The following is a 55,475-nucleotide window of genomic DNA, read 5'->3' as shown; positions in this document are numbered from 1 at the left end:
TCGCCTTGTCACAAGGTGGGGCCATTACGCGCTACCGTGATGTCATGGAAGGCGGGGCTGAGGTCGTAGAGAATACTCTGGATGGCCAAGCGGCTGTTTTGATGTCTGACCGCATGACCTATGTCGCGGGGTGGCTTGATGCCAAGGCCATGCAGCGCGTGTTGCGCCGCGTTTGCGATCAAGCTGGCGTCGAGACGCAAGTGTTGCCGGAGGGCATTCGCTGCCGACGTACAGGTCGCGAGTTGTTCTGGTTTAACCACACAACGGAAGTCGTCGATGTCGCAGGGCTGATTTTGGATCCGACCTCGGTGAAGCGCATCCCTAGGGGGTGATTTTGGACAGATCCAGCGGCACCAAAGCGCCCTTGCGCCCGATCACTTGACCAGCAACCTTAGCGGCGGAGCGGATCAGGTCCTCCATTGACGTGGCGCGATCCAGTCCCGCGAAGAAACCAGCGTTGAAGCTGTCACCGGCTGAGGTCGTGTCGATGATTTCCCCTACCTGGGGTGGGTCGATGTGATGGCTGATGCCGTCATGCAGGTAATGCACCGCGCCCCCGCCATTCTTGATCACCACTGTTTTGGCCCCTGCATTCAGATAGCGGGTGCCAGTGGCTTCGATATTGGCATCGCCGAAAAAGTCTGCCTCATCGTCGTAAGAGGGAAGGATAATATCGCTGACCGCTGCGGCCTTCATAACGGTGGAGGTCATCTCGTCATTGCTGGCCCATAGACGCGGGCGCAGGTTGGAATCGAATGCGATACGCTTGCCGTTGGCGCGGGCTTCGCTGAGGGTCTCGAGCAGGGTTTGGCGGCCTTGGGCGTCCAGAATGGCGAGGCTGATGCCAGAGAAATAGATCAGGTCGGCCCCCTGCATCGCGCGCGTCAGGGAGGCTGCGTCTTGTGCCAATTTGCGCGCAGCCGACTGGTCGCGCCAGTAGGAAAAGCTGCGTTCGCCGTCTTTGAGTGAAATCAGATACAAACCAACCGAGCGGACGGGGTCTTGGGCGATAAAGCTTGTGTCGACGCCCGCATCAACCATCATATCCAGCATGGAGTGCGAAACCGCGTCCGTGCCGACCTGCGTGAAATACCGTGTCTCAACGTCCGGACGCAGGGTCCGCATGTACCAAGAGGTGTTGAACGTATCCCCAGCGAAGCCCATGCGAAAGTCACCCGCTTGGTCTATCGGGGCCATCTCCACCATGCATTCCCCAATAGATAGAAACGTTTTGAGCTGCCCGAGAATGGGCTGCGCTAGCTGGAATTGGTTTGTTGGGGTCATCTTGGTCCGGTCCGCATTGTTTCCAGAGGAAGTCATCGCGGCGTAGAGTGAAACAGTCAACCAGTTTGCCGGATGTGATGTCTGGCGGGGTGATAAAATGACCGCCCGAGCCAAGGCCAGATGTCTCATGGCTTGGTTTTCGGCTGCGGCTCCGAGAAAAGGGTGCGGAGCGTCACCGGTTTGGTGTAGTCCTTGTCGTATGACATCTGATTTGGCCACGTATTTCCCGCTCCTTAAGTGTCGCGTTCATGAGGTTTGCGGCGCAAGCTCCTTGAGCTTTGCGGCGGCTGCGGCTGCGCAGTCTGGCGGCGAGGTATTTTGGATCCGCGAGGCATGGCGTTCGGAAAGGTTGAACCCTGTTGGGCTAAGCGAATTTATTGACCCGTCCAAACTGCTGATTGCGCAGGTGAAGGATCAGCTTGAGGGTCTCGCAGTTATGGAAGAGGTTTTGCGCGACGGTGGTGTTTCCATAGCAATTACCGACCTCAGTGAGGCAATCGGTTTGACCGAAGGGCGCCGGTTGCAGCTTGCAGCAAAGGCGGGGAAAACCATCGGGCTTTGTCGTATTTCCGAAGGCATGGGCAGCAACGCGGCAGAAACGCGTTGGCGTTGCGCACCGGTTTTGGACATGGACGACTCGACTCTGCAGCGGTGGGAACTTATTAAGAACAAATCAGGAACACTAAGGGCTTGGAATGTTCGATGGAATGCAGCGGCGCGTCGCGTCCATGTGGCTGCCTCGGTTACCGAGTGACCGAGCACTACGTCTGCGTCCTGTTGACGGACCCTTCGTTTTAACGCTGAAGGAAAGCAACGCGGAGCGGGTTTACTGCCTGAATGCCGAAGCCGAGCGGCAGGGGCTAAGCAAAGGCATGCCTTATTCCGATGCCCGCGCCTATTGTCCTGACTTGCAAAGCCGAGCTGCTGATCGGGTTGGTGATGCGGGCTTTTTGCATGTGTTGCGCCGCTGGGCGACGCGGTATTGCCCGTGGGTCGGACTGGAGGGCGACGACGGGCTTGTATTGGACATCACAGGTGCCGCCCATCTTTACGGGGGGGAGGCGATGATGTTGTCGGACATGCGCCAACGTCTAAGTCGGGCGGGGCTTACTGCGCAAATTGGTTTGGCAGACACACGAGGGGCGGCGTGGGGCTTGGCGCATTTCGGGGAAGGGTTGGCTGCGCCGGGGCAGGCTTTGGCAGCGCTGGGCGCTCTGCCTATCGCCGCGCTACGGCTGGAGGACAAAACCGCGACGGCATTGATGCGGCTTGGGTTGCGCACGGTTTCTGATTTGGCTGGGTCACCTCGTGCACCACTTGCGCGGCGGTTTGGGCCGGAGCTGATGATGCGGTTGGATCAAGCGCTTGGCCGCCAACCGGAGCAGGTTACCCCACTGGCTGACCCGCCTCATTACGGTGTGCGGATCACCCTGCCTGAACCGATTGGCTTGCAAGGTGACGTGATGGCGGGCGCGTCACGATTGCTGAAGGCCCTTTGCGCCAAGCTTAAGGCGCAAGACGTGGGCGCGCGGGTTTTATGCCTGACCTTGCGACGTGTTGATCAGGAGGCGCAAACTGTTGAGTTGCGCCTTGCCCGCCCTCTTCGGGATCCGCAGCGTATACTGCCCTTGTTTGAACGAGGCGTGGCAGATGTGGATGCGGGGTTTGGCATTGACCAAATGCGGTTGGAGGCCGTGCAGGTCTTGCCCCTGCCTGCGCAGCAAATCAGCACGGTCACCCTGTCATGCAAGGACCAGCTAGACGACTTGATTTCGCGGGTTGGGACGCGGATCGGCTTGGAAAATATCCAACGCGTCTTGCCCGCAGACAGTCACATTCCAGAGCGAAGCTTCCTGACAGCCCCCGCCGCCTATTCCGAGCCTGAGGGGCCATGGGTCGCGCTGCGCCCGCGCCCGTTGAACCTGTTCCCGCCGGAACCGATTGCGGGGACCGCATCCCAACCCCCGAGGCAATTTCGCTGGCGTCGCATGTCGCTGTCTACGGCGCGGGCCACAGGGCCGGAACGGATCACGCCTGAATGGTGGCTGGTGGATGACAACTGGCGGTCCGGCGTGCGCGATTACTGGCATGTGGAAACACGGCAGGGGCGGCGGCTGTGGTTGTACTTCACGCCGCAGAACCCAGGCTGGTTTGTGCAAGGTGAATTCGCATGATTGAGACCGCTTATGACAAATATGCAGAACTGTGTGTGACTACCAACTTCACCTTTTTGCGCGGCGCATCCCACCCTGAAGAGATGGTGGCCCGCGCTACAGAATTGGGTCTTGCTGCGGTAGCTATCACGGACAGGAATTCTTTGGCTGGCGTGGTGCGCGCGTATTCTGCCTTGAAGGAGCTGGCGCGCGAAGCCGACGGTGCGGTGGTGCCTAAGCTGATCGTGGGGTGCCGCCTTGTGTTGCGTGACAGCTCGGTCGATTGGGTGGCATTGCCACGTGATAAAGCGGCCTATCAACGTCTGACACGGTTGCTAACTTTGGGCAAACGTCGCGCCGAAAAAGGGGAATGCCACCTTGATATAAACGACCTGCTGGAAGGGGGCGCGGGCATGACCTTGATCGCTTTGCCGCAAAAGGCATTGGCTCATGCGCGCGGGCATATTCAACGTGTTCACCGGCAGTTTCCGGGGCATGTTTTCCTTGGCGCGGTGCCGCGATATGACGGTACGGATCAGGCCTACTTTAATGCCTGCGCGACGCTGGCCTTAGGGTGCTCTGCCCCGATGGTTGCGGTGGGGGACGCGTTGATGCACCACGCCAGCCGTAAGCAATTGGCCGACGTGCTGACCTGCATGCGCGAACATATCACCATCGACCAGATAGGTACCCGTGCCTTGCCCAATTCGGAGCGACGCTTGAAGGGGCATGATGACATGGCGCGCCTATACCGCAACCATCCCGCCGCCCTGCGCCGAACGCTAGAGATCACCGCGCGGTGCAGCTTTTGTCTGAGCGAATTGAGCTATGAATACCCCGATGAGGTGTCCACCGTAGAGGCGCCGCAAGACCGCCTTCAACGCTTGGCGGAAGAAGGATTGAAACGCCGCTATCCCAAGGGCGAGACGACCCGTGCCCGTGATCTGATGGAGAAGGAATTGCGGGTCGTGGCGGAGCTTGGCTTTGCGGCCTATTTCCTTACCGTCCACGACATTGTCCAATTCGCAAAATCCGCCGGTATCCTGTGCCAAGGGCGCGGCTCGGCGGCCAACTCGATTTTGTGTTACCTGCTGGGGGTTACCGATGTCTCGCCCGACCAGATCGCCATGGTGTTTGAGCGTTTCGTCTCCAAGCACCGTGGCGAGCCGCCGGATATCGACGTGGACTTTGAGCATGAGCGCCGCGAAGAGGTGATCCAATGGATTTACCAGAAATACGGCCGCCACCGCGCGGGGCTTTGTGCGACGGTGATCCACTTCCGGTCGCGGGCGGCCATTCGCGAGGTAGGCAAAGTGATGGGCCTGTCTCAAGATGTCACGGCCGGTCTGTCGGGGCAGATATGGGGTATGTCGAACGGGGGGGCGGACCCTGAGCGCATCAAAGAGCTGGGCCTCGACCCCAGCGACCGCCGCCTTGCGCAGACCATTCGGTTGATTGGTGAAATCATCGGCTTTCCACGCCATTTGTCCCAGCATGTAGGGGGCTTTGTGATCACCAAGGGGCGGCTGGACGAGCTGTGCCCGATTGAAAATGCGGCGATGGACGATCGCACGATTATTGAGTGGGATAAGGATGATATCGACACGCTTGGCATTCTGAAGGTCGATATCCTTGGGTTGGGGATGCTCAGTTGCATCCGCAAAGCCTTCGGTCTGATGGAGGAGCACGAGCGCAAAAGCCTGAGCATTGCGACGGTGCCCCAAGAGGATAAGACCACCTACCAGATGTTGCAAAACGCGGATGCGGTGGGGGTGTTTCAGGTGGAGAGCCGCGCGCAGATGAATTTTCTGCCGCGGATGAAGCCCGCGACCTTTTATGACTTGGTGATCGAGGTGGCGATTGTACGCCCGGGGCCAATTCAAGGCGGGATGGTGCAGCCATATATCAGGCGCAGGCAGGGTTTGGAGGAAGCCGAGCCCTTTGGCCCAGCTTTGGCCGAGGTGACAAGGCGCACGCTTGGGGTGCCGTTGTTCCAAGAACAAGCGATGCAAATCGCGGTGGTTGGCGCGGGCTTTACGGCAGAGGAGGCGGATCACTTGCGCCGCTCCATCGCGTCGTTCCGGCGAATGGGGACGATTGGGAAATTCAGGGATAAATTCGTCAATGGCATGCTGAAGAACGGCTACAGCGAAGACGTGGCCCAGCGGTGTTTCGGTCAGGTCGAGGGCTTTGCGGACTATGGCTTCCCCGAAAGCCATGCGGCGGCCTTTGCGATGTTGGCCTATGTGTCGGCATGGCTCAAATGCCACCATCCGGCGATCTTCGCCTGTGCGTTGCTCAACTCGCAGCCAATGGGGTTTTACGCGCCCGCACAACTGGTGCGCGATGCACGAGAGCATCAGGTGGAGGTGCGCCCGATTTGTGTGAACTCCAGCACATGGGACAACACGTTGGAGCGCAGGGCCGATGGCGCGCTGGCCTTGCGATTGGGGTTTCGCCAGATCAAGGGCTTCAAGGAAGAAGACGCGGGGTGGATTGTATCCGCACGCGGCAATGGCTACCGCGACCCCGAGGCCGTTTGGCTACGCGCTGGCGTGGCCCCATCGGTGTTGGAGCGTTTGGCAGAGGCGGATGCGTTTTCCGACATGGGGCTGACGCGCCGCGATGCGCTTTGGAAAGTGAAAGCGGTGCGCAGCCAAACCCCGCTGCCATTATTCAATGACCCCGTTGATGGGGAAAGCATATATGAGCCGAAGGTGGAACTGCCGGCCATGCATCTGGGCGAGGAGGTGGTGGAAGATTACGTCTCCATGCGCTTGACGCTAAAGGCGCATCCAATGGAGCTGCTGCGCCCCTCGATGTCCGGCCTGACGCCGCATAACAAGCTGGCGACAGCCCCATTGGGGCGGACCAGCGTGTGCGGCTTGGTTATTACCCGCCAGCGACCGGGTACTGCATCGGGGGTGATCTTCCTGACGCTAGAGGACGAAAGCGGGGTGTCCAATGTTGTGGTGTGGTCCAAGGTCTATGAGCAATTTCGCCGTGTCGTCATGGGGGGGCGATTGTTGCGTGTCACGGGATATTTGCAGCGCGAGGGAATTGTGGTGCATTTGATTGCACAAAACATCGAAGACATGTCGCACAGGTTGACAGACCTAGGGCACCCCTTGGAAGCCGCAGTTGGCGTGACGCAGCCTCAGGCGGATGATGCCCCGCGGCGGCGGAACCAACCCGCGCGCGCGCGGCATCCACGCGAGCAAGCCAAGCGGCTCTTCCCGAGCCGTGATTTTCACTAGGTTCAGCAGTAGCGCGGCTTACTTGGCCTGACAAAACAGGTCGTACAGCACATCGAGTATCTGAATGGCGCGCTGATCTGTCAAACTGTAGTAGATGGCCTTGCCGTCACGCCGCGGGGTCACAAGCCCTTCGCTGCGCAACCGTGAAAGCTGTTGGGACACAGCCGCCTGACGGACGGAGAGCAACCTTTCCAACTCGGTGACCGATTTTTCTCCGGTGGCCAAGTGGCAAAGGATCATGAGCCGGCCCTCGTGGCTGATGGCCTTGAGGAAGTTGGAGGCATTGCACGCATTTTCCATCATCCGGTTGATGTCTTCATCGGACATATCTTTGGGGCTGGCGGGCTGGTTCATCGGGCCATCTCTATCGATCACATTTGCACTTTGGTACAAGGCGCAGGCGGTGTTTGGCAATCCAAGTGACCCAGTTGCGTAGCCTCCGGCTTTGGGGGAACCCGAGATGACGCAGTGGCGGCGATCTTATCTTTCCCTCGGGCCAGTCCCACCGACGGGTGAGGGGAGGTGTCAGGCTCTGGTGGCAGCAGATTTGAAGTAGCGTTGCAAAAACTTGGCTGCGAAAATGCCAACAAGTAAAGCGGCTACAAACAGGATGACTTCTGATCGACCGGTGCCAAGTGCGGGAAGTGATCCGCCGGGGCAAAAGCCGGCAATGCCCCAGCCAATCCCGAATAACGCGGATCCGCCAATCAGCGGAAGGTCAAGGTCGCGGCGCGTCGGCACCCTAAAGCTATCCTCAAATGCAGGGGCAGGGCGGCGCAGCACAAAGCGGTAGCCAAGAAATGCTGTGACCAACGCGCCTCCCATGACGAAGATGAGGCTGGGATCCCATGTGCCAGCGATGTCAAAGAAGTTTAGCACTTTCGCTGGGTTCGCCATGCCCGAAATGGAAATACCAATGCCGAAGATCAACCCGACGACGTAGCTTATCAAAAGGCGCATGCTTAGGCTCCCAACACGTGGCGAACCACGTAAACAGTTACGCCAGTGAACAGCATAAAGGTGAGTGTCGCCACGATAGAACGAGAGGACAGTCGCGCCATTCCGCACACTCCGTGGCCCGAAGTGCAGCCGGACCCGAAGGTAACGCCCATGCCGACAATGAAGCCACCGATGATCAACATCAGGGGGGAAACGGGCACCTGAATTTCTGGCAATCGGCCTGTAACGAACATCACGGCCAAGGGGCCGGATATCATGCCGAGTAGCACTGCCGCCCGCCATTTGAAATCCTGTGCGTCCTCAGGCGACAGGAGGCCAGCGAGAATTCCGGTCGCCCCCATAATGCGCCCAAGAGTTGCCATCAAGAGAACGGAGGCAGCACCGATTAAAACGCCGCCGCCCAACGATTGCCAAAGGGTAAATTCTGTTTCCATGTGGTCTTTTTGCGGCCTCAGAGCGGAAAACGGAAGTGACGCGCGAAAAACATATTCCAATTGTTGCAAGTATGACAACCACTGTGCCGCGCGACGGGCAGTCGCAGCGCGCAGATCACGACCGCTCCGACTTGTGGTCGCGGAGCAATGGCCAGCTTGCGGCAGGAGATAAGGTCTACCCGATCACCCTTTGGCGCCTTGCCCACGAGAGTAGATATCCTCTCCGCAGCTTGGGTTGATATGGCTTAGCATCGGTTGGGTGTTCGCAGCGTAAACGGCTTTATCCAGCCCCAGCACATGAAGCGAGGCTTCGGCCATATCGTCTACATGCAAGAATTCGCGGCGCGGGGTGCCGCTGCCCCAAATAACCACCTTTGAGGCGCCGGTCTCGACGGCCTCGTGAAATCTGCGGATCATCGCCGGAAGAACGTGGCTGTTTTCAAGGTGAAAGTTGTCACCAGGGCCGTAGAGATTGGTTGGCATCACCGATCTATAGTCAGTTCCGTGCTGACGATTGTAGCTTTCGCACAGCTTAGTTCCGGCAATTTTGGCAATCGCGTAAGGCTCGTTCGTGGGTTCCAACACGCCCGTGAGTATTGCGTCTTCTGCCGTCGGTTGGGCAACCGCACGCGGGTATATACAGCTGGACCCGAGTAGTAAGAGACTGGTTATCCCCGCTTCATAGGCCTGATGGATAACGTTGCACTCGATCATCAGATTGCTGCAACATCATCCACTGCATGCGGACGTAGTCTTTCGCATGCCCCCAGTCGCGCAGCGCATCGATGTTGCCCATGTACAGACAGCTTTCCAGCCCATGTGCGATATTGACCAGGTCACGAGTGATCTTGCGGGTCACGAAGGTTTCACCGCGACGCGGGCTTTCGTGATTGAACAAGATGCCATTGCACGCATACATGCCGTAGGACTCGCGGTAATTCACCGTAATCCAATATGCATACATCTTGGCCAGTTACGCCGGTGACGAGGGCTTTTTCACAAAAGTATTCCTGATGTCTGTTCTGCTCCAGCTAATGCCACATAGAAGAAGTGAAATCTAGCGAAACTCCACGGGTTGTTTTAGGGGGTATGTGCCGAAGTGAGCAGGGGGGCGAGGTCTCTTTCCTCGGCGGCACGGGCGTGGCAAGGTGCGAAAAATGCACTTAGGGAGACCCAGATGAATTGCGTATTTGTTCAGATCAGATGCAAGCCGGGGCAAGGCTATAAGGTCGCCGAAGATATCGTCCTGAAGGAGTTCCACTCCGAGCTCTATTCGACCTCAGGCGCATTTGACCTGTTGCTGAAAATCTATGTTCCCGAAGCCGAGGACATCGGCAAGTTTATCAATGACAATCTGCTGACGATCTCGGGAATTGAGCGAACGCTAACCACGCTGACCTTCAAGGCGTTCTAACCACTTAAATCGCTAGCGAATGACGGTTGGTTTCGGCTTGATACGCGTCCAGATCCATAGCCAACAGTCGCGATAGGGCGGGTTCGGTTAAGGTGAACGTGTCTGTGGTCATCGTGGTAACGTCCTTATAGCGGCTGTGCAGATCGGCCAAAATGGCGTTGACCTCCGCAGATTTTGTCCCGGTGGTTTCAGCCACCGTTGAGGCATCGACGGCAAAGCGACACATTAGGTCTTCTATAAGTTTGGCGCGCAACCGGTCATCGTCACTCAGGATATGGCCCTTGGAGGTGGCCAGCTTCCCCGAAGAGATCGCGGTCGCGTATTCGCCGGTTCCTGGCGCATTTTGTGCGTAGCCTTGTGGGAAGCGGGAAATGGACGAGGCCCCGATGCCGATAAGAACTTCGGCCTGATCGTCTGTGTAGCCTTGAAAATTGCGCCGCAATGTCCCGTTCAGTGACGCATTCAGCAAGCCGTCACCTGCCCGTGCGAAGTGATCAATGCCAATTGCATCATAGCCAAAACTTCCAAACAGCTGGGACGCGAGATGAAACAAGGCATAGCGCATGGGGCCGTCGGGTAGCTCTGCCTCGGGAATAAGGACCTGACGTTTTGCGGCCCATGGAACATGGGCATACCCATACAAGGCGAGGCGATCCGGTGACAGCTCCAGCGTTTTCGCCACGGTGTCGGTTAAGCTGGTCGCCGTTTGAAATGGTAACCCATACAGAATGTCGAGGTTCAGATTTTGGGCGCCAACATCGCGCAAGGCATCGGCAGCCCATTTGGTTTCGTCAAAACTTTGAATGCGACCGATCGCTGTTTGGACCTTTGGATCAAAGTCCTGAACACCGAGGCTGACGCGGGTCAAGCCAGCGGCCCCCAAAGCTTTCACCTTGCCGGGATCAACCATGGTCGGGTCAACCTCTACAGAAAACTCCGATCCCGTCGACAGGGGGAAATGGTGATCAATTTCTTCGGCCAGTTCAGTGATCATCGCTGGCGGCAAGATGGTCGGAGTGCCTCCGCCCCAATGCAGGCGGCTGAGCTGCACATTCGCCGGCAGGCTGTTCGCTACCATCGCCAATTCTGCCTTGAGCATGTCCAAATACCCGCGCAAAGGAGCGTCGGTTTGAGTGCCTTGCGTACGGCACGCGCAGAACCAGCACAGTCTGCGGCAAAAAGGGATATGGATGTAGAGCGACACCTTCGCCCGCTCTGGCACCTGTTCCAACCAATTCGCCATGGTCTCTGCCCCGACATTTTTGTTGAAATGAGGGGCCGTGGGATAGCTGGTGTATCTTGGCGCCCGAGAAGAAAACAAGCCGTAGCGGCGAAGGGTGTCATGCTGTGTCATACTGACCTAGATGGGCCAATGCCGTGGTGGAAACCTTGATCCTGATCAAGTTCTCGATCATGGTTAGACATGACCCAAGTAGACCTAGCACCCAAAAGCTGTTCCAACTGCCCCATTCGACCCCGAGCAATTTGCTCTCGGTGCACGGATGAGGAACTGAACGAGCTGGATAAAATTAAGTATTACAAGACTTACGCTGCTGGTTCTTCGGTGGTTTTGATGGGCGACCCCATGACATTCGTGGCCTCTGTGGTGGCTGGCGTAGCCACCCTTTCGCGGTCCATGGCTGATGGGCGGATGCAAATGGTAGGTCTGTTGCTTCCGTCCGATTTTATTGGGCGACCAGGGCGCGAAACTGCGTCCTTTGATGTGACGGCTGTATCGGAACTGACCCTGTGTCACTTCCACAAAAAGCCGTTTGAAAAAGTCACTCAGACGACCTCGCATGTGCAAGAACGCCTGATCGAAATCGCGCTAGATGAATTAGACGCCGCGCGGGAATGGATGCTGCTTTTGGGGCGTAAGACTGCCCGTGAAAAGATCGCAAGTTTCCTGCTGATCTGCGCAAGGCGTCTTGGCAGCCGCGAGGGGGAGGGGCTCCGGCTGGAGCTTCCCTTAACCCGTGATGCTATGTCAGATTACCTTGGTTTGACCATTGAAACAGTTAGTCGCCAAATGGCAGCACTGAAGCGCGACGGGGTTTTGGTTCTGGAAGGAACGCGCAAGATCACCATCCCCGATCTAAACCGCCTACTGGATGAGGCAGGCGACGATAGCGATGGGGTCACGCTGGCCTAGGCGTCCGAATTTCAGACATCGTAATGCCAAGATAAATGCGTTCGGCGTATCTGTGTCGTTGCGATTTGACATACATCAAGGTTCACCTTCGAAAACTTGGGCATTTCGGGCCTAACCGAGGCGGGGGGATTCCCTTCACCTGTGGTCTGGAATGAACGGAACGGGTGAAAAATGCTTAATTATATCAAGCTTATACTGCTTGGAGGCGTCATATTGTTTGCCGCGATGGCAGCGAATTGGGCGCATGACATAGCGTATCAAGTCCATGCACTTTTGATCTTTGTGCTTGGGGTTGCGATGTTCATTTGGGTGCTTCGGCATACCGATGAACCTGAGGCGGTGCCGACGGATGGGCCATTGGGCTACATGGATGGGCCGGTTCGCCTTGGCGTCATTGCCACTGCTTTTTGGGGGGTTGTCGGCTTCTTGGTTGGGACGTTCATCGCCTTTCAGTTGGCGTTTCCGGCTTTGAACTTTGAATGGGCGCAGCCCTTTGGCAATTTTGGGCGCCTGCGGCCTTTGCACACCTCGGCAGTGATCTTCGCCTTTGGTGGCAATGGTTTGATTGCGACCTCGTTCTATATTGTTCAGCGCACCTCGGCGCAGCGCCTTTGGGGCGGGAACCTCGCGTGGTTCGTGTTTTGGGGGTACAACCTGTTTATCGTTCTGGCGGCGACGGGCTACCTTTTGGGCGCGACCCAGTCCAAAGAATACGCAGAGCCGGAGTGGTATGTTGATATCTGGCTCACCATCGTTTGGGTCGCTTATCTGGCCGTGTTTCTCGGCACGATCCTGACCCGCAAAGAACGTCACATCTATGTGGCGAACTGGTTCTTCCTATCGTTCATCGTGACCATTGCGATGCTACACCTCGTGAACAACCTGTCGATCCCGGTCTCCATTTGGGGTTCCAAATCGGTTCAGGTGTTCTCTGGTGTGCAAGATGCCATGACGCAGTGGTGGTACGGGCACAACGCGGTGGGCTTCTTCCTGACGGCGGGCTTCCTAGGGATGATGTACTACTTCGTGCCCAAGCAAGCGGGGCGTCCGGTTTATTCCTACAAACTGTCGATCATTCACTTTTGGGCGCTGATTTTCTTGTACATCTGGGCTGGGCCACACCACCTGCATTACACCGCGTTGCCAGACTGGGCGTCGACGCTGGGGATGGTGTTTTCAATCGTGCTTTGGATGCCGTCTTGGGGGGGCATGATCAACGGCCTGATGACGCTGCAAGGCGCTTGGGACAAGCTGCGTACCGATCCGATCATCCGGTTGATGGTGGCTTCGCTGGCCTTCTACGGCATGTCCACCTTCGAAGGCCCGATGATGTCGATCCGCGCGGTGAACTCCCTGTCGCACTACACCGACTGGACGATCGGCCACGTGCATTCCGGCGCTTTGGGGTGGAACGGTATGATCACCTTTGCGGCATTGTACTTCCTGACGCCAAAGCTGTGGGGGCGTGAGAAGATGTATTCGGTCTCGGCCATCAACACACACTTCTGGTTGGCGACAATTGGCATCGTTCTTTACGCGTCGTCGATGTGGGTCAGCGGTATCATGGAAGGCCTGATGTGGCGTGAAGTCGACGCACAAGGCTTCTTGGTGAACAGCTTTGCGGACACCGTAACGGCCAAGTTCCCGATGAATGTGGTGCGCGGCATTGGGGGGATTTTGTACCTCACCGGCGGGCTCATCATGGTTTGGAATATGTGGATGACAATCCGCGGTGGATCTTCTGTGAAGGTCCCCGTCGGCGTCCCTGCGGAATAAGGAGCGGATGAATGACATCTGAAAACACAAACCCGAAGAAACGCCGCAGCTTTCTGGAACGCCACGCAGCCCTAGAGCGCAACGGCACTTTGCTGATGGTCGCGTCGCTGCTTGTGGTCAGCGTGGGCGGGCTCGTTGAGATTGCCCCGCTGTTCTACTTGGAGAACACAATTGAAGATGTGGAGGGCATGCGCCCCTACTCCCCGTTGGAACTTGCTGGCCGCGACATTTATGTGCGGGAAGGCTGCTACGTGTGCCACAGCCAGATGATCCGTCCGATGCGCGATGAAGTGGAGCGGTACGGGCATTACTCCTTGGCTGCAGAGTCGCAATATGACCATCCACACCAATGGGGGTCGAAGCGCACTGGCCCTGATGTGGCCCGTGTGGGGGGGCGCTATTCCGACGAATGGCATGTGGATCACCTGAATGACCCGCAATCCGTTGTCCCTGAATCGGTGATGCCAAAATATGCATTCCTCAATGATGTGAAGCTTGACGGCGAACACATTCAAGCCTTGGTCGAGACGCATCGTTTCGTCGGCGTGCCCTACACCGAGGAGATGGTGGAAGCCGCGCAGAAGGACTTCTTGGCGCAATCCGACCCAGATGCGGATTGGGATGGCCTTCTGGACCGCTATCCAGGTGCGCAAACGCGCAATTTCGACGGGGCCGAAGGCGTGTCCGAGATGGATGCCTTGGTGGCCTATTTGCAAATGCTTGGCACGTTGGTGGATTTCTCCACCTTCACGCCTGATGCATCGCGGTAAGGGGAAAGCAATGGATACCTATTCTTTTTTACGTCAATTGGCGGACAGCTGGGTGCTGCTTGCAATGTTCGCGTTCTTCTTTGGGGTGGTCTGCTGGGCGTTTCGCCCCGGTTCTCGCGCCATGCATGATGACATCAGCCAAGCGCCGTTTCGCAACGAGGCACGTCCCGCCGCGGACACGCCAGACGCCGCACCACTGAAAGGCCAAGACAATGGATGAGCCAAGATATGATGAGGCCACCAAAACCTACACCACCGGCCACTCCTATGATGGGATCGAGGAGCTAAACACCCCGCTTCCGCGTTGGTGGCTTTGGTCTTTGTATATGACGATCGTTTGGGCGGTGATATATTCTATCGCCTACCCAGCGTGGCCCTTGGTGTCCTCCGCCACGGCGGGCTTTCTTGGGTATTCCACCCGCGGCGAAGTTGCGCAAGAGATCGCCCGTGTGGAAGCGGCCAACGCCGAGTTGAACACGCTGTTGGCGAATATTGATCTGACCGTGTTGAAAGACAATGAGCCGCTCCATCAGTTTGCGGTGTCGGCGGGTGCTTCGGTCTTTGCGAACAATTGCTCGCAGTGCCACGGGTCCGGTGCGGCCGGCGCCGTCGGATACCCGAACTTGCTGGATGACGACTGGCTTTGGGGGGGCGACATTGATGCTATTGCGGTTACTGTGCGTCACGGTATCCGTAATGAGCAGGACGAGGATGCCCGCTACTCCGAAATGCCAGCCTTCGGTGACATCCTTGAGGCCGAAGAGATCACGTCAGTGGTGGCCTATGTGCAATCGCTGTCCGGCTTGGACCACAACGCGGAATTGGTCGCACAGGGCAGCGAGCTATTCGCGGACAACTGTAGCGCTTGCCACGGTGAAACCGGCATGGGTGACCGTACACAAGGCGCGCCCAATTTGACAGATTCTGTCTGGCTTTATGGCGGCTCTGATGCGGTGCTGACCGATACAATTACCAACGCACGTTTCGGGGTGATGCCGCCGTGGTCACCGCGTCTGACGGATGCGCAGATCAATGCGGTTTCCGCTTATGTGCACCAAAAGGGTGGCGGCGAGTAGGCCGGCCCCCTTCGATATTCACGCGCCGCTGCATGAAATTTTGTAAGCAGCGTGTGATCCCCGCCCCAAAGTCTCCTGTTCGCGCAATCGACTTTGGGGCGGGTTCATATTTACCGCAGGCTATTTCTTCTTTTTCTTTTGTACGCTGCGGATCAACTTTCCGAGGGCCTTATCCTTGGTGCGTCGCTCTGCAAGTGTTGCGGAGTTGTGCAAATCTTCGGCCACAAGCTTTTGCCAACGCGCTAGACGAGCAGGATCTATGTCCCCGTTCGCCACCGCTGCGGTGACTGCGCATCCGGGCTCTACCGTGTGCTTACAGTCATTGAATTTGCAATGCGTCCCCAACTCGTCCAAGTCAGAGAACATCTCGGCCACACCAGAGGCCGCGTCGGTCAGTTGCAGCTCTCGCATTCCTGGGGTGTCCAGCACCGCACAGCCCGACGCAAGGAAGTACAGATTACGTCTGGTTGTCGTGTGGCGGCCACGTGCGTCATCTTCGCGTACAGCCTGTGTGGTGATTGCCGTATTTCCTGCCAGCGCATTCGTCAGCGTAGATTTCCCCACCCCAGACATCCCAAGAAAGGCGACGGTTTGACCTGGTTTGCACCAAGGCGCGAGCATTGCCTGTGGGGCGTCACTCTTGGCGTTCAGGGCCACCACGGGCACCAATGGGGATAGGGCCTCGGCCGCCGCGATATAGGTGTCGGGGGTGTTGCATTTATCGGTCTTGGTGAGGACGATCACCGGCGACACATCTGCTTCAAAGGCCAGAGCAATAAAGCGCTCCATGCGCGCAACGTTGAAGTCATCATTGCACGACGACACGATGAAGGCGGTGTCCAGATTGGCTGCGATCATTTGAATGCCCAGCGTTTTACCCGGTGCGCGGCGCTTGATCAGGCTTTTGCGTTCCAGCACGGCGCTAGAGGATGGCAGCTCTCGGTTCAAAAGTATCCAGTCGCCAACTGTGGCATCGGGACCATGAGGGATATGCATATCGATCCCGTCCCCGCGGGCCTGAAGCCCGTTGCGGTGAACTTCGGTGACGCGCAGGGGGGGCGTCTCTGTCATCTGCTCAATACTGATCTGTTGGGCGAAAAACGGCTGCCATCCTAGGGCGGCCAATGGCGGCAGCTCTGGCGTCTTTTCCGGCGCGTTGCTGCTGGTTGGTAGGAATTTGGAATAGTCCCGTGTCATTGGTGTTTGCTTTCATGTTCCGGCTTTGGGCAGGGCCCTGCGGTAAATCTGGAGTGTTTCGAAAAGGCGCAAGCATGTGATGACCGTCCATGTACTGGCGGTGTTCTTCAGAGCTTGGCTTTACAGCGGGAGCTTGCGTGCTCCCCACTTTAGCGGGACATAAAATCTCCATGTTGACCGAGGAATAGTACCACGTCGCGGCGCAGCATTCCAGCAAGCCGTTGCGGCGATTGATCTGGGTCAAAGACCCAAGGGCAGATTGGGGGCAATTTGCGGCTGCGAACAGATGAAAATATCCCGGACGATTCTTGGCCATGAGCAACTCAGAGACCCCACCCTCCCTTTATGCCGCGCAGGAACCGATCTTTCCGCGCCGCGTCACAGGCTTTTTTCGCACGTTCAAATGGTGGATTATGGCCGCCACGTTGGGGATTTATTACCTGACACCATGGATCCGATGGGACCGTGGGCCGAACCTGCCGGATCAAGCGGTGCTGATCGATCTGTCTGGGCGTAGGTTCTATTTTTTCTGGATCGAAATTTGGCCGCATGAGTTCTACTTTGTTGCGGGGCTGCTGATCATGGCCGGATTGGGCTTGTTCTTGTTCACCTCTGCGCTGGGGCGCGTGTGGTGCGGATACACATGCCCACAAACCGTGTGGACAGACCTGTTTATCTTGGTGGAACGCTGGATCGAGGGAGATCGCAATGCCCGCGTGCGCCTGTGGCGGGCCAAATGGGATATGCGCAAATGGCGACTTCGGGTCACCAAATGGTTGGTTTGGCTGATGATCGCGATCGCTACCGGCGGGGCGTGGGTGTTCTACTTTACCGATGCGCCGCAATTGGCCGTTGATCTGGCGACTTTCGATGCTCACCCCGTCGCCTATGCCACCATTGCGGTGTTGACCGCGACCACCTTTGTGTTCGGCGGCTTCATGCGCGAGCAGGTCTGCATCTACATGTGCCCATGGCCACGCATCCAAGGTGCGATGATGGATGAGGACACGATCACCGTCGGCTACCGCGAATGGCGAGGAGAGCCGCGCGGCAAAAAGCGTGACGGAACAGCCGGTGACTGCATCGATTGCATGGCTTGCGTGAATGTATGCCCGATGGGAATCGACATCCGTGATGGCCAGCAGATGGAATGCATCACCTGCGCGCTGTGCATTGATGCGTGTGACGACATCATGGTGAAGGTCGGCAAGGAACGCGGTTTGATCGACTATCTCGCGTTGTCCGATGAACCGATAGAGCGCGCAGGCGGCGCGGCCAAGCCGGTCTGGAAACATATTTTGCGCCCTCGGACGCTGGTTTATACATTCCTTTGGTCGACCATCGGATTGGGGCTCATTTTTGCGCTGTTTATCCGTGCGGAGATCGACATGACTGTGTCGCCTATTCGAAACCCCACTTTTGTGACGATGTCTGACGGCTCTATCCGCAATGCGTATGACATCCGGCTGCGCAACAAGCATGGAGATGACCGCGAATTCCACTTGTCGCTGTCATCTGAGGACGTGTTGCGAATTGGGCTCGAAGGTACGGAGCTTGTCAGTGTGGTGGTTCCGGCAAATGAAACCAAGTTGCAGCGGGTCTATGTGACTGCCCGCCGCGAAGATCCAAGTGCCTCGGCGGGGCGTACAGATTTGCGGTTTTGGGTTGAGGATGTGGTCACTGGTGAGCGGGCCTACACCAACTCAGTGTTTAACGGAAAGGAGGCCGCGCAATGAGCAAAGAGCTAAAAGGCATCCATGTCTTCGCCATATTCGCCGTTGGGTTCAGCATTGTAATCGGTGTGAACCTTACGCTGGCCACCCAAGCCGTGCGCACCTTTCCGGGGCTGGAGGTGAAGAACTCATATGTGGCGAGCCAAAGTTTTGATGCACGGCGCGCCGCTCAACTGGCGCTGGGCTGGGATGTGAAGGTGAAATATGTAGGTGGACACCTGCGGTTGATCATCTCGGACGCGGATGGCCCAGTGGAGCCGACGTCGATCTCCTCCACCCTTGGGCGCGCGACCAATGTCAGGCAAGATCAGTCGCCTGATTTCAAATTTGATGGCACAGCCCATGTGGCAGCAGCCGATCTGGAGGCAGGAAACTGGAACCTGCGTTTGAAAGCCATAGCGAAGGACGGCACAATTTTTGAACAGCGGGTCCCGTTCGTGGTGGCAAGATGAGCGTGATGAGTTGTCCAGGTTGCGCGGGAACCCCCCTTGCGCAAGAAGTTGCACGCAACACTCCTGCGGCCTACGCTGGGGATACGGTGTCTGTGTCGTTGCCCGAAATTCACTGTGCAACATGTGTGTCCGGTGTGGAGCGTGGTTTGTCCAAGTTGCCAGATGTGCTGGAGGCCCGTGTGAACCTCAGCCTCAAGCGCGTCACGATAAAAACACGAGGCGACGCGGATGAAGACGGCTTGATCAATGCTTTGCTGGGCTTGGGGTTTGAGGCATTGCCGCTGGATGCGGCCACTTTGCGTGCGGGCGAAGGAGATGCCGTCGGGCGTGGGCTTTTGTTGCGACTGGCTGTGGCCGGCTTTGCGATGATGAATGTGATGATCCTGTCGGTGGCTATCTGGGCTGGGGCGGCCGATGCGACGCGCCAGATGTTTCACTGGATTTCGGCGATCATCGCCTTGCCCGCTGTGGCTTTTGCCGCGCGACCGTTCTTTGCTTCGGCCATTTCGGTGCTGCGTGTCGGGCGCGTCAATATGGAGGTGCCGATTTCCTTGGCGGTCCTTTTGGCCAGCGGGTTGTCGTTGTTTGAAACCATGGCGGGCGGCGAAAACGCATATTTTGATGCGGCTCTATCGTTGACGTTTTTCTTGCTGATTGGCCGATATCTGGATCACCGAACCCGCGCGGCTGCGCGATCTGCGGCGCAAGAGCTGGCCGCGTTGGAAGTGCCGTCTGCCACATGTATCCGCGAAGGTGCGCCTGTTCGCCTGAAGGCTGCCGACATCATTGTGGGTGATCTGGTTCAGGTACCTGCGGGGGGGCGGATACCGGTTGACGGTGTAATTGACACGGGGCGTACCCAGCTGGACAGGTCTTTATTGACGGGGGAAAGCATGCCCATCGCCGCGCAGGTTGGCAGCAAAGTTGTGTCTGGCGAGGTGAACCTGTCAAACCCTCTGGTGGTGCGTGCGACTGCGGTTGGGCAAGACACCACGCTGCACCGCATGGCGCAAATGGTTGCAGCCGCGGAAAGCGGGCGGTCACATTACACACCTGTGGCTGACAGGGCCGCGCAGCTATACGCGCCTTTGGTACACGGCGTCGCGGCATTGGCATTTGTTGGCTGGTTTGCTGCAACAGGGGACGTGCGATACGCGCTTAATATTGCGATTGCGACGCTGATTATCACCTGCCCCTGTGCACTTGGTTTGGCTGTGCCAGCGGTGACGACAGCTGCGTCGGGCAACTTGTTTCGCAAAGGGTTGTTGATCAAGTCGGCAACGGCTTTGGAGCGTTTGGCCGAAGTCGACACCGTGGTTTTCGACAAGACCGGCACGCTGACTGACGGCACCCCCATCTTGCAAGATTTGCAAGCGTTGTCGCCACAAGATCGCGGCGTGGTGCTTGCGTTAAGCCAATCCTCCGATCATCCGGTTTCGCGCTTGTTGGCCTCAGCACTGGAGGGGATGCAGGTAGTTCCGACGGTGCTAAGCGACATCCGTGAGATCGCGGGCAAAGGTGTATGTGGCCAAGACGGCGTCACGCGGGTTCACTTGGGCAAATCCAGCACGTCAAATGGCGGCACGATGTTTCAACGAGACGGCTTTGCCGAGCAACCGTTGCGTATTGACGAGTCTTTGCGTGGCGGGGCACAGGAGCTGGTGGCTGCTTTGCAGTCCAAGGGAATGGGCGTTGAGTTGTTGTCCGGTGATACAGAGTTCGCGGCGGCCAAAACCGGCGCGCGACTAGGGGTAGAACAAGCTTGGGGCGGCCTGACACCGGCTGATAAAATTGCCCGACTCGCGGAGCTTCAGGATCAAGGAAAGCACGTCTTGATGGTCGGTGACGGATTGAACGATATGGGGGCCATGGCGCAAGCTTTTGTATCGATCTCTCCGGCGTCGGGGGTCGACGCCACACGCGCATCGTCTGATATTGTTTTGCTGGGCCGCTCTTTGGCACCGGTCAAGGATGCGCTGAAAGTCTCTCGCCGCGCGCGTGCGCGTATCCGCGAAAACTTTGCAATTGCTGTTTGCTATAACGCGGTTGCGGTGCCATTGGCCGTCTTGGGGTTTGCCAGCCCGTTGATGGCTGCTTTGGCGATGTCCAGCTCGTCTATCCTTGTGATCCTGAACGCGCTAAGGGTGCGGGTATGAATGTTCTCGTTGTTCTAATTCCGGTATCTTTGATCCTTGGCGGGTGCGGGATCGCGGCGTTCTTGTGGACCGTGCGCCATAATCAATACGAAGACATTGAAGGCGATGCTGCACGCATTTTGTTCGACGATGATGGGCCCAAGTCGTAGCGCTTCCTCAATCGATAGATACGGCATCTTGAAATGCCCAACGCTTGAGCTCTTGGTTAAATATTGGTCGCACAGAATTGATCTCTGTATCTTGCTTCAGCCGCACATCGAGGTGTTTGACGCTCTGTTCCGTTATCGATAACAGAGGAGGCCAGACGGAGGAGAAATTGCAATGTCGAAATCAGAAATTGGCCTAATCGGACTTGGAACGATGGGGGCGATGCTCTCTCTCAATATTGCGGAGAAAGGCTTTGCGATTTCGGTATTCAATCGCACTTCCTCGCGCACGTCGGAGTTTCATGCGCAGGCGGGTGTGTTGGCGGATCGCATCACACCTTGTGACAGCCTTGAAGCCCTTGTGGCCTCTATCGCAGAACCACGAGCCATCATTTTGATGGTTCCTGCCGGTGCTCCGGTGGATGAACAAATTGCGGCTTTGCGTCCTCTTTTGGGGAAGGACGATCTTATCATTGATGCAGGAAACGCGAATTTTCGCGATACCGAAACGCGTGCGGCCAAGGCCGAAGCTGACGGGGTGCCTTTCTTGGGGATTGGTGTTTCGGGGGGCGAAGAAGGGGCGCGTCATGGTCCATCCATCATGGGCGGCGGACGCAAGCAGGCATGGGACCAAGTTGGCCATATCCTGACAGCAATTTCGGCGGATTATGAAGGAACATCTTGTACCACTTGGATGGGGCAAGGGGGCTCTGGCCACTTCGTAAAGGCGGTTCACAACGGGATCGAATACGCCGATATGCAAATGATCGCGGAGGTCTACGGTATCATGCGTGACGGTCAGGGCGCCGATGCTGCGACTTGCGCCGAGACGTTCAAGGCGTGGAATGCCGGACCACTTAAATCCTACCTTGTGGAGATTTCCGGCGAGGTTTCAGCAGCCACTGATGCCGACACGGGCAGCGCGGTATTGGACATCATTTTGGATCGCGCGGGCCAGAAGGGAACAGGGCGCTGGACAGTAATCGAGGCGCAACATTTAGGCGCACCAATTCCTGTGATCGAGGCGGCGGTTGCTGCGCGCAATCTTTCCGCGATGAAGACCGAACGCGAGCGCGGCGAAGCCACCTTCGGCGCGGCTCCGGTGGCTTTGAAATCCGATGCGCTTAGTGTTGGGGAGCTGGAACAAGCTTTGATCGCGGGCAAAATCATGTGCTACGCGCAGGGCTTCCATTTGCTGAACGCTGCCAGCACCGAATTTGGCTGGGATTTGCCAATGCCAGAGGTCGCACGCGTTTGGCGGGAGGGCTGCATCATCCGATCAACCATGCTCAATGACATGGCCGAGGCGCTGACCGCTGCCCCGCAAGACAATCTGATGTTCGCGCCGTTCTTCGCCAAGCTTGTTGAGGACAACATGCCCGCATTGCGCAAGGTTGTCGCCACGGCGATTTCGCACGGATTGCAGGTGCCTGCATTGGCAGCGGGCCTTGGGTATTATGACGCGATGCGCACTGGGCGCTCCACCGCCAACATGATCCAAGCGCAGCGGGACTTTTTCGGCGCGCACAGCTTTGAACGCACCGATAAAGACGGCGCGCATCACGGGCCTTGGGGGGCCTAGCGCGCCAGTTTTTTGACTTCACTGTGGCGCGGGCAGGTGACGAGATGATCGTTCACCATCCCGCAGGCCTGTGCAAAGGCGTAGACGATCGTCGGGCCACAAAAACGGAACCCTTCCTTCTTCAGATCTTTGGAGATTTGGGTGCTCAACGGAGTGAATCCAGGTATCTCTTTGAGGGAGGTAAATTCGTTTTGTAGCGGCTTGCCGTCGAAGTAATTCCAAAGATAGGTGTCAAAGCCTTCGCGTTGTTCAATACGTTGCCATGCACGCGCGTTTCCAATCGTCGCCTCGATCTTGCCGCGGTGGCGTACGATACCTGCATTTTGCAACAATCGATCCACCTCTGTTTCGCCCCAACCAGCAATAATATTTGGGTCAAAGTCGGCAAAAGCTTCGCGAAATGCGTCGCGCTTTTTTAGAATTGTGATCCAGCTGAGACCGGCTTGAAAACCGTCCAATATGAGTTTCTCCCAAAGCGCCCTGCTGTCATATTCTGGCACGCCCCATTCTGTGTCGTGATAATTGACATAAATTTCTTCCGATCCGCACCAGTCACAACGTTCGTTCATGAATTTTACCTATATTTCAATAGTTTGAAGTGTTGAATCTTTGTTTACCCTAATTGGAACAAAATTGGAACGTTAACTCGCGTTTAAGGCGCATTCCTCTAGGTTTCAGGAGACCTAAACCGAAGTAGATTTGTGATGCCATATAGCCAAAATGCCTCCGGCAGCCCGCTGTCCGCCGCAATAGCACAACGGGACGTTCACGTGCTGGAAATGGTGCGAATGGCCTTGAGAAAAAAGGATGTTCTGTTGGCGTATCAGCCAATTGTGCAAGCCAAAAATGCCGGTCGTGCGGCCTTCTATGAAGGGCTTATACGTGTGTTGGATGAAACCGGACGGATCATCCCCGCAAAAGAGTTCATCGAAACCATCGAGGCCCGAGAAGAAGGTCGAATGATCGATGTGTTGGCGGTTGAATTGGGCTTGGCCAGCCTTGCGCAATCGCCAAGCCTGCGGCTGTCTATCAACATGTCGCCCCGATCCATTGGCAACCCTCAGTGGGAATTGGCGATGGAGCGGGGCTTGCTTCACGACCCAACAATTGCAGAACGCTTGATTATCGAGATTACCGAATCGTCAGCTTTGCTCATGCCGGATGTCGTAGCGGATTTCATGACACGTATGCAGCGCAAGGGAATTTCGTTTGCCCTTGATGACTTCGGCGCCGGATATACCGCCTTCCGACATTTCAAGGATCTGTACTTCGATATTGTGAAAATCGACACCAGTTTTACGCAAAACATCGATGTGGACACTGACAATCAGGTGCTGATGCAGGCGCTGGTTTCTATCGCGCAGCAATTCGACATGTTCACCGTGGCAGAGGGTGTCGAACGCCCACAAGAGGCAGACTACCTGTCAGAAATTGGTATTGATTGCCTTCAAGGGTACCTGTTTGGCGTGCCATCCGTATCGAAACCTTGGGATTTACCGATTGCTGGCCGACAAAAGTCTGGTGGCTGATAAAGTTTACCTGCGGCCCATCGATTTCTAGGCTGCCCTATTGTCATCTTTTCCAATGTGAGACACCCTGTCCAATCGTAAGCCCATCGTAAGCCAGATAAAGGCTTCGATATACACGGTCGGTGAAATCCAGTGCTCTGGGCCGCAGAGACACGCTGATCGCAAGAAAGGAATGTCCATGACCAATGTTGTAATAGCTTCCGCTGCACGTACAGGTGTCGGTAGCTTTCTCGGCTCTTTTGCCAATACTCCTGCTCACGATCTGGGCGCCGCCGTGATCGAAGCTGTTGTCGAGCGTGCGGGCGTCGACAAAACTGATGTGTCAGAAACCATCATGGGACAAGTTCTGACTGCGGGGCAGGGCCAAAACCCTGCGCGCCAAGCACATATCAACGCAGGCTTGCCGAAAGAAGCCTCCGCTTGGGGAATAAACCAAGTGTGTGGTTCGGGGCTTCGCGCTGTCGCTCTTGGGGCCCAGCATATCATGCTTGGGGATGCCTCGATTGTTGTCGCTGGCGGTCAGGAAAACATGTCCATGAGCACCCATGTCGCCAATCTGCGCCAAGGCCAGAAAATGGGCGACATGAAGTATATCGACAGCATGATCCGCGATGGTTTGTGGGATGCCTTCAACGGATACCACATGGGGCAAACCGCAGAAAACGTCGCGGACCAATGGCAAATTAGCCGTGAGATGCAGGACGAGTTTGCAGTTGCATCGCAGAACAAAGCAGAGGCGGCCCAAAAGGCGGGAAAATTCGCTGATGAAATCGCGGCCTTCACCATTAAAACCCGTAAGGGTGACGTGACGATGGACAGCGATGAATACATCCGTCACGGCGCGACGATGGAAGCGATGGCGAAGTTGCGTCCGGCGTTCACCAAAGAGGGATCCGTCACGGCTGCGAATGCCTCCGGTTTGAACGATGGCGCGGCGGCGACACTGCTGATGAGCGCGGAGAACGCCGAGAAACGTGGCCTGCAGCCCTTGGCGCGGATTGTGAGCTACGCAACCGCCGGTTTGGACCCGACCATTATGGGTGTGGGTCCAATCTACGCGTCTCGCAAGGCCTTGGAAAAGGCGGGCTGGAAGGCGTCCGATCTGGATTTGGTGGAAGCCAATGAGGCATTTGCCGCCCAAGCTTGCGCTGTAAACAAGGACATGGGCTGGGATCCTGAAATTGTAAACGTCAACGGGGGCGCGATCGCGATTGGTCACCCGATTGGTGCTTCAGGTTGCCGAGTGCTGAACACGTTGTTGTTTGAAATGCAGCGTCGTGACGCGAAGAAAGGCCTTGCGACTTTGTGCATTGGCGGCGGCATGGGTGTCGCTGTTTGCGTAGAGCGCGACTGATAGATCGAATAGGGTTGCGCACGAAAGTTGCGCAACCTATACAAAATTTGACAGATAATTATTTTACCGATTCAGGAGGAATCACCATGTCTCGTGTTGCACTTGTTACCGGCGGATCGCGCGGAATTGGCGCTGCTATTTCAAAGGCGCTGCAAGCCGCCGGGTATTCCGTTGCTGCAACTTATGCTGGGAACGACGAGAAAGCCGCGGCGTTTACCGCGGAAACTGGGATCAAGACTTATAAGTGGGATGTCGCAGATTATGAGGCCTGTGCAGCCGGTATTGCGCAGGTCGAAGCCGATCTGGGACCGGTTGAAGTTTTGGTTAACAACGCAGGCATCACGCGGGATGCTCCATTCCACAAAATGACACCGCAGCAATGGTCGGAGGTGATGAACACCAATCTTTCCGGCGTGTTCAACATGACCCACCCAATTTGGCCGGGCATGCGCGAACGTAAATTTGGTCGGGTTATCACCATCAGTTCGATCAACGGTCAAAAGGGGCAATTCGCCCAGACCAACTATGCCGCCGCGAAAGCCGGTGACATTGGGTTCACAAAGGCCTTGGCGCAAGAAGGGGCACGTGCGGGTATCACCGTAAATGTCATCTGCCCAGGGTACATCAACACGGAGATGATGAGCACAATTCCCGAAAAGGTGATGAACGACGTAATCCTTCCCCAAATTCCGGTAGGGCGTTTGGGCGAACCCGAAGAGATTGCCCGCGCGGTAGTGTTCTTGGCTTCGGATGACGCAGGCTTCGTTACCGGATCGACCATTTCTGCAAATGGTGGGCAATACATGGCTTAGGCCGAAGAAAATTTCCCAGACGGGGCCGGTGCAGTGATGCGCCGGCCTTTTTTGTGCCTAGCGGAAACCAGAGTTTTGATACAGGCTACCGGCTGATAAGAACTCAAAATCAGGGTCCAAAAGCGGTGCCGAAAAACCACCCTCACGTGTTTCCGCGCAAACCTGTTGCAACGGGCGTCGGCTTTGGCGCCGTTTTGCTTTGGGCGTTATTGGCGCTTTTGACCGTCGGATCTGACCCCATTCCCCCGTTTCAACTCAGCGCAATGACCTTTGCGCTTGGCGGCGTGGTTGGGGGCTTGTTCTCGCTGCGGCAGGGGGGCTTGCGTTTGGTTTTGCAAACGACACCAACAGCGGTTTGGGTGCTGGGCATTGGCGGGCTGTTTGGATACCACGCATTGTATTTTTCAGCATTGCGCATGGCACCGGCAGCAGAGGCGGGCTTGATCGCATATCTTTGGCCGTTGCTGATCGTTTTGCTGTCCGGAATGTTGCCCAGTGAAACGCTCAGGCCACTGCATGTGATTGGCGCTGTCGTTTCGTTTGCTGGGGCCGCCTTAATCGTTGCGTGGGGCGGCGCCGGATTTCAGTGGGACTATGCTGCTGGCTATGCCCTTGCGATGCTCTGCGCGTTGACGTGGTCTGGGTATTCCGTTTTGTCGCGGCGCTTCAGCGACGTGCCGACCCAAGTGGTGACCTTCTTTTGTATGTCAGCGGCGGGGCTATCGGCGCTCACCCATTTTGCCTTTGAGCAAACCGTGATCCCTGACAGCACTGTGAGCTGGCTTTCAGTAATGGGCCTCGGGCTTGGGCCCGTGGGATTGGCGTTCTATCTGTGGGATATCGGGGTGAAGCACGGGGATATTCAGCTGTTAGGAACCGCCTCATACGCAGCACCATTGCTTTCGACCTGTGTTCTGATCGTGGCCGGATTTGCCCAAGCGACCACCGTCTTGCTTGTCGCTGCAGGGTTAATCACAGCGGGGGCCGGACTTGCGGCGCTTGGGTCGCGTAAAGGTTAATTCGTGTATTTGGTGATCTCTTCTTTAAGTCGCAGTTTTTGCTTTTTGAGATCGACCACTTCTAGGCCATCAGTACTTGGGCTTTTTTGAGCCTCTTCCACTCGTTGAGACAATGCATCGTGTTTGCGTTTCAGTTCAGACAGGTGAGAACTGATCGTCATGGGCATAACTCCTTATGGTGTGGTTTAGGCATACATTGCAGCACATATGGGGAATCATGTCACGGAAATGTATCGCGGCGGTGCGGCGATAGTTCTTAAAAATCTACCGGATTTCCATGCCTCAGGATGTCTGTCGCTGCCTGCGTGAAGTCATCCCCGTCGCGCAAGTGTCTCGGTCCATCGTGCAGGACCAACGGGTTATGCAATATGCTGCGGGAAGCTCGTCCCTTATGCGCGCGCAGCAAAACACGCCCTGCAGTTTTTCCTGCTCTGGCGGAAATCGGCTTAATTTCGATCAATCCCGCCCGTGGATTAAGCAATTCGATAAGATCCCCGACTCTTTCTGCCAAATGGATGACTGTCACGATGCCCTTGGGTCCGGCGCGACGCAGGGCCGTATCCACCCAAATGGCCAGCGAGGTTTGTTCGCGCAAGGCCTTGTCACGACCTTTGTTTGGCGACGAGGTTCCTGGCCCGTAGTAAGGCGGGTTGAATATGACATGGTCAAAGCTGCGGGCGCGAACGGTCATCGGCAGGTCGGACAGATCGGCGTCCACCACGTCCATTTTGTACCCCGCATCAGCCGCGTTTCGGCGGGCCAGACTGGCATAAGCGGGCTGCAGCTCGACGCCGTTGAGATCAACATCAACCCGTGTGCGCAGGCACAGGGACGCCGTGCCGACACCGCAGCCCAACTCCAGAACAGATTGACCAGAGGTCGCGGGGCAGGCGGCAGCCAAGAGAACGGGATCGGTCGCCGCGCGATAGCCGTCTTGAGGTTGCCAAAGATGCAGCTTACCGCCAAGAAATGCGTCATGGGTAAGTTGCTCGGCATCGAAACTCATGACCGGTTAGCCATCAATGTGAATGTCGTTATCACGCAGAATTGCGCGTGCCATGAACAAATCCTCCTCGCGCACCATCAACCGGCGCGGCAATATGCCAACGGACCCTTCGAGCACACTCATATGGACGTCCATTTCGAACACGCCTATATCTTCCCCTGACAAAAGGGCCTTAGAGAAGGCGATGACTGTAGGATCGTTGCTGCGTAAAAGCTCTTTCATGTGATTGAGTTAACGTCAGTTTGACGGGATTGTCGAGACACGAGGCGGCGCATAAAGATGAGTTTGGATACCCAACCTGTGAAACCACACGAACGACTTCAAACAGCATTGTCTGATGATCTTGCCTCTGTGGGGGCGCTTATCCGTGAACGCATGGCGTCGGAGCATGCCCCGCGCATCCCAGAGGTCACGGCGCATCTTGTCGAAGCTGGCGGCAAACGGGTCCGCCCGATGTTGACCTTGGCGGCCGCGCGGATTTGCGGCTATGAGGGCCCATATCATGTGCATTTGGCCGCAACGGTAGAATTCATTCACACAGCGACATTGTTGCATGACGATGTGGTTGACGAGAGTGCGCAACGCCGAGGGCGACCAGCGGCCAACCTTCTTTGGGACAATAAATCTTCGGTCTTGGTCGGGGATTATCTGTTTGCGCGATCTTTCCAGTTGATGACGGACGCGGGGCGTTTGGATGTGTTGAAGGTGCTCTCGAACGCATCTGCGGTGATTGCGGAAGGCGAAGTTCTGCAACTGACTGCCGCGCAAGACCTGACAACATCTGAAGACATTTATTTGCAAGTTGTACGCGGAAAAACGGCCGCATTGTTTTCTGCCGCGACGCAAGTGGGCGGGATGATCGCCGATGCGCCTGATGCAGTCGTTCAGGCCTTCTACAGCTATGGGGATGCCTTGGGCGTCAGTTTCCAGATCGCGGATGATATCCTTGATTTTGCGGGCGACACTGCCAAGACGGGCAAAAACGTAGGCGACGACTTTCGCGAACGCAAACTGACTTTGCCATTGATCAAAGCGATTGCCGCCGGAGGCGATGCCGATCGCGACTTCTGGGTGCGGACCATTGAGAAGGGTAAGCAGGAGGACGGCGATCTGGATCACGCGCTTCAGTTACTGGCGAAACACGAGGCCTTGGAGCAATCGCGCCAAGACGCTTTGGCGTGGTCCGAGACAGCTAAAAAGGCGCTGGATGCGGTGCCTCAGGGGGCATTAACGGATATGCTGAGCGACTTGGCTGACTATGTGGTGTCGCGGCTGAACTAGCGCGCGTCCCCCAAAGTGCAGGCGTGAACCCACCAGTTTGGATGCCGTTTCGCAATGACCGTGGCTGCATGTTGCGCGGCTTCGGGGTCTGAATACAGGCCAAAGCATGTGGCGCCGGATCCTGACATTCTGGCAAGGTCGCACCTGTTTGTTGCGGCAATCTGAGACAGCACATCGGTGATCACCGGCTCGATTGTTTGGGCGGCAGGCTGCATGTCGTTTCGCTGTTGGCTCAACCAAGAGATGACATCGCGTGAGGACGCAAAACTTGCGGGAGGCGACGTCATTGGCGCGTTGTTCTTCTGCGCAATAGTTTTGAACACTTTTGGCGTTGAAACCTCGACGCGGGGGTTGACCAGAACAGCATCTAAACTGGGGACATCCGGCAGCAATTCGATTTTTTCGCCAATACCCGACATTCGCGCGGTTCTTGACGCAAGGCATACAGGGACGTCCGCGCCCAGCTGCGCCACATGGGCAAAGGTCTGCGGTGTTGGCTCAAAGGGGGCGATTCCCCAGACCCGTGACAACCCGCGGTAGGCGGCAGCGGCGTCGGCAGTCCCGCCACCGATACCTGCCGCCACGGGCAGCCGCTTTGTAAGATGAATATGGGCGCCTTGGTTGGGGCTGAGCAGTTGAGCCGCCGAAAGCACAGAGTTTTTATCTGTCGGAACGGTTCCCGCTTCGGGACCATCGACGGACAGCGATAGGCTTTGCGCAGGGCTGAACCTGAGCGTGTCACCAACAGAGGCAAACATCACAAAGCTGTCTAGCAAATGGTAGCCGTCAGCGCGTAGTCCCGTAAGATGTAAGGCAAGATTGACCTTCGCGGGCGCAAATTCTTCCGTCATCAGTCGTTGGCGGTTTGCGTGGCCCCTGCATTGGCCTCGTCTTCCAAAACTGCGGTCAGCCCGCGCGCCAATTTGCTGCGAATACGGTCCGCATCTGCTTCTTCGGGTTCAAAGGACAGGGCGCGTTTCCATTGGAATTCTGCCTCGCGTTCGCGTCCGACTTTCCAATACACATCGCCAAGATGGTCGTTCACGATGGGATCAACCGGTAGCAGCTCCACGGCGCGCTCCATTGGGGCGACGGCCTCTTCAAAACGGCCAAGGCGGTAAAAAATCCAGCCAAGGCTGTCAGTGATGTAGCCGCTATCGGGGCTTTCCTTCACAGCGGTTTGAATCATGCCCAGGGCTTCATCCAGTTTGATGCGTTGCTCCACCAAGGAATAGCCAAGGTAGTTCAGGACATCAGGATGGTTTGGAGACAATTCTAGCGCCTTGCGGAAATCGAACTCCATCCCGATCAAGTCATCTTGACGTTCCTTTACGATCCCGCGGGCATAGTAAATTCGCCAGTTGTTTCTGTTGCCGATGCCGTTGATTTCCAACGCGCGGGTATAAGCGGCGATGGCTTGGTCGTTCTTATCAGTGCGGCTTAGCATGTCCCCCAAGGTCGAATGGACCATGGACACCGCCTCGTGCGATTTTGACAGCGCGGTCAACACCTCAACAGATGCGTCCTTGCGGTCATCTGAATACAATGCATTGGCGCGGCCAATTTCTGCCAGAACATAGGCTGGGTCTTCAGGGGGAAGCGTCGCATAGGCCTCAGTCGCGAGATCAAACTGGCGCATATCTTCAAGGATCTCGGCGGTCATCAAAACAGCAGCTGCATGGGTCGGTCGGATATGTTGGGCCATGCGAACATAGAGCAAAACATGCTCTGGCGCGGCGCGGCCATTCAATACCGCAGACAGATTGAAGTAGACTTCCGCCACACCTGCACGGGCGTCGGTGACGAAATTGTATTCCAACGGCGTTCCGGACTTCAGACGGGCCTTCAGGTCTTCCAACTCGGCGCTAAACCCATTGACGAGAGCGGCATCAAGAAGCTCTAGCGCGGCCTCTTTGCGGTCCAGTTGGGCCAGAACTTGTGCATGTGCTTCGATCCCGCGCACGCTAAGCACGAGGGGACCAAATCGTTCCCCGCTCAAGATCGCGTCAGCCCCTTCGAAATCGCCAACGGAGGCCAAGGCCAAAGCGTTGTGATAATGAGAAAAGGAGGCGAAGTCTTCGATCTTTGCAACGGATGCGAAGGCGTCAGTCGCATCGGACATCTGACCTTGGCCAAGCAACGCCCATGCACGGGTTAGCCCGTTCAACAGCGGCGCAAGGCCGTCCTTCTCCGGGCTTTCAAGGGCCGTGCGATCAAAGCTGCCATTGGCCACCGCGATGGTGTCGAGTACCAGATCAACGATTTGGTTGCGCCCGCCTGCGGCCTCATATTCAGTGGCGATCTCGGCAGCGCCCAAAATGTCGCCCTGACCGATCATCGCAATAATTGCGTTCTCCTGAAGAAGAAGGTTTTGTGGCTCGGCGGCGATGGCCTTGCGGTAGTAGTGGGTAGCTTCTGTATAGTCGGACGAAAACGTGGCCTGCCGTGCCGCAAGATATGGCCCTGCAAGCCCTTGCTCAGCGGCGAATACCGGTGCGGCACTGGTGGCGAGCGACAACATCAACAATGCGACGCGGTGTTGAATTTTAGTCTTGATCATTACAGTTCGGCCCAATTCATCTTGCGTTCCCTAATGAAGGTAGGTGCGCGCTGACAGGTTGTCCATGACCCGATTGGAAGAAGGGCGCGATGGGATGTTCCCCACCGCGCCATTTCACACTTACATGTTTGGGTAGTTTGGCCCGTCACCGCCCTGAGGCGTCGTCCATACAATGTTTTGCGACGGATCTTTGATGTCGCAGGTCTTGCAGTGTACGCAGTTTTGAAAGTTTATCACGAAGGCGTCATCGACCACCTCGTACACCCCCGCAGGGCAGTAGCGCTGCGCGGGCTCCGCGTATTCGGGCACGTTCACTGACATCGGAATGCTCGCATCCTTCAGTTGAAGATGCGAGGGTTGGCTTTCCTCGTGGTTGGTGGCGGCGAAGGCCACATTGGTCAACCGGTCGAAAGACAACTTGCCGTCTGGCTTGGGGTAGTCGATGACCTTGAAGTCCGCGGCCTTTCCTGTGGCGTCGGCATCAGATTTGCCGTGTTTGAGGTTCAACGGCGACGTGCCGAAGATGTTGTTACACCACATGTCGGCTCCGCCCACGACGAGGGATGCGGTGAGGCCGTAGTTGGACCACAAAGGCTTAACGTTGCGCACGCGCTTGAGGTCTTTCGCGATGACACCTGTGCGGACTTCTGTGTCGTAGCCGTCCAATGTGTCACCGGAGCGGCCCGCGCCAATGGCCTCGAACGCGGCTTCTGCGGCGGCTTTGCCCGACAGCATGGCGTTGTGGTTGCCCTTGATGCGCGGCACATTGACCATACCCGCGGAACAGCCCAGCAATGCGCCCCCTGGGAAAGCGGTTTTTGGCAAGGACTGCCAGCCGCCTTCGGTGATCGCACGTGCGCCGTAGGCCACGCGTTTTCCGCCTTCCAACAGGTCGGCAACCATGGGGTGATGCTTGAAGCGTTGGAATTCCATGTAGGGGAACAGATGCGGGTTTTCGTAGTTCAGGTGAACCACAAACCCTACGTACACTTGGTTGTTCTCAAGGTGGTAGATAAACGACCCGCCGCCCGCGTTGCCGCCCAAAGGCCAACCCATTGTGTGGGTCACGGTGCCTTCCTTGTGCTTGGCTGGATCGATTTCCCAGATTTCTTTCATGCCAAGGCCGTATTTTTGCGGGCTGGAGTCTTTGGCCAGATCGAATTTTTCGATAACTTGCTTGGACAGGGAGCCGCGCACGCCTTCAGACAGGAACACGTATTTGCCGTGCAGCTCCATGCCTGGCTCTGTGTTTTCGCCGTAAGATCCGTCTGCTTCCAGACCGAATACCCCTGCGATCACACCTTTGACCTCGCCGTTGTCGCCATAAACGATGTCGGAGCATGCCATGCCGGGGAAGATTTCGACGCCCATGCCTTCGGCTTGCTCAGCCATCCAGCGGCAGACATTGGCCATGGAGACGATGTAATTGCCGTGGTTGTTCATCAAAGGGGGCATTACCATATTCGGTATGCGGACCTGACCGGCCTCCCCAAGCATGTAAAAGTTGTCGGTTTTGACCTCGGTTTTGATTGGGGCACCCATAGTGCGCCAGTCCGGCAACAGGGCATCAAGACCACAAGGATCAAGCACCGCGCCTGACAGAATATGTGCTCCAACTTCAGAGCCTTTTTCCAACACTACAACGTTGAGGTCTGCATCCAGCTGTTTCAGACGAATAGCGGCGCTAAGGCCGGCTGGGCCTGCCCCTACGATGACTACGTCGTATTCCATGCTTTCGCGTTCAATCTCGGCCATATCTCACTTCCTCTCGCATCACCCTGTAAGGGTGGGTCAGCAACATTGTTAGCTTTTAGCCTTCAATCAAGCAGGAATGTAAGTGGCAATCGCAACGTTACGTCGCCGAAGTGCCGCCCAGAGGGCTGTTACTGCAACAATCGAGACATATCCGTCTATTGCGTAATGCCATCCGTGATAGACCGAGAAGAACATGATCATCGCGGCAAACAGCGCACCAAGGGGGGCCAAGATTCGCGACCGCTCCCAGACGTATAGGAATGTGACGGCTGCAATGCCGACATGAACCGACGGAAACGCCGAGATGCCTGACCCAAGACTTTGGCCGGATTCGGAATAAAGCACCCACAAGTTTTCCTGCACGCCACCAAGCGGGGAGGCCGCAATACCGCTTGTTTCAAGGGCGTTTGAAAGGTCACTAAAGCGGGAGCCCCCCAAAAGGCGGTCATAATAAACCGGCCCAACCGAGCTGCCGATTGCCGCCATTATATTCCCCAAGCCAATCCACACCGCGACGTGAAGGATAATAAACCGCTTGGAACGTTCCGTGTCCGAATCTGTCAAAGCGATAAACACGGGAAGGAAGACGGCCGGAAAGGACCAGACCATAAAGTAAACAATCACCACCAAGCTGGTGGGGATATACGCCGAAATTGCATGGGTGATCACCCATGGGTCCACGCCCATGTGCAACGCCGCATCGAGATCGGCGAAAAACGGGTCAGCGTAGAAGGGTTGCACGAAGGGGATAGACGTCTTCACCAAGGAGAAAGCTGTCGCGAAAACCAAACAGCCCATAACTGCGTAGATCGCTGGAATGATGCGCTCTTTGACGCTGTATTTGCGTGTCAGATACAAAGACGCGCCCAGAGCGACCCCCACGACAGGGACCCAAGCGGCAAAGGACTTCGCCAAATACAAAGAGGTCAAAACGGCCCCCATCAACAGGGCGGCTGGCTGCTCGCGAACGGCAAATATCAATCCGACCGCAAAGGCCAGATATGCCAAGGAAAACAGGAAGTAATATCTCATCATTCGATCGGCCCCCTAAGCCCGTGCGTGGAATTTGCCGAAGTTTCTGGGCAAAAATAAGGAAAATACGGGGTATCGGTATGATTGCGGCCTTTTCACGCGATAGGGGAATGGGCTACATCGCGGCCTAACCGATATAGGAAAGGCTGGCGCATGTTGCGATCTCTGCCACATTCTGTATCGGTGTTTCATGCGGCTTGCCGCCTTACTTATTCTTGCGCAGAAGGCCTCTCGACTGATGGATCACTTTCTTTACCGCGACGGCATTCTGCACGCCGAAAACGTAGCTATCGCCGATATCGCCGCACAGGTTGGCGCGCCGTTCTATGTGTATTCAACCGCGACGCTCAGCCGTCATTTTCGCTTGTTCGACGACGCGTTGGATTGGACCGAGCACCTTGTGTGCTACGCCATGAAGGCCAATTCGAACCAAGCAGTTTTGAAGCTGCTGGGTGATCTGGGCGCAGGCATGGATGTCGTGTCAGGTGGGGAATACCTGCGGGCCAAGGCGGCCGGCATCCCCGGCGAGCGGATCGTTTTCTCTGGCGTGGGCAAAACCCGTGCCGAGATGCGGTTGGCGCTAGAAGGCGGGATTCGCCAGTTCAACATCGAAAGCGAGCCCGAGATGTTGGTGCTCTCTGAGGTGGCGGCGTCTATGGGCGCGATTGCTCCGGTTACCATTCGTGTGAATCCGGATGTTGATGCCAAAACTCATGAGAAAATCGCCACCGGAAAGTCGGAAAACAAATTCGGCATCCCGATTTCGCGGGCCAAAGACGTCTATGCGCAGGCCGCGGCCCTTCCCGGGCTGGACGTGGTGGGCATCGATGTGCACATCGGTAGTCAGTTGACGCAGCTAGAGCCGTTCGGGCAGGCCTTTGACAAAGTCGCAGAACTGACCACTTTGCTGCGTGCTGAAGGCCACAACATCCGCCGCCTCGATCTTGGGGGCGGGCTGGGCATTCCCTATGAGCGGTCCAACGATGCGCCGCCATTGCCGCAAGAATTCGGTCAGCTGGTGCAAGAGAAAGTCGGCCACCTTGGGTGCGAGATCGAAATTGAGCCAGGTCGTTTAATTGCGGGCAACGCAGGTCTTTTGGTGTCTGAGGTAATCTACATCAAAGAAGGTGAAGACCGCAATTTTATGATTATCGACGCCGCGATGAATGACTTGATTCGCCCCGCGATGTATGGCGCGCATCACGATATTATTCCGGTCGTAGAGCCGACGGCGGGCGTAGATCAGGTCAAATACGACATCGTGGGGCCAATTTGTGAAAGCGGTGATACTTTTGCCAAGCAACGTATCATGCCACCTGTGGGGGCTGGCGACCTTGTCGCTTTCCGCTCTGCGGGGGCGTATGGGGCTGTGATGGCGTCTGAGTACAACTCCAGACCGCTAATCCCCGAGGTTTTGGTGCATGAGGATCAATTCGCCGTCATTCGGGAACGTCCGACCTTTGACGAAATGATAAATCGCGATACCATCCCCACGTGGCTATAACGCTATGGTGCGTTAACCCTTTGGGATGACTGGATGACCAAGCCTGACACTGACCTGAACCTTTCCGCTTTGATCTGGCCTGCGCGGCTGACGCTGGCGGGGCTTTGGGCAGAGCGGATCACACATGCTTTCTGGCCGCTTTGGGCGGTTTTATTCGCGGGCATTTCGGTGGCGTTGCTGGCGGCGGGGGCCGGTTCCTCCCCTGCGGTTCTTTGGGGGGTGGCTGCTGCATTTTTCATCGGGTTGGGCTGGGCGATGCTGTTTGCGTGGCGTCGGTTTCAGCGGCCGCGTTGGCAGGACGCGCTGACACGTATTGACCAAACAATGGTGGGGCGACCTGTAACCGCCGCAATGGACACGCAGGCGCTGGGGGCTGGGGATGCTTCGTCCTTAGCGATCTGGCAGGCCCATAAGGCGCGCATGCAGGCCCGCCTTGATGAGGCTGCCGCCGTTTCTCCGAATTTGCAGGTGTCAAAGCACGACCCATACGCCCTTCGCTATGTGGCGTTGCTTTTGTTTGTCATGACGGCGGGGTTCGGCAGTCTTTGGCGAAGCGGCTCACTGGACGATCTGACAACTGGCGTAATGGGCCAAGCCGTCGCCGCAGGCCCTGCATGGGAAATCTGGATCGAGCCACCGGCCTACACCGGTAAGCCGAGCTTGTATTTGAACGATGTCAAAGTGACAGAACTGACTGTTCCAAAAGGCAGCGACCTAACGGTGCGACTTTACGGCCAAGTCGGAAGTTTGACGTTCACAGAAACGGTTTCGGGCGAAGCGCACCCCGAAGGAGAGCAGCCTGAAACGGCGTTCAACCGTGTCATAAATAATGACGGGACAATCCAGATCGGCGGCGATGATGTCGCAGAGTGGCAGGTGACGGCGCTGGCCGATGCCCCTCCGACGGTTCACGTAGAGGGCGAAGTTTCGCGCAAGTTGAACGGCGAAATGGAATTGCCGTTCTCCGCCTCGGATGACTACGGGGTAATGGGAGGAACGGCGACGTTGTCGCTGGATTTGGCGGCTGTGGATCGGCGCTATGGGTTGGTTGTGGCCCCCGAGCCTCGCGAGGATGTCGTGCTGGATTTGCCAATGCCCATCTCTGGCGGGCGGGCAGCGTTTTCGGAGACGCTGATCGAAAACTTGTCAGAGCACCCATGGGCCGGATTGCCCGTTGTGATCGATCTTTCGGTCACGGATGTGTCCGAGCAACAAAGCCAACCAGCCCCGATGTCGGCAGAGTTACCTACTCGGCGGTTCTTTCAGCCCATTGCCAAGGCTCTGGTCGAGCAACGTCGCGATCTGCTTTGGTCCCGCGAGAATGCGCCGCGCATAAGTCAGGTTTTGCGCACGGTGACCTATGACCCCGAAGGTTTCTTTTCCAGCGAAGTCGCCTATCTGACGGTCAGAATGGCGATCACGCGGCTGGAACTGGCCACAGAGTTTGGCATCTCTGATGAGAAGCAGGAAGAAATCGCAGACATGCTTTGGCGGGCCGCGATTTTGCTGGAGGACGGGCGGCTATCCAACGCGCTTGAGCGCCTACAGCGTGCGCAAGATCGGCTGTCGGATGCGATGAAGGAAGGCGCCACCAGCGAAGAGATCGCTGAGCTGATGCAAGAGCTCAACGACGCCATGCAGCAGTATATGGAGCAACTGGCGCAAGAGGGCCAAGAGGGCGGCGAGCAGCAGCAAGCGCAAGGCAAGACACAAACAATCACCGAAGATCAGCTTCAACAAATGCTGGATGAAATTCAGCGGTTGATGGAAGAGGGCCAAATGGCCGAAGCACAGGCCCTGCTGGATCAGTTGATGGAAATGATGAAGAACATGCAGGTGGCCGAAGGGCAGGGCTCTGAAAGCCAGCAAAGCCCAGGGCAACAAGCCATGGAAGGTTTGCAAGAGTCGTTGCGTGATCAGCAAGGCCTAAGTGACGAAGCGTTTCGCGACCTGCAAGAGCAGTTCAATCCGAATGCGCAAGCCGGTGAGAACGAAGGCAACGAGGGGCGCAATGGCGGCCAAGGGCGCGGGGAGAGCCACGAGGGTCAAGGTGGCGCGCAGGGCGAGCAAGACGGCCAGCAAGGGCAGGGTCGTCAACAACCCCAAGGTCAACAGCAAGGCGGAACCGGCGAGGAAAGGTCACTTGCTGATCGCCAACAAGCCCTGCGGGACGAGTTGGAGCGTCAGAAGCGCAACCTACCGGGGCAAGGCTCTGCTGAGGGCGATGCCGCCCGCGAGGCACTTGGTCGCGCAGGCGAGGCCATGGAGCGCGCAGAAGATGCCCTGCGCAATGAAGAAACAGCCGAAGCGCTTGGCGCGCAATCCGACGCAATGGAAGCTTTGCGCGAAGGAATGCGAAGCCTTAGTGAAGCGATGGCGCAGGACCGTCAAAACGGGGACCCGCAACAAGGGCAAAACCGCAATCAGGCGTCGCGACAAAATCGTGACCCGCTGGGTCGTGAGCAAGGGTCGAACGGGGTGATTGGCTCCGATGAGCAGATGATGCAGGAGGAAAGCCGTCAACGAAGATCCCGCGAATTGCTAGATGAAATTCGTCGCAGATCCGGCGAGCAAGCCCGCCCAGAAATTGAGCGCAATTACCTGAAACGTCTGCTGGACCAGTTTTAGCCTTAAGGCTCGGCGTTTGCTGAATCGCCCATTTTGTCGACAAGCCCTTGCGTGGCGGTATCCAGCCAAATGCGCAAACTGTCGACGCCTGACACATAGCTTTCTAACGCTCCGGTTAGCGCGGGCACGCGTTGCGCAAGCTGTGGTGCGTAGACGTAGAGCAGCATCAGCCCCACGGCCAGAAGCAACATCAGGCCAAAACCAAGGCGAAATCCGCTGCTGCCACGTGTGGGGAGCGTCTCGTTGCCCTGCTCCGCGCGGCGCGCGGCTTCTGCTTCTGCCTCAGCGGCTTCGGGCGACAAGGTAGAGTTGATCTCTTCAATGTCGGGCAGCAACTCTTTCTTGTTTTGAAAATCATCACGTTGCGGCGCAGGCTCCAAGGCGACGTCTTCGTCTTCAATCGTGGTCGTATCCGGTTCCAAGCCGCGGCGTCGTGCCATGCGATCCCGCGCGGCAGACGCGCGTGCCTCGGATTCTGTATCATCCAACCCCAAATCGGGTTGTGTCTCGACACCGCCCATCTCGGCTTTGCGGGCGGCAGTTTCAAGAGCGACTTCTTCGTGAATCACGTCGAGTGCTTCGGCACTTACCGTGGGCTTGCGCGCAGATAGGGCAGCAATGGCTGCGGCGGGCAACTCCGGTTCGGTTTCCGGTTCTTCGGCTTCAGCTTCAGGGGCGTCTGCAGGTGCCTGTGGGGCTGGTTCGGACTGCGGTTCCGGCTCTGGCTCCTGCTCTGACTCTGGCTTGGGGTCAGGCTCGGGCTCTGTCGTTTGTTCTGCTTCGACAGGGTCCTGTGGGGCGTTTGCTGCGGCTTGAAACCAAGTTGTGGTGCAATTGGAGCACTGCACGTCCCGACCTTCGGCCGGCACGAGGCTATCGTCAACTTCATATTCTGCATCGCAATTTGGGCAAACCAGCCGCATGATATCTCCGTTTTCCTGCGCTAAAGCCTTGGCCCAGCACAAATCTAACCAAGTCTTAGCCTGTGGTCAGGCGTATTCCAAGCATTGTTGTTTCCAATTGATTGCAACTGTTGCCAGCTATGGCGTAATTGTTGCGCAATCGAATTTGGAGCTTCCCTTGTGATTGAATTGGAAAATGTAGCCTACAGCTATGGTGGTGGTGATCTGCTGACGGATATATCGCTACGGCTGCAGGCTGGCTCGTTTCACTTTTTGACGGGGCCGTCTGGGGCAGGGAAGTCGACCTTTTTGAAGCTGTGTTACATGGAATTGGCCGCGTCCAAAGGGTTGGTGCAGGTGTTCGATCAAGACGTCGCGACCCTTGGCCGTGACCAGATCGCCCTAAACCGCCGCCGCATTGGGGTGGTTCACCAAGAGTGCCAATTCCTCGATCACCTGTCTGTTGCCGAAAACATCGCGTTACCATTGACTGTCTCGGGGCGCGACGTGGCTGGCGAGCGTCAAAACCTTGCGGATTTGATCAATTGGGTGGGCTTGACCAAGCAGCAAAACCAATTGCCGCCGGAACTCTCCGGAGGGGAGCGGCAGCGTGCGGCCTTAGCGCGTGCGGTCATCATGGGGCCGGATGTGATTTTGGCGGATGAACCCACGGGAAATGTCGATTGGGAGATGTCTCAGCGGCTGATGTCTTTGCTGATCGAGCTGAACAAAATGGGCAAATCGGTGTTGGTTGCAACGCATGATTTGAACCTGATCCGCTCCACCAAGGCGCAAGTCTCTGCCCGCGTTTTGCGTATAAAAGACAAGCGGTTACAACTGGCGGGGGCGGATTTGTGAGCATCGTGACCGCAGTGAAGGACGCCCTTGCCTCCCTTGGTGAACTTGCAGGTGGGGATCGCGCTGCCGATCGTGTGGTTCCCCCCACTGGATTTACCGCTACGCTTACTACGTTCACCGCAGCTGCGATGGCGTTTCTGGCGGTTTTTGCCTTGGCATTGTCCTTGGCCACAGGGCGGTTGGCCGAACGATGGGCCAGCGAGTTGGCACAAACCTCGACCGTTCGGATATCTGCTCCGATCGAAGAGATCGAAGCGCAGACATTGGCCGCGCAAGAGGTGTTGCGCACCACCCCGGGCGTTATCCGGTCACGGATCATGTCCGAAGAAGAGCAAATGTTGCTGCTTGAGCCATGGTTCGGTCCCGACTTACCTTTGGAGGACCTGCCGATTCCGCGCCTGATTGAGGTTGTCGAGGATGAGAAAGGCTATGATGCCGCCGGATTGCGTTTGCGTTTGGCTGGCGAGGCACCGGGTGCCTTTTTGGATGACCACACACGCTGGCGGCGTCCACTTGTCAGCGCGGCAAACCGGCTGCGTGGTTTGGGGTGGATCGCGATTGCTCTGATCGCATTTTCAACGGGGGCCATGATCACGTTGGCGGCCCGCGCAGCGCTTGCGGCGAACGCGCAGGTGATCCGTGTGACGCGGCTGGTGGGGGCGCGAGATGTCTATATCGCCCGTGCATTTGTACGCAGGTTTACGATTCGCGCGACTTTGGGCGCGGCGGTTGGGACGGTGTTGGCCACTATCGCGATTGCATTGTTGCCTGACGCGGCGGACGAGGGAGCCTTTCTAACGGGCCTTGGATTTCAAGGCTGGCATTGGCTTTGGCCGTTGACCATTCCGTTGCTGGCGGCTTTGGTGGCCTTCTGGGCAACGCGAAGCGCCGCGTTGCGGGTTTTGAGCGAGGTAAAGTGACCATGAAATACGCTGTGCAATGGGTGCGCTCATTGGTGTTTAATGTGTCGATGTATGCCGCAATGCCGGTTTTGGCGATTGTGTATTTGCCTTGGGCAATGTTCAGCGCCAACGGTGCTGTGGCCGCGTGCCACGCCTATTGTCGCTACGTGATCTGGACTGCGGGCTGGATGATCAATTTGCGCTGCGAAGTGCGTGGGACGCCGCCCGTGGATGAAGTTCTCGTCGCCGCGAAACACCAGTCGTTTCTTGATATATTGATGATCTACAACGCGATCCCGCGGGGCAAATTCATTATGAAGGCGATCTTGCTGTATGCGCCAATTCTGGGGCAATACGCTTACCGTATCGGGTGCATTCCGGTTAACCGAGGCAAGCGTGGTGCGGCAATCTCCAAGATGTTGGCGGATGTTGAAAAGGGCGACAAAATGCCCGGCCAATTGGTGATCTATTCGCAAGGCACACGTTTGGCGCCAGGTGTGAAGAAGCCCTATAAAATCGGCTCGGCGGTCCTCTATGAGCAGTTGGGGCAAACCTGCCATCCGGTCGCCACCAACGCAGGCGTCTTCTGGCCGCGCCGTGGGATCTACCGAAAACCAGGTGTGGCCGTCGTGGAGTTTCTGGATCCGATTGCTGCCGGTTTGACCAAAGAGGCCTTCATCGCACAGCTTGAGGCCGAGGTCGAAGCTGCATCTGATCGTTTGCTGGTAGAGGCCGGATTTACCCCCAAGGATACATAGATGGAATTTGTCACTGATGTTGCCCAGCTAGACGCAGTTTACGGCGCCCCTGCGGAGGCATCTTTGGTGAAGGTTGCGGACCGTTTGACGCCTGCTTACCGCAAGTGGATCGAGGCATCCCAGTTCTGCGTGATTTCGACCGTGGGGCCGGAAGGCGTCGATGGCTCGCCGCGTGGTGACGATGGCCCTGTTGTGCAGGAGTTGGATGAGTTCACTCTGGCGATGCCGGACTGGCGCGGGAACAACCGTATCGACAGCCTGCGCAACATCGTTCGTGATCCGCGCATTGCCTTGATGTTTATGGTGGCAGGGTCAAATAATGTCGTTCGCGTCAACGGCGACGCGAAGGTTACATTTGACGAACAGTTCCGTTCTCGATTCAGCGATAAGGGGCGCCTGCCGCGATCCGTCATCGTGATCAAAATCAATGAGGTGTATTCCCAATGCGCCCGCGCCTTGATGCGCGCGAACTTGTGGCGAGGAAGGCCGGCAGACGTTGAGCTGCCGTCCGTTGGCGACATGCTTGCGGAGCTCAAAGCCGGATTTGATGGCAAGACCTATGACGCGGCATGGGGCGCGCGTGCCAAGGATACAATGTGGTAGGCAGATTGGCCTAAGCGGCCAGTCCTTTTGAACCCAGCCCTAGGTATTTGCTCCGGCGGTCTTTGATCAGCGCGGCGCTGTCCATTTTAGACAGCTCGTCGATCATTTCACCGAGTGCTTTCCCCACTTCCTCGATCGCGGCCTTGGCGTCCCGTTGCGCCCCGCCAACCGGCTCTGGGATGATGCGGTCACAAACACCCAGTTGGTTCAGATCCTGAGCGGTCAGGCGCAGGGCTTCGGCGGCTTCGCGCATTTTCTCGGCGTTTTTCCACAAGATTGCGGCACAACCTTCGGGAGTGATGACCGAGTAGATTGAATGCTCCAGCATGGCGACACGGTTAGCAGTGGCAAAGGCCACCGCCCCGCCGGACCCGCCTTCACCGATAATAACAGAGACCAATGGCACCCCGATCTCCAAGCATTTCTGGGTCGAGCGCGCGATGGCTTCCGATTGTCCACGCTCCTCCGCGCCTTTGCCCGGGTAGGCGCCTGGAGTGTCCACAAGGGTTATCACCGGCAAGCCAAAGCGGTGCGCGAGGTCCATAAGGCGGATCGCCTTGCGGTATCCTTCTGGGCGGGCCATGCCGAAATTTCGCTCGATGCGGGATTTGGTGTCGTGGCCTTTTTCCTGACCGATCACGACCACCGAGCGATCTCCAAGGCGGGCCAAGCCCCCCATGACCGCGTGGTCATCTGCGAAGTTCCGGTCACCGGCCAGCGGCGTGTATTCGTCGAACAGGGCCTCAATGTAGTCTTTGCAATGCGGGCGGTCGGGATGACGGGCAACCAGACATTTGCGCCAAGGGGTTAGGTCCTTGTACATGTCTTGCAATAGGTCTGCGGCCTTTTGATCCAGCGCTTCGGCTTCCTTTTCAATGTCCATTTCCTCGTTTTCGCGGGCCATGGCGCGTAGCTCTTCGGCTTTGCCTTCAATTTCAGCAAGGGGCTTTTCGAACTCAAGGTAGTTGGTCATTTGGGACTCCAAGTTGCTTGGTGGCTATATGACCATGCTTTGCGGCAGATGCAACTCAGCAAGATTTGTGAATTTGCCCTAAGGTAGACCTTCCAGCGTGACGGAACGGAGTTAAGAATGAAGAACCCCTACGAGGCCCGCCTGCTGCGCGTCATGGATTACATCTACGACAATCCTGCTGAGGACCTGTCATTGGATGTGTTGGCAGATGTGGCTGCGATGAGCAGATTTCACTGGCATCGCGTCTTTCACGGGATGACCGGAGAGACCTGTGCTGCGGCCGTGCGCAGGGTGCGTATGTACCGAGCGGCCTGCTGGTTGGTTCAAAAGGACTGGACAGTGAATCAGATCGCCAAGCGTGTGGGGTATGACAATGTGTCGAGCTTCTCACGGGTGTTTCGCGAAGGGCATGGCTTAACTCCAGCTGCGTTTCGATCGCGCGTGGCGGTGATCCCGCCTCGTTTGGAAAACGAAAAAGGAAGTTACACAATGTATCCTGTAGATATAAAAACACGACCAGCTGGACGCTTGGCCGCACTTGGCAGCACTTGGCCATACCGGCGCATATATGGAAATAGGCAAGAAGTTTGAGGCATTGTCCGCGATGTTTTCATCCCGCGGGCTTTGGCCAGCTGCACGAGGCATGGCGGGGGTATACTACGATGACCCGAATGCGGTTGCTGAAGCAAAATTGCGCAGCCACGCGGGTATTTTGGTCGGTGATGATTTTGTGATGCCCGAGGACATGGAAGATTTGACAATCACGCCAGGCAAAGTTGCGGTGATGACGTTCAAAGGTTCATATTCGGGATTGAAGGCCGGATATGACTATCTTTATGGCGAGTGGCTTCCGCAAAGTGGGGAAGAGCCTCGGGACGCCCCTGCGATGGAAATCTATCTGAATGACCCATCTGATACCGCAGCCGAAGACCTGCTAACCGAGGTTTGTCTGCCCTTGAAGTAGACCGCAGCGGGCCGCTCGTCCGGAAGACAGCGGCCCGTCTCTTTTAGCTGTTGATCATCTCGAATTGAGTCACGATGACCTCAGCTTGTTTGATGGAGGCAATGTCTACCAACCGGCCTTTATACACCGTGGCGCCTTCGCCATTGGCCTTGGCCGTTTCCATCGCAGCGAGGATCTCGCGGGCTTCGTTGACTTGTTCTTCGGAGGGGGTGAACACCTCATTGGACAATGCAATTTGTTTGGGGTGGATCGCCCATTTCCCCACCATGCCCAGTACCGCAGAGCGGCGGGCTTGAGCGCGGAAGCCCTCATCATCCGAGAAGTCCCCGAACGGGCCGTCAACTGGCAGCACGCCGTGGGTCCGCGCGGCGGCCACGATCTTGGCTTGCGCCCAATGCCATGGGTCAGACCAGTGCTGGTTGCCGCCCTGCAGCATGTAGTAATTGTCTTGGGTGCCTCCGATGCCGGTGGTTTGCATCCCCATAGAGGCCGCGAAATCGGCAGCGCCCAACGACATGGCCTGCAACCTTGGAGAGGACGCGGCGATTTCCTCGGCGTGAGCAATGCCCGCGGCGCTTTCGATGATGACTTCGAAACTGATCTTTTTCTGACGTCCCTTTGCGGCCTCAATCGCAGTGACCAAAGCGTCTACAGCGTAGATATCTGCGGCACATCCGACCTTCGGGATCATGATCTGGTCAAGGCGTTCGGAAGATTGCTCAAGTAAATCAACGACATCTCGGTACCAGTAAGGGGTGTCCAACCCGTTGATGCGAACGGACAGATACTTGGTGCCCCAATCCACGTCATGAGTGGCCTGAATGACATTTGCACGGGCCACGTCCTTATCCGTTGGGGCCACGGAATCTTCGAGATCAAGGTTGATGACGTCAGCGGCGGAGGCGGCCATTTTTTCAAACAACGCAGTGCGTGAGCCTGGGCCGAAAAGTTGGCAGCGGTTTGGACGGGCAGGAGAGGCGGGTTGCAGTCGGAAACTCATGTGCGGTTACTCTCAAGTAATGAAGTTACGTTTGGTTCGCAGTTTGTGATATGTTATTGCGCAAGCATTCGCAAGTGCTGCGCTGCGGCGATATAGGGGTCATGGTTGGCTGTGCTCTATCAGTTCTAGAACTTTCGGACCTATGGCCTCGACAATGAACTGCACGCCAGAGCCATCGGGGTGAATGCCATCGCGTTGCATGTGATCCCGCATCACTGACGCACGATCCTCAAGACGCATTAGGCCCTCCAGAATATTGGGAAAGAGTAATGCGTCATGTGTGACTGCAAGCTCAGGGTATATGGCCTCGAAAGCTGCCTCATACTCGGTGCCGAAATTGGAAGGCGCATCAATACCTACCAGCAAAGCAGGCAGGTCGCGCTCGCCAATTTTGCCCAAAATGCCGTCAAGGTTTGCCTTGGCCTGCTCGGGTGGCAAGCCGCGCAGCACATCATTGCCGCCGAGCGCGACAATCACCCCGTCCACATCCGGGGTGAGCGTCCAGTCGATGCGCGACAAGCCGCCCGCAGTGGTGTCGCCGGAAACGCCAGCATTGAGCAAAACGACCTCTGCTCCTTGAGCGGTGAGCCAGTTTTGAAGCTGCGGGACGAAGCCTTCTTCGGGGGCCAACCCATACCCTTGGGTCAGGCTATCACCTAGGGCTGCGATGGTCACCGGTTCCGCCGCCGCAGGGGAGGCAACAACTAACATCAATGCAAGGTTGCGCATGCTCCTCAGAGTACTATCTAGAATAGATTGCACCATGCCCAAGGACCACGCCATGACCGAGCCTGTAATGCGTTTAAAAGACCTGACCCTGTCGTTGGACGGTAACGCGGGGGTGGTCGAGATACTTAAGGGCATTTCGTTTGATGTGGGCCAAGGGGAAACACTTGGGCTAACGGGCGCTTCTGGGTCGGGCAAGTCATCTCTCCTGATGGTGATGGGCGGGCTGGAGCGCGCCTCATCCGGTCTTGTCTGTGCGCTGAACCAAGACCTCACGCCGATGGGTGAAGATGGGTTGGCACGCTTTCGTAGGGACAATATGGGGGTGGTGTTCCAATCCTTCCACCTTATTCCGACAATGACCGCCTTGGAAAACGTCGCTTTGCCGCTGGAGCTGGCCGGTGAGGCAGATGCGTTCGAGCGCGCTTCGGTCGAGTTGGAGGCCGTGGGGCTTGGGGCGCGTGGCGATCACTACCCGTCCCAGATGTCTGGCGGAGAACAACAACGCGTGGCTTTGGCGCGTGCGGTGGTGGCCCGACCGAAGATTTTGTTGGCGGACGAACCAACGGGAAATTTGGATGCCGCCACGGGTGAATTGGTGATGGATTTGCTGTTTGATTTGCGCGACCGCTTTGGGGCCACATTGATCCTTGTGACCCATTCCGCCGAATTGGCGGCGCGATGTGACCGCGTGGTGCAGCTGCGCGATGGCGTAGTGGTGAGCGACAGCCTGTCGATGGCTGCCCAATGAGCCTTGCGTGGCGGATTGCGCGTCGTGAGTTGCGCGGAGGCCTGCGCGGCTTTTGGGTCTTTCTGGCGTGTTTAGCTTTGGGGGTCGCGGCGATTGCCGCAATCGGCACCGTTCGAGGGGCCATCGAAGCTGGGCTGACCGAGCAAGGGGCGGTGATCCTTGGCGGGGACGTCGAAGTTCAACTCACTTACCGGTTTGCCGAACCAGAAGAACGCGCCTTCTTTGAAGGTCTTGGCGAGGTGTCGGAACTGGTTGATTTTCGCTCCATGCTTGTGGCCGGAGAAGATCGCGCTTTGACACAAGTGAAGGGTGCCGATGATGCCTATCCCCTGTACGGAAAGGTGCATTTGACGCCAGACATGCCACTGTCCGAGGTGCTTGCGGGGCAAAATGGATTGCCTGGGGCTGCGATTGATCCGGTGCTTTTGGCGCGTTTGGGGCTGGAAGTTGGGGATGTTGCCAAGCTTGGGGCCGCCGAATTTGTGGTTATGGCAACGCTCGACAGAATGCCGGACACGTCAGGGGGCGGGTTTACCTTGGGGCCTCCTACGCTGGTTGCGACTTCGGCTTTGCAAGGATCGGGTTTGTTAAGCCCCGGCGCATTGTTCGAGACAGAGTACCGCATTCGCACGCCAGAAGACTTGAACTTGGAGGCAACCAAGCTAGAGGCTGAAAAACGGCTGGATGGAACGGGCTTTCGTTGGCGCGACCGCCGCAACGGGGCGCCGGGCATTTCTAGATTTGTAGAGCGCTTGTCAGCATTCTTGGTTTTGGTCGGGCTGACAGGGTTGGCGGTTGGCGGCGTTGGTGTCTCAGCGGCGGTGCGGGCCTATCTGGCGGGAAAAACCGAAGTAATCGCAACTCTGCGCAGCCTTGGTGCCACAGGGAGTTTGGTGTTTCGCGTCTATCTGTTGCAAGTGGGGGCCTTAGCGGCTCTGGGCATATTGATGGGCTTGTTTTTGGGTGGGGTGCTCCCTTTGGTGTTTGGTCCGCTGATCGAGGCCAGCTTGCCCGTGCCGGTTGACCTTGCGGTGCGCATGCGCCCCTTGGCAGAAGCCGCACTTTACGGCGGTTTGGCTGCGGCGCTATTCACCCTATGGCCGTTGGGGCAGTCGGAACATATCCGCGCGGCGGCGTTGTTTCGGGAGGCCAAAAGTGGTGTGCACGGTTGGCCTCGGCCAATCTGGATAGTGGCCTGCGGGCTTATCCTGACCGCGTTGATTGGTGCGGCTGCGTGGCTGTCTGGGTTGGTGATGTTGACCCTTTGGGCTGCGGGCGGAATTTTGGCGGCCTTCGTGGTACTGGTGCTGGCGGCCTCGGGTATCCAGCAACTTGCGCGTTGGTGCGCGCGGCGTTTGCGTGGCCTTAGGACGTTGCGCTTCGCGCTTGGTGCTGTTGGTGGCCCCGGACGAGAGGCGCAAGCGGTTGTGGTCTCCTTGGGGCTTGGACTTTCGGTTCTGGCGGCAGTCGGGCAAATCGAATGGAACCTGCGAAACGCGATCTCCGGTGACCTGCCCGATGTCGCGCCCAGCTATTTCATTGTGGACGTGCAGCCGGATCAACTGGATCCGCTCATGGCGTCATTGGAGGCACGTCCAAGCGTGTCAAAGATCGAAACCGCGCCTATGTTGCGGGGGGTGATAACGCAGATCAACGGCCAGCGGGCACTGGATGTGGCAGGGGATCATTGGGTCGTCCGGGGCGACCGTGGGGTTACCTATGCCGACGGCTTGCCGGCCGGAACCAAGATTACAGAAGGCAAGTGGTGGGGCGAGGGATACGAAGGTATCCCGCAGATTAGTTTTGCGGCCGAAGAAGCAGAAGAGCTGGGCCTGAAATTGGGGGATGAGCTGACAGTCAATGTCTTGGGTCGCGATATCACGGCTGCGATTACCAGCTTTCGCGAGGTCGATTTCTCTACGGGGGGGATCGGGTTCGTCTTGACGATGAATGCGACCGCTCTGCGCGGTGCGCCGCATACGCATATTGCCACAATCTATGCCGAAGAGGCGGATGAGGCCGCGATTTTGCGCGACATGGCGAAGGCCTACCCAAATATCACGGCAATCCGTGTTCGGGACGCAATCAACCGCGTCAGTGAGGTTCTTGAAGGTATCGCGGCGGCAATCACATACGGAGCTTTGGCCACATTGATCACCGGTGGCATAGTGCTGATCGGCACGGCTGCGGCAGGTGAAAAGGCCCGCGTCTACGAGGGGGCAGTCCTCAAGACCTTGGGCGCATCGCGTTCGGCGGTTTTGGCGAATTTTGCCCTGCGTTCGGTTTTGTTGGGGATGACGGCGGGTGGCATTGCTTTGCTGGCAGGCATCGCGGCGGGATGGGGTGTTATGGTCTTCGTGATGGAGACCGAGTTCCATGTCGCTATCGGTTCAGCCGTGACAATCATTGCCGGGGGCATTCTGGCCACGTTGCTGACAGGGCTCATGTTTGCATGGCGCCCATTGGTAACGCGGCCAGCGCGGGTGTTACGCGCCCGCGAGTAGTTCGAGTAGTTATTGCAGGTCGGAGAAAGCGGCCTGCATTCGCGCCACGGCGTCTTCGATTACCGCGCGCGGTGCCGCAAAGTTGAAGCGCAGAAAATCATCCCCCCCCTTGCCAAAGGTTGGGCCGTGGTTGGCGACGATTTTGGCTGCATCTTGCGTGCGGCTGGTAAATTCCTCGCGCGTCATTCCCGTGCCCGAGAAGTCGACCCAAGCCAAATAGGTGGACTCCATTGGCATGGATTTCAGGCCTGGGATGGCGTTGATACCATCGTCAAAGATCTTACGGTTGGTATCAAGATAGGCCACAAGCTCATCCACCCACGCGGCGCCTTCGGGGGAATATGCCGCGGTTGCCATGAACAAGCCAAAGCTGTTCGGGCTGAGACCTAAGGCGGCCATGCGGGACGCGAAACGGGCGCGAAGATCGTCATTTGCAATGATGACATTGCCCGAGTGAGACCCCGCGATGTTGAAGGTTTTGGTCGTGGCGGTCATCATCACCAGCCGGTCCTCAATGCCTGCGATATTTGCCATCGGCGTGTGCTTGGCATCCGGAAACACAAGATCGTGGTGAATTTCATCAGACACTAGAATGAGATCGTGACGCTTGGCGAAGGCCGCGACGGCTTGCAGCTCTGCCGTGCTCCAGACGCGCCCGCTGGGATTGTGCGGCGAGCAAAAGACAAGCATCGTTTCCTTGCCCGTCATTTGGGCGTCATATGCATCAAAATCCATCTCGTAGCGGCCATCATTATTGACCAGCTCGCATTCCACCACGGTGCGGCCAGCGGCTTTGATGATCTTTGAGAAGGCGTGGTAGACGGGTGTAAACAGGACCACGCCATCGCCCGCAGAAGTGAAGGCATCCACGCACATAGCAGTGCCATTTACCAACCCATGGGTTGTGAAGATGTGATCAGGGTTCAATGTCCAGCCGTGACGGTTTTCCATCCACCACTGGATTGCCGCGCGGTAGGGCGCCTCGCCCCCAAAGTAGCCGTAGACGCCGTGGTCATGCATCTTCTTGATCGCGTCTTGGACACATTGAGGGGGCTGGAATTCCATATCGGCCACCCACATCGCAATACCGTCTTCGGGCGAGACTCCATAAAGGGTTTCCATAGCGTCCCATTTCACGCAATGGGTGCCTCGGCGGTCGATAGGGGTGTCGAAACTCATTGATCTGCTCTCCGTTGATCTATGCCCGCAAGGTTGCGGGTTTCCCGACAGGCTGCAAGGGAGAATTCGGCCCAAGCGGGCTTGCTGGTGAATTTGCAGATTTAACCCGCGCCGTTGGCCCATTCGCGCCATGCCAAGGTCGTGACCTGCGCCAAAACCATAGTGGCTGTAATGGCGAACCCAAGGGTGCTGGCGTGAAGCTCTATGACGTTCCACGAAGCCAAGAGCGCCAATACGACGGCCGCCTGAAGGCCAAAGAGATAGGCGTTGCGGTAGGAGATGCTTTGGCTAGCTGTCGCGTGCAAGTTGGTAAGACTGGGGTCGTTTTGCGAAAAGCGCGCGGCCCGAAGTAGAGGAAGGCCGCCCCTGACGCCCGCCAAGCCGCCTAGTACCATCAGGCTTCCTCCGAAGGCCAAAAACAACGAATAGGGTTGTATCCACACCAAAGTGGCCCCCAACACATACACCCAAGTCCCCAATGCCGCGAGCGTCACATGGTAGAGCCTTTGATGCTGCCGATCCGCCAGTTGCTTGGCAGTGGTGACGGGGCTGGGTGGTTGAAACAGAAAGCTTTGAAACAGCAAAGCGGTTAGGAAAACAGCCGCGCCAATGCCCCAAAGTGGATAGGGGGCAATGTCGAACTGCTGCGCGATGCTACGCCCGCCAAATGCGATAGATAGGCCTGCGACACCGATAGCGGCGTTTATCCAGCGTGAAATGGTAAGTTCTTTGGCTCTGCGCACGGTCGTCATCCCATGTGTGTAAGCCCCCGACGGGTAAAATAAATGGCCTAGGGGCATGCGTCAAGGTGGTGGTCGGATGCCCTTGTTTCATAGGCATAGACGGGTTATCTGGGCGGCATGAAACGCTCGATTTTGATCCATCCCGACCCGCGCTTGAAAAAGCTCTGTGCTCCTGTTGTCGACCTGTCCGACGCCTTGCGATCTTTGGCGGACGACATGCTAGAGACCATGTATGACGCACCAGGTATTGGCCTTGCGGCGCCGCAAATCGGGGTCATGGACCGGTTGATCGTGTTGGATTGCGAAAAGAACGACGGGGACACCCCGCGCCCGCTGGTGATGTTCAACCCCGAGGTGATTGCCTCCTCGGACGAAGAGAACACATATGAAGAGGGGTGCTTGTCCATTCCCGACCAATATGCCGATGTTACCCGCCCCAAAGAGGTCACCGTGCGGTGGATGGACCGTGAGGGGGCAGCACAAGAAGAAACCTTCGATGGGCTGTGGGCCACCTGCGTCCAGCACGAGATAGATCACCTTGAGGGCAAATTGTTCATCGACTACCTGCGCCCGCTAAAGCGCCAGATGATTACCCGAAAAATGGTGAAGCTTAAGCGCGAATTGGCGCGTAGCTGATGATTTTGCCAATTGTGCACCATCCCGATCCGGCGCTCCGTCAATTGTGCAAACCGGTGTTGGATGTGGCGCAGACCGCGGGGTTGGCTGCAGATATGTTGGACACGATGTATCACGCCTCTGGGCGGGGATTGGCGGCGCCGCAAGTGGGGCAACTGCTGCGATTGTTTGTGATGGATTGCAGCTGGAAAGACGGCGAACGCAGCCCGTTGGTAATGATGAACCCCGAGATTTTGTCACGCTCTGATGAAATGTCGCGCCGAGAGGAAGGGTGCCTGTCGATTGCGGATCACCCTGTTTGGGTGACCCGACCTGCGCGCATAGAAGTGATGTGGGTGGATGAGACCGCCGAGCAAAGGCGCGGCGCATTTGACGGGTTCGATGCTGCCTGCATTCAACACGAAATAGATCATCTGGATGGGGTTTTGATCTTGGACCATGAGGAAAAACCATGAAGCGTGCATATGTGCCTTGGCCGGACAAACGGCTGCGCACGGTGGCAGAGGATGTGACCGAAATCACCGATGAGGTGCGCCAAATTTGGGCGGATATGGTGGAGACCATGGACGCTATGCCCGGTGTCGGGCTTGCCGCTGTGCAGATCGGTGTGATGCAACGGCTGGCGGTCGTGGATGCCTCGGATGAACGCGGGCAGGCAGTGTGCATGGCCAACCCAGAGGTGCTGCATGCCAGTGTGCAGCTGCGTGAGCATGAAGAAGCGTCCCCGAATTTGCCAGGCGTGTCGGCAGTTGTTGAGCGCCCGCGCGCAGTAACGGTGCGGTTCTTGAATGAAGCTGGTGCCCTTGAAGAACGTGATTTCGTAGGGATTTGGGCCACGTCGGTACAGCATCAGATCGATCATCTTAAGGGCAAGATGTATTTCGACCACCTAAGCCGCACAAAGCGGGAAATGTTGGTGAAAAAAGCAAGGAAACTGGTGCGTTGAGAATTGTTTTCATGGGAACGCCGGATTTTTCGGTTCCGGTGCTGGAGGCCTGTGTTGAGGCGGGGCACGATGTCGTGGCTGTTTACTCGCAACCTCCGCGTCCTGCGGGACGTGGCAAGAAGGACCGCCCCTCACCGGTACAAGCGCGCGCAGAGGCCTTGGGGATTCCGGTGCGGCATCCCGTATCCTTGAAAGGCGCAGCCGAGCAGGACGATTTCGCAAGCCTTAACGCGGACATTGCCGTGGTTGTGGCCTATGGGCTAATTTTACCGCAGGTGATTTTGGATGCCCCGCAGCATGGGTGTTTGAACATTCACGCGTCGCTGCTGCCGCGTTGGCGCGGGGCGGCGCCGATCCACCGCGCGATTATGGCAGGTGATACCGAGACGGGTGTTTGCATAATGCAGATGGAGGCCGGTCTTGATACTGGCCCTGTTTTGTTGCGACAGACCCTGACCATCGAAGCCACCGAGACCACCGGCGGATTGCATGACCGCCTTAGCACTATGGGCGCAAAGCTAATCGTGGAGGCCCTTGCATCGCTGCCGTCATTGACGGCGCAGGCCCAAGCAGATGAGGGCGTGACCTATGCATCAAAAATTGACAAAGCAGAGGCGCGAATTGACTGGGCTCAAGGGGCTTGCGATGTTGCGCGCTTGATCAACGGGTTGTCACCCTTCCCGGGGGCGTGGAGCGAAGCGAATGGTGAGCGCGTGAAATGTCTACGTGCCGAAGTGGTTGATGACGCCCTTTCCGCGGGCGAGGTAAAGCTTTCAAACGGTCGCCTTATTGTTGGCACGGGCGACGGGGCGGTCTCTATCCTGACCTTGCAACGTGCGGGCAAAAAGGCTGCGGAGGCCGCCATCGTGACGCAAGGTTGGACGCCTCCTGCGCGGTTCACCTAGGCCCTTGGAGGGCGGCTTTTGTAGACCGGCAAACGCCACCCGAAGGCAATAGACCCGATACGCAACGCCAAGGTGACAAAGGCGCAGCCAGCCAAGGCTATCGGCAACGGCTGCCCGAGGTGTAAAAGCACCCCTGCGGCACCTGCTCCGGCAAAGGCGCAAGTCACGTAGAGCTCCCCTTGTTTCAGAACCAGCGGCACTTCATTGCACACCACATCGCGCATTAATCCGCCAAAGCAACCCGTCGCCACGCCCATAATCACGATGACAGGCCAAACGGCCCCTACTGCCACAGCCGCGGCAACTCCGGCGGGGACGGCGACAGCTAAGGCAAATGCATCGATCCACGGGATTGCGCGATGTCGGGATTCCAACAGATGAGCCGTAAAGAAAACGATAAAGGCCGCAATGGATGCGACGACAATAAAGCTAGGGCTATCGACCCAAAACACCGGACGGTCCAGTATCACGTCGCGCACCGTCCCCCCGCCCACGGCCGTCAGGCAGGCAATGAACACAAACCCCACGATATCCAGCTGCGCCCGACTGGCCACCAGCGCACCGGTGAGCGCGAACACAAACACCGAAGCGTAGTCGAGAAAGGCAAGCGCGTTCATTTTTTGAAGGGGGCCATGCCTGCACGGGCAAGCTCATCCGCACGTTCATTCTCGGGGTGTCCTGCGTGCCCCTTGACCCATTCCCAAGTGACGTGATGACGCGCTTGAGCGGCGTCCAAGCGCTTCCAAAGGTCGATGTTCTTGATCTCGCCGCCCTTCTTTTTCCAGCCCTTGGCCTTCCAGCCGTGAATCCACTTGGTGATCCCGTCCTTGACGTAAGAACTATCGGTCACAACCGTCAACTTGGAGGAGCGGCTGAGCGTTTCAAGCACATTGATCGCGGCCAGCATTTCCATGCGGTTGTTGGTGGTGTCGGCCTCGCCACCTTTCAGCTCTCGCTCTTTCACGACGGCGCCGTCTTCGCGGGCGATCAAGATTGCTCCCCAGCCGCCCGGGCCGGGGTTTCCGGAACAGGCACCATCTGTGTAGGCAAATAAATCAGGCATTGGCGGTCACAATCATAAAGGGTTCCGGCCCACGCACGAG

57 protein-coding genes and 3 pseudogenes (2 of these 60 running past the window's edge) are annotated in these 55,475 nt (G+C 57.2%); 35 read left to right on the top strand and 25 right to left on the bottom strand.

Going from position 1 to position 55,475, the window contains the following annotated elements; translation table 11 throughout:
* Positions 1-332: the 3' portion of a beta-galactosidase gene (locus tag Q0746_RS06980; RefSeq protein WP_298258631.1), read on the top strand. It extends 1,588 nt beyond the left edge of the window; 332 of the gene's 1,920 nt are visible here — the last part of the coding sequence; the start codon falls outside the window, past its left edge; the stop codon is at positions 330-332.
* On the opposite strand, the gene Q0746_RS06975 is transcribed toward Q0746_RS06980, so the two are convergent.
* A complete protein-coding gene (locus Q0746_RS06975; protein ID WP_363322746.1) occupies positions 322-1,503 on the bottom strand; it encodes a sugar kinase in 1,182 nt (393 codons plus the stop codon). The genes Q0746_RS06980 and Q0746_RS06975 overlap by 11 nt on opposite strands.
* 52 nt (positions 1,504-1,555) lie before the next feature.
* On the opposite strand from Q0746_RS06975, the gene Q0746_RS06970 reads away from it, so the two are divergent.
* The 3 genes from Q0746_RS06970 to Q0746_RS06960 are packed head-to-tail and all read left to right on the top strand — an operon-like array spanning position 1,556 to position 6,694.
* Positions 1,556-2,038, top strand: a complete 483-nt coding sequence (locus tag Q0746_RS06970; RefSeq protein WP_363322745.1) for a hypothetical protein — start codon at positions 1,556-1,558, stop codon at positions 2,036-2,038.
* The gene (locus Q0746_RS06965) at positions 1,980-3,458 is read left to right on the top strand and encodes a DNA polymerase Y family protein (RefSeq protein WP_298258627.1); all 1,479 of its coding nucleotides are present in this window, start codon (positions 1,980-1,982) and stop codon (positions 3,456-3,458) included. The genes Q0746_RS06970 and Q0746_RS06965 overlap by 59 nt, the downstream gene beginning before the upstream one ends.
* On the top strand, positions 3,455-6,694 hold the full coding sequence (locus tag Q0746_RS06960) for an error-prone DNA polymerase (RefSeq protein WP_298258625.1): 3,240 nt from the start codon (positions 3,455-3,457) through the stop codon (positions 6,692-6,694). Before Q0746_RS06965 ends, Q0746_RS06960 begins: the two co-directional genes overlap by 4 nt.
* An 18-nt stretch (positions 6,695-6,712) precedes the next feature.
* Here the strand turns inward: Q0746_RS06960 and Q0746_RS06955 are convergent, their stop codons facing one another.
* The 5 genes and pseudogenes from Q0746_RS06955 to Q0746_RS06935 form a co-directional block, all read right to left on the bottom strand.
* A complete protein-coding gene (locus tag Q0746_RS06955; protein ID WP_298258623.1) occupies positions 6,713-7,048 on the bottom strand; it encodes a metalloregulator ArsR/SmtB family transcription factor in 336 nt (111 codons plus the stop codon).
* Between the two features lie 171 nt (positions 7,049-7,219).
* Entirely contained in the window at positions 7,220-7,654 is a 435-nt protein-coding gene (locus Q0746_RS06950; RefSeq protein ID WP_298258621.1) for a DUF6691 family protein, read from the bottom strand.
* A 2-nt stretch (positions 7,655-7,656) separates the two neighbouring features.
* Entirely contained in the window at positions 7,657-8,088 is a 432-nt protein-coding gene (locus tag Q0746_RS06945) for a YeeE/YedE family protein (protein ID WP_298258619.1), read from the bottom strand.
* 234 nt (positions 8,089-8,322) lie between these two features.
* A pseudogene (locus Q0746_RS06940) lies at positions 8,323-8,808 on the bottom strand (NAD-dependent epimerase/dehydratase family protein); the annotation flags it as partial.
* A pseudogene (locus Q0746_RS06935) lies at positions 8,807-9,061 on the bottom strand (GDP-mannose 4,6-dehydratase); the annotation flags it as partial. The pseudogenes Q0746_RS06940 and Q0746_RS06935, both read right to left, overlap by 2 nt.
* Positions 9,062-9,265: 204 nt before the next feature.
* Between Q0746_RS06935 and Q0746_RS06930 the strand changes: the two are divergent.
* A complete protein-coding gene (locus Q0746_RS06930) occupies positions 9,266-9,502 on the top strand; it encodes an Lrp/AsnC ligand binding domain-containing protein (protein WP_298258617.1) in 237 nt (78 codons plus the stop codon).
* A gap of 4 nt (positions 9,503-9,506) precedes the next feature.
* On the opposite strand, the gene hemN is transcribed toward Q0746_RS06930, so the two are convergent.
* Complete coding sequence (hemN, locus tag Q0746_RS06925; RefSeq protein ID WP_298258615.1) at positions 9,507-10,856, bottom strand: oxygen-independent coproporphyrinogen III oxidase; 1,350 nt, start codon at positions 10,854-10,856, stop codon at positions 9,507-9,509.
* A 69-nt stretch (positions 10,857-10,925) separates the two neighbouring features.
* Between hemN and fnrL the strand changes: the two genes are divergently transcribed.
* The 5 genes from fnrL to ccoP all read left to right on the top strand — a co-directional run bounded on the left by fnrL (position 10,926) and on the right by ccoP (position 15,276).
* Complete coding sequence (fnrL, locus tag Q0746_RS06920) at positions 10,926-11,654, top strand: transcriptional regulator FnrL (protein ID WP_298258613.1); 729 nt, start codon at positions 10,926-10,928, stop codon at positions 11,652-11,654.
* A gap of 171 nt (positions 11,655-11,825) precedes the next feature.
* Positions 11,826-13,430: a cytochrome-c oxidase, cbb3-type subunit I gene (ccoN, locus tag Q0746_RS06915; protein ID WP_298258611.1), complete on the top strand. Its 1,605-nt coding sequence runs from the start codon at positions 11,826-11,828 to the stop codon at positions 13,428-13,430.
* Between the two features lie 11 nt (positions 13,431-13,441).
* Positions 13,442-14,200 (top strand): cytochrome-c oxidase, cbb3-type subunit II, encoded by a 759-nt coding sequence (gene ccoO / locus Q0746_RS06910; RefSeq protein WP_298258608.1) that lies wholly within the window; start codon positions 13,442-13,444, stop codon positions 14,198-14,200.
* Between the two features lie 10 nt (positions 14,201-14,210).
* Positions 14,211-14,420 carry a cbb3-type cytochrome c oxidase subunit 3 gene (locus Q0746_RS06905; RefSeq protein ID WP_298258606.1) on the top strand — a complete coding sequence of 70 codons (210 nt, stop codon included), beginning with the start codon at positions 14,211-14,213 and terminating at the stop codon, positions 14,418-14,420.
* Positions 14,413-15,276: a cytochrome-c oxidase, cbb3-type subunit III gene (ccoP, locus tag Q0746_RS06900; RefSeq protein ID WP_298258604.1), complete on the top strand. Its 864-nt coding sequence runs from the start codon at positions 14,413-14,415 to the stop codon at positions 15,274-15,276. The genes Q0746_RS06905 and ccoP overlap by 8 nt, the downstream gene beginning before the upstream one ends.
* Positions 15,277-15,396: 120 nt before the next feature.
* Here the strand turns inward: ccoP and rsgA are convergent, their stop codons facing one another.
* Positions 15,397-16,473, bottom strand: a complete 1,077-nt coding sequence (gene rsgA, locus Q0746_RS06895; RefSeq protein ID WP_298258602.1) for a ribosome small subunit-dependent GTPase A — start codon at positions 16,471-16,473, stop codon at positions 15,397-15,399.
* Positions 16,474-16,787: 314 nt separating this feature from the next.
* Here rsgA and ccoG point away from each other — a divergent pair, with 314 nt between their 5' ends.
* The 5 genes from ccoG to gndA all read left to right on the top strand — a co-directional run bounded on the left by ccoG (position 16,788) and on the right by gndA (position 22,542).
* On the top strand, positions 16,788-18,209 hold the full coding sequence (ccoG, locus tag Q0746_RS06890) for a cytochrome c oxidase accessory protein CcoG (RefSeq protein ID WP_298258600.1): 1,422 nt from the start codon (positions 16,788-16,790) through the stop codon (positions 18,207-18,209).
* A complete protein-coding gene (locus Q0746_RS06885) occupies positions 18,206-18,658 on the top strand; it encodes a FixH family protein (RefSeq protein WP_298258598.1) in 453 nt (150 codons plus the stop codon). Before ccoG ends, Q0746_RS06885 begins: the two co-directional genes overlap by 4 nt.
* A 5-nt stretch (positions 18,659-18,663) precedes the next feature.
* Complete coding sequence (locus Q0746_RS06880; RefSeq protein ID WP_298258596.1) at positions 18,664-20,814, top strand: heavy metal translocating P-type ATPase; 2,151 nt, start codon at positions 18,664-18,666, stop codon at positions 20,812-20,814.
* Entirely contained in the window at positions 20,811-20,963 is a 153-nt protein-coding gene (gene ccoS, locus Q0746_RS06875; RefSeq protein WP_298258594.1) for a cbb3-type cytochrome oxidase assembly protein CcoS, read from the top strand. Before Q0746_RS06880 ends, ccoS begins: the two co-directional genes overlap by 4 nt.
* Before the next feature lie 172 nt (positions 20,964-21,135).
* Positions 21,136-22,542, top strand: a complete 1,407-nt coding sequence (gene gndA, locus Q0746_RS06870) for an NADP-dependent phosphogluconate dehydrogenase (protein WP_298258592.1) — start codon at positions 21,136-21,138, stop codon at positions 22,540-22,542.
* Here gndA and Q0746_RS06865 read toward each other — a convergent pair.
* The gene (locus Q0746_RS06865; RefSeq protein ID WP_298258590.1) at positions 22,539-23,111 is read right to left on the bottom strand and encodes a DNA-3-methyladenine glycosylase I; all 573 of its coding nucleotides are present in this window, start codon (positions 23,109-23,111) and stop codon (positions 22,539-22,541) included. The genes gndA and Q0746_RS06865 overlap by 4 nt on opposite strands.
* Positions 23,112-23,246: 135 nt before the next feature.
* Between Q0746_RS06865 and Q0746_RS06860 the strand changes: the two genes are divergently transcribed.
* The 4 genes from Q0746_RS06860 (at position 23,247) to Q0746_RS06845 (ending at position 27,256) form a co-directional block, all read left to right on the top strand.
* Positions 23,247-24,071, top strand: coding sequence for an EAL domain-containing protein (locus Q0746_RS06860; protein WP_298258588.1), 825 nt, complete (start codon positions 23,247-23,249; stop codon positions 24,069-24,071).
* 178 nt (positions 24,072-24,249) lie between these two features.
* The gene (locus Q0746_RS06855) at positions 24,250-25,425 is read left to right on the top strand and encodes an acetyl-CoA C-acetyltransferase (protein WP_298258586.1); all 1,176 of its coding nucleotides are present in this window, start codon (positions 24,250-24,252) and stop codon (positions 25,423-25,425) included.
* Positions 25,426-25,511: 86 nt separating this feature from the next.
* Positions 25,512-26,237 carry an acetoacetyl-CoA reductase gene (gene phbB, locus Q0746_RS06850; RefSeq protein ID WP_298258585.1) on the top strand — a complete coding sequence of 242 codons (726 nt, stop codon included), beginning with the start codon at positions 25,512-25,514 and terminating at the stop codon, positions 26,235-26,237.
* Between the two features lie 125 nt (positions 26,238-26,362).
* Positions 26,363-27,256, top strand: coding sequence for an EamA family transporter (locus tag Q0746_RS06845; RefSeq protein ID WP_298258583.1), 894 nt, complete (start codon positions 26,363-26,365; stop codon positions 27,254-27,256).
* Here the strand turns inward: Q0746_RS06845 and Q0746_RS06840 are convergent.
* From Q0746_RS06840 to Q0746_RS06830, 3 genes are all read right to left on the bottom strand, one after another.
* Positions 27,253-27,417, bottom strand: a complete 165-nt coding sequence (locus Q0746_RS06840) for a DUF465 domain-containing protein (RefSeq protein ID WP_298258581.1) — start codon at positions 27,415-27,417, stop codon at positions 27,253-27,255. The two genes, Q0746_RS06845 and Q0746_RS06840, sit on opposite strands and share 4 nt — an antisense overlap.
* 95 nt (positions 27,418-27,512) lie before the next feature.
* Positions 27,513-28,262: a methyltransferase domain-containing protein gene (locus Q0746_RS06835; protein WP_298258579.1), complete on the bottom strand. Its 750-nt coding sequence runs from the start codon at positions 28,260-28,262 to the stop codon at positions 27,513-27,515.
* 6 nt (positions 28,263-28,268) lie between these two features.
* Positions 28,269-28,484, bottom strand: a complete 216-nt coding sequence (locus Q0746_RS06830) for a DUF2007 domain-containing protein (RefSeq protein WP_298258577.1) — start codon at positions 28,482-28,484, stop codon at positions 28,269-28,271.
* Positions 28,485-28,541: 57 nt separating this feature from the next.
* Between Q0746_RS06830 and Q0746_RS06825 the strand changes: the two genes are divergently transcribed.
* On the top strand, positions 28,542-29,543 hold the full coding sequence (locus tag Q0746_RS06825; RefSeq protein ID WP_298258575.1) for a polyprenyl synthetase family protein: 1,002 nt from the start codon (positions 28,542-28,544) through the stop codon (positions 29,541-29,543).
* On the opposite strand, the gene Q0746_RS06820 is transcribed toward Q0746_RS06825, so the two are convergent.
* The 4 genes from Q0746_RS06820 to Q0746_RS06805 form a co-directional block, all read right to left on the bottom strand.
* Positions 29,540-30,394 carry a 4-(cytidine 5'-diphospho)-2-C-methyl-D-erythritol kinase gene (locus tag Q0746_RS06820; RefSeq protein ID WP_298258572.1) on the bottom strand — a complete coding sequence of 285 codons (855 nt, stop codon included), beginning with the start codon at positions 30,392-30,394 and terminating at the stop codon, positions 29,540-29,542. The two genes, Q0746_RS06825 and Q0746_RS06820, sit on opposite strands and share 4 nt — an antisense overlap.
* Positions 30,394-32,103, bottom strand: coding sequence for a tetratricopeptide repeat protein (locus Q0746_RS06815; RefSeq protein ID WP_298258570.1), 1,710 nt, complete (start codon positions 32,101-32,103; stop codon positions 30,394-30,396). Before Q0746_RS06815 ends, Q0746_RS06820 begins: the two co-directional genes overlap by 1 nt.
* 120 nt (positions 32,104-32,223) lie before the next feature.
* On the bottom strand, positions 32,224-33,858 hold the full coding sequence (locus Q0746_RS06810; RefSeq protein WP_298258568.1) for an electron transfer flavoprotein-ubiquinone oxidoreductase: 1,635 nt from the start codon (positions 33,856-33,858) through the stop codon (positions 32,224-32,226).
* Between the two features lie 66 nt (positions 33,859-33,924).
* A complete protein-coding gene (locus Q0746_RS06805) occupies positions 33,925-34,893 on the bottom strand; it encodes a phosphatase PAP2 family protein (RefSeq protein WP_298258566.1) in 969 nt (322 codons plus the stop codon).
* A 137-nt stretch (positions 34,894-35,030) separates the two neighbouring features.
* Between Q0746_RS06805 and Q0746_RS06800 the strand changes: the two are divergent.
* The 3 genes and pseudogenes from Q0746_RS06800 to Q0746_RS06790 all read left to right on the top strand — a co-directional run.
* Positions 35,031-35,129 (top strand): annotated as a pseudogene (locus Q0746_RS06800) (DUF2834 domain-containing protein); the annotation flags it as partial.
* Positions 35,129-36,394: a diaminopimelate decarboxylase gene (lysA, locus tag Q0746_RS06795; RefSeq protein WP_298258564.1), complete on the top strand. Its 1,266-nt coding sequence runs from the start codon at positions 35,129-35,131 to the stop codon at positions 36,392-36,394. The pseudogene Q0746_RS06800 and the gene lysA, both read left to right, overlap by 1 nt.
* A 33-nt stretch (positions 36,395-36,427) precedes the next feature.
* Positions 36,428-39,022, top strand: coding sequence for a TIGR02302 family protein (locus tag Q0746_RS06790; protein WP_298258562.1), 2,595 nt, complete (start codon positions 36,428-36,430; stop codon positions 39,020-39,022).
* 2 nt (positions 39,023-39,024) lie between these two features.
* Here the strand turns inward: Q0746_RS06790 and Q0746_RS06785 are convergent, their stop codons facing one another.
* Complete coding sequence (locus Q0746_RS06785; RefSeq protein WP_298258560.1) at positions 39,025-39,945, bottom strand: zinc-ribbon domain-containing protein; 921 nt, start codon at positions 39,943-39,945, stop codon at positions 39,025-39,027.
* A 159-nt stretch (positions 39,946-40,104) separates the two neighbouring features.
* Between Q0746_RS06785 and Q0746_RS06780 the strand changes: the two genes are divergently transcribed.
* The 4 genes from Q0746_RS06780 to Q0746_RS06765 are packed head-to-tail and all read left to right on the top strand — an operon-like array spanning position 40,105 to position 43,045.
* A complete protein-coding gene (locus Q0746_RS06780) occupies positions 40,105-40,782 on the top strand; it encodes an ATP-binding cassette domain-containing protein (RefSeq protein ID WP_298258558.1) in 678 nt (225 codons plus the stop codon).
* A 14-nt stretch (positions 40,783-40,796) separates the two neighbouring features.
* Positions 40,797-41,702 carry an FtsX-like permease family protein gene (locus Q0746_RS06775; protein WP_298259694.1) on the top strand — a complete coding sequence of 302 codons (906 nt, stop codon included), beginning with the start codon at positions 40,797-40,799 and terminating at the stop codon, positions 41,700-41,702.
* Positions 41,703-41,704: 2 nt separating this feature from the next.
* Positions 41,705-42,442 carry a lysophospholipid acyltransferase family protein gene (locus Q0746_RS06770; RefSeq protein WP_298258556.1) on the top strand — a complete coding sequence of 246 codons (738 nt, stop codon included), beginning with the start codon at positions 41,705-41,707 and terminating at the stop codon, positions 42,440-42,442.
* Positions 42,443-43,045, top strand: a complete 603-nt coding sequence (locus Q0746_RS06765) for a pyridoxamine 5'-phosphate oxidase family protein (protein ID WP_298258554.1) — start codon at positions 42,443-42,445, stop codon at positions 43,043-43,045.
* Positions 43,046-43,055: 10 nt separating this feature from the next.
* Here the strand turns inward: Q0746_RS06765 and Q0746_RS06760 are convergent, their stop codons facing one another.
* Entirely contained in the window at positions 43,056-44,018 is a 963-nt protein-coding gene (locus Q0746_RS06760; RefSeq protein ID WP_298258552.1) for an acetyl-CoA carboxylase carboxyltransferase subunit alpha, read from the bottom strand.
* Positions 44,019-44,135: 117 nt separating this feature from the next.
* On the opposite strand from Q0746_RS06760, the gene Q0746_RS16700 reads away from it, so the two are divergent.
* Positions 44,136-44,609: an AraC family transcriptional regulator gene (locus Q0746_RS16700; protein ID WP_363322744.1), complete on the top strand. Its 474-nt coding sequence runs from the start codon at positions 44,136-44,138 to the stop codon at positions 44,607-44,609.
* The gene (locus Q0746_RS16695; protein WP_363322743.1) at positions 44,587-44,982 is read left to right on the top strand and encodes a GyrI-like domain-containing protein; all 396 of its coding nucleotides are present in this window, start codon (positions 44,587-44,589) and stop codon (positions 44,980-44,982) included. Before Q0746_RS16700 ends, Q0746_RS16695 begins: the two co-directional genes overlap by 23 nt.
* Before the next feature lie 43 nt (positions 44,983-45,025).
* Here Q0746_RS16695 and Q0746_RS06750 read toward each other — a convergent pair whose 3' ends face one another.
* Both Q0746_RS06750 and Q0746_RS06745 read right to left on the bottom strand, forming a co-directional pair.
* Positions 45,026-45,982 carry an L-malyl-CoA/beta-methylmalyl-CoA lyase gene (locus Q0746_RS06750; RefSeq protein ID WP_298258550.1) on the bottom strand — a complete coding sequence of 319 codons (957 nt, stop codon included), beginning with the start codon at positions 45,980-45,982 and terminating at the stop codon, positions 45,026-45,028.
* 99 nt (positions 45,983-46,081) lie between these two features.
* Positions 46,082-46,711: an arylesterase gene (locus Q0746_RS06745; RefSeq protein ID WP_298258548.1), complete on the bottom strand. Its 630-nt coding sequence runs from the start codon at positions 46,709-46,711 to the stop codon at positions 46,082-46,084.
* A gap of 52 nt (positions 46,712-46,763) precedes the next feature.
* On the opposite strand from Q0746_RS06745, the gene Q0746_RS06740 reads away from it, so the two are divergent.
* Complete coding sequence (locus Q0746_RS06740; RefSeq protein ID WP_298258546.1) at positions 46,764-47,459, top strand: ABC transporter ATP-binding protein; 696 nt, start codon at positions 46,764-46,766, stop codon at positions 47,457-47,459.
* Positions 47,456-49,963 carry an FtsX-like permease family protein gene (locus Q0746_RS06735; protein ID WP_298258544.1) on the top strand — a complete coding sequence of 836 codons (2,508 nt, stop codon included), beginning with the start codon at positions 47,456-47,458 and terminating at the stop codon, positions 49,961-49,963. Before Q0746_RS06740 ends, Q0746_RS06735 begins: the two co-directional genes overlap by 4 nt.
* A gap of 9 nt (positions 49,964-49,972) precedes the next feature.
* On the opposite strand, the gene Q0746_RS06730 is transcribed toward Q0746_RS06735, so the two are convergent.
* Complete coding sequence (locus tag Q0746_RS06730) at positions 49,973-51,142, bottom strand: MalY/PatB family protein (RefSeq protein ID WP_298258542.1); 1,170 nt, start codon at positions 51,140-51,142, stop codon at positions 49,973-49,975.
* Between the two features lie 101 nt (positions 51,143-51,243).
* A complete protein-coding gene (locus Q0746_RS06725; RefSeq protein WP_298258541.1) occupies positions 51,244-51,885 on the bottom strand; it encodes a hypothetical protein in 642 nt (213 codons plus the stop codon).
* Between the two features lie 117 nt (positions 51,886-52,002).
* On the opposite strand from Q0746_RS06725, the gene def (Q0746_RS06720) reads away from it, so the two are divergent.
* From def (Q0746_RS06720) to fmt, 4 genes are read left to right on the top strand one after another with little or no spacing between them, the layout of a single operon-like run.
* Entirely contained in the window at positions 52,003-52,521 is a 519-nt protein-coding gene (gene def, locus Q0746_RS06720; protein ID WP_298258539.1) for a peptide deformylase, read from the top strand.
* A complete protein-coding gene (def, locus tag Q0746_RS06715) occupies positions 52,521-52,976 on the top strand; it encodes a peptide deformylase (RefSeq protein WP_298258537.1) in 456 nt (151 codons plus the stop codon). Before def (Q0746_RS06720) ends, def (Q0746_RS06715) begins: the two co-directional genes overlap by 1 nt.
* Positions 52,973-53,467 carry a peptide deformylase gene (gene def, locus Q0746_RS06710; protein ID WP_298258535.1) on the top strand — a complete coding sequence of 165 codons (495 nt, stop codon included), beginning with the start codon at positions 52,973-52,975 and terminating at the stop codon, positions 53,465-53,467. Before def (Q0746_RS06715) ends, def (Q0746_RS06710) begins: the two co-directional genes overlap by 4 nt.
* Positions 53,464-54,372: a methionyl-tRNA formyltransferase gene (gene fmt, locus Q0746_RS06705; protein ID WP_298258533.1), complete on the top strand. Its 909-nt coding sequence runs from the start codon at positions 53,464-53,466 to the stop codon at positions 54,370-54,372. Before def (Q0746_RS06710) ends, fmt begins: the two co-directional genes overlap by 4 nt.
* Here the strand turns inward: fmt and Q0746_RS06700 are convergent.
* The 3 genes in view from Q0746_RS06700 to Q0746_RS06690 are tightly spaced (each overlapping or abutting the next) and all read right to left on the bottom strand, a layout consistent with a single transcriptional unit that may run on beyond the window.
* Entirely contained in the window at positions 54,369-54,989 is a 621-nt protein-coding gene (locus Q0746_RS06700; RefSeq protein WP_298258531.1) for a trimeric intracellular cation channel family protein, read from the bottom strand. The genes fmt and Q0746_RS06700 overlap by 4 nt on opposite strands.
* A complete protein-coding gene (gene rnhA / locus Q0746_RS06695) occupies positions 54,986-55,435 on the bottom strand; it encodes a ribonuclease HI (protein WP_298258529.1) in 450 nt (149 codons plus the stop codon). Before rnhA ends, Q0746_RS06700 begins: the two co-directional genes overlap by 4 nt.
* Positions 55,428-55,475 carry the 3' portion of a class I SAM-dependent methyltransferase gene (locus Q0746_RS06690; RefSeq protein WP_298258527.1) on the bottom strand. 543 nt of this gene lie beyond the right edge of the window, so 48 of the gene's 591 nt are visible here — the last part of the coding sequence; its start codon lies off the right edge, out of view; the stop codon is at positions 55,428-55,430. Before Q0746_RS06690 ends, rnhA begins: the two co-directional genes overlap by 8 nt.

The sequence above is a fragment of the uncultured Litoreibacter sp. genome, from assembly GCF_947487515.1.
Taxonomy (GTDB): domain Bacteria; phylum Pseudomonadota; class Alphaproteobacteria; order Rhodobacterales; family Rhodobacteraceae; genus Litoreibacter.
This window is presented reverse-complemented; position numbering and strand designations above follow the sequence as displayed.

Excerpts from the sequence above, each read along its gene's own strand:
- Q0746_RS06750 (WP_298258550.1), bottom strand. The coding sequence starts at position 45,982 with ATGAGTTTCCGACTGCAACCCGCCTCTCCTGCCCGTCCAAACCGCTGC.
- Q0746_RS06835 (WP_298258579.1), bottom strand. The coding sequence starts at position 28,262 with ATGAGTTTCGATGCCGAGCAACTTACCCATGACGCATTTCTTGGCGGT.
- Q0746_RS06735 (WP_298258544.1), top strand. The coding sequence starts at position 47,456 with ATGAGCCTTGCGTGGCGGATTGCGCGTCGTGAGTTGCGCGGAGGCCTG.
- Q0746_RS06740 (WP_298258546.1), top strand. The coding sequence starts at position 46,764 with ATGACCGAGCCTGTAATGCGTTTAAAAGACCTGACCCTGTCGTTGGAC.
- ccoN (WP_298258611.1), top strand. The coding sequence starts at position 11,826 with ATGCTTAATTATATCAAGCTTATACTGCTTGGAGGCGTCATATTGTTT.
- ccoG (WP_298258600.1), top strand. The coding sequence starts at position 16,788 with ATGAGCAACTCAGAGACCCCACCCTCCCTTTATGCCGCGCAGGAACCG.
- Q0746_RS06825 (WP_298258575.1), top strand. The coding sequence starts at position 28,542 with ATGAGTTTGGATACCCAACCTGTGAAACCACACGAACGACTTCAAACA.
- Q0746_RS06855 (WP_298258586.1), top strand. The coding sequence starts at position 24,250 with ATGACCAATGTTGTAATAGCTTCCGCTGCACGTACAGGTGTCGGTAGC.
- Q0746_RS06760 (WP_298258552.1), bottom strand. The coding sequence starts at position 44,018 with ATGACCAACTACCTTGAGTTCGAAAAGCCCCTTGCTGAAATTGAAGGC.
- Q0746_RS16695 (WP_363322743.1), top strand. The coding sequence starts at position 44,587 with ATGGAAATAGGCAAGAAGTTTGAGGCATTGTCCGCGATGTTTTCATCC.
- Q0746_RS06880 (WP_298258596.1), top strand. The coding sequence starts at position 18,664 with ATGAGTTGTCCAGGTTGCGCGGGAACCCCCCTTGCGCAAGAAGTTGCA.
- Q0746_RS06950 (WP_298258621.1), bottom strand. The coding sequence starts at position 7,654 with ATGCGCCTTTTGATAAGCTACGTCGTCGGGTTGATCTTCGGCATTGGT.
- Q0746_RS06965 (WP_298258627.1), top strand. The coding sequence starts at position 1,980 with ATGTTCGATGGAATGCAGCGGCGCGTCGCGTCCATGTGGCTGCCTCGG.
- Q0746_RS06730 (WP_298258542.1), bottom strand. The coding sequence starts at position 51,142 with ATGAGTTTCGACACCCCTATCGACCGCCGAGGCACCCATTGCGTGAAA.
- phbB (WP_298258585.1), top strand. The coding sequence starts at position 25,512 with ATGTCTCGTGTTGCACTTGTTACCGGCGGATCGCGCGGAATTGGCGCT.
- Q0746_RS06930 (WP_298258617.1), top strand. The coding sequence starts at position 9,266 with ATGAATTGCGTATTTGTTCAGATCAGATGCAAGCCGGGGCAAGGCTAT.
- def (WP_298258535.1), top strand. The coding sequence starts at position 52,973 with ATGAAGCGTGCATATGTGCCTTGGCCGGACAAACGGCTGCGCACGGTG.
- Q0746_RS06955 (WP_298258623.1), bottom strand. The coding sequence starts at position 7,048 with ATGAACCAGCCCGCCAGCCCCAAAGATATGTCCGATGAAGACATCAAC.
- ccoO (WP_298258608.1), top strand. The coding sequence starts at position 13,442 with ATGACATCTGAAAACACAAACCCGAAGAAACGCCGCAGCTTTCTGGAA.
- Q0746_RS06700 (WP_298258531.1), bottom strand. The coding sequence starts at position 54,989 with ATGAACGCGCTTGCCTTTCTCGACTACGCTTCGGTGTTTGTGTTCGCG.
- Q0746_RS06745 (WP_298258548.1), bottom strand. The coding sequence starts at position 46,711 with ATGCGCAACCTTGCATTGATGTTAGTTGTTGCCTCCCCTGCGGCGGCG.
- Q0746_RS06790 (WP_298258562.1), top strand. The coding sequence starts at position 36,428 with ATGACCAAGCCTGACACTGACCTGAACCTTTCCGCTTTGATCTGGCCT.
- Q0746_RS06960 (WP_298258625.1), top strand. The coding sequence starts at position 3,455 with ATGATTGAGACCGCTTATGACAAATATGCAGAACTGTGTGTGACTACC.
- ccoS (WP_298258594.1), top strand. The coding sequence starts at position 20,811 with ATGAATGTTCTCGTTGTTCTAATTCCGGTATCTTTGATCCTTGGCGGG.
- Q0746_RS06805 (WP_298258566.1), bottom strand. The coding sequence starts at position 34,893 with ATGATGAGATATTACTTCCTGTTTTCCTTGGCATATCTGGCCTTTGCG.
- gndA (WP_298258592.1), top strand. The coding sequence starts at position 21,136 with ATGTCGAAATCAGAAATTGGCCTAATCGGACTTGGAACGATGGGGGCG.
- Q0746_RS06765 (WP_298258554.1), top strand. The coding sequence starts at position 42,443 with ATGGAATTTGTCACTGATGTTGCCCAGCTAGACGCAGTTTACGGCGCC.
- Q0746_RS06865 (WP_298258590.1), bottom strand. The coding sequence starts at position 23,111 with ATGAACGAACGTTGTGACTGGTGCGGATCGGAAGAAATTTATGTCAAT.
- Q0746_RS06785 (WP_298258560.1), bottom strand. The coding sequence starts at position 39,945 with ATGCGGCTGGTTTGCCCAAATTGCGATGCAGAATATGAAGTTGACGAT.
- Q0746_RS06815 (WP_298258570.1), bottom strand. The coding sequence starts at position 32,103 with ATGATCAAGACTAAAATTCAACACCGCGTCGCATTGTTGATGTTGTCG.
- Q0746_RS06945 (WP_298258619.1), bottom strand. The coding sequence starts at position 8,088 with ATGGAAACAGAATTTACCCTTTGGCAATCGTTGGGCGGCGGCGTTTTA.
- Q0746_RS06905 (WP_298258606.1), top strand. The coding sequence starts at position 14,211 with ATGGATACCTATTCTTTTTTACGTCAATTGGCGGACAGCTGGGTGCTG.
- Q0746_RS06860 (WP_298258588.1), top strand. The coding sequence starts at position 23,247 with ATGCCATATAGCCAAAATGCCTCCGGCAGCCCGCTGTCCGCCGCAATA.
- hemN (WP_298258615.1), bottom strand. The coding sequence starts at position 10,856 with ATGACACAGCATGACACCCTTCGCCGCTACGGCTTGTTTTCTTCTCGG.
- rsgA (WP_298258602.1), bottom strand. The coding sequence starts at position 16,473 with ATGACACGGGACTATTCCAAATTCCTACCAACCAGCAGCAACGCGCCG.
- rnhA (WP_298258529.1), bottom strand. The coding sequence starts at position 55,435 with ATGCCTGATTTATTTGCCTACACAGATGGTGCCTGTTCCGGAAACCCC.
- Q0746_RS06830 (WP_298258577.1), bottom strand. The coding sequence starts at position 28,484 with ATGAAAGAGCTTTTACGCAGCAACGATCCTACAGTCATCGCCTTCTCT.
- Q0746_RS06810 (WP_298258568.1), bottom strand. The coding sequence starts at position 33,858 with ATGGCCGAGATTGAACGCGAAAGCATGGAATACGACGTAGTCATCGTA.
- Q0746_RS06820 (WP_298258572.1), bottom strand. The coding sequence starts at position 30,394 with ATGACGGAAGAATTTGCGCCCGCGAAGGTCAATCTTGCCTTACATCTT.
- Q0746_RS06770 (WP_298258556.1), top strand. The coding sequence starts at position 41,705 with ATGAAATACGCTGTGCAATGGGTGCGCTCATTGGTGTTTAATGTGTCG.
- lysA (WP_298258564.1), top strand. The coding sequence starts at position 35,129 with ATGGATCACTTTCTTTACCGCGACGGCATTCTGCACGCCGAAAACGTA.
- Q0746_RS16700 (WP_363322744.1), top strand. The coding sequence starts at position 44,136 with ATGAAGAACCCCTACGAGGCCCGCCTGCTGCGCGTCATGGATTACATC.
- Q0746_RS06840 (WP_298258581.1), bottom strand. The coding sequence starts at position 27,417 with ATGACGATCAGTTCTCACCTGTCTGAACTGAAACGCAAACACGATGCA.
- def (WP_298258537.1), top strand. The coding sequence starts at position 52,521 with ATGATTTTGCCAATTGTGCACCATCCCGATCCGGCGCTCCGTCAATTG.
- Q0746_RS06885 (WP_298258598.1), top strand. The coding sequence starts at position 18,206 with ATGAGCAAAGAGCTAAAAGGCATCCATGTCTTCGCCATATTCGCCGTT.
- ccoP (WP_298258604.1), top strand. The coding sequence starts at position 14,413 with ATGGATGAGCCAAGATATGATGAGGCCACCAAAACCTACACCACCGGC.
- def (WP_298258539.1), top strand. The coding sequence starts at position 52,003 with ATGAAACGCTCGATTTTGATCCATCCCGACCCGCGCTTGAAAAAGCTC.
- fnrL (WP_298258613.1), top strand. The coding sequence starts at position 10,926 with ATGACCCAAGTAGACCTAGCACCCAAAAGCTGTTCCAACTGCCCCATT.